General features: G+C 64.6%; 53 protein-coding genes, 1 tRNA gene and 1 pseudogene (1 of these 55 only partly in view). 33 read left to right on the top strand and 22 right to left on the bottom strand.

Going from position 1 to position 56,529, the window contains the following annotated elements; genetic code table 11:
* The 3 genes in view from SO140_RS06255 to SO140_RS06245 are tightly spaced (at most 51 nt apart) and all read left to right on the top strand, a layout consistent with a single transcriptional unit that may run on beyond the window.
* A protein-coding gene (locus SO140_RS06255; RefSeq protein WP_449381555.1) for a hydrogen peroxide-inducible genes activator crosses the window boundary here: on the top strand, window positions 1-882 show its 3' portion. It extends 57 nt beyond the left edge of the window; 882 of the gene's 939 nt are visible here — the last part of the coding sequence; its start codon lies beyond the left edge, outside the window; its stop codon occupies window positions 880-882.
* Between the two features lie 21 nt (window positions 883-903).
* The gene (locus tag SO140_RS06250) at window positions 904-1,392 is read left to right on the top strand and encodes a GNAT family N-acetyltransferase (protein ID WP_449381554.1); all 489 of its coding nucleotides are present in this window, start codon (window positions 904-906) and stop codon (window positions 1,390-1,392) included.
* A 51-nt stretch (window positions 1,393-1,443) separates the two neighbouring features.
* On the top strand, window positions 1,444-1,863 hold the full coding sequence (locus tag SO140_RS06245) for a Rid family hydrolase (RefSeq protein ID WP_449381553.1): 420 nt from the start codon (window positions 1,444-1,446) through the stop codon (window positions 1,861-1,863).
* Here the strand turns inward: SO140_RS06245 and SO140_RS06240 are convergent.
* A complete protein-coding gene (locus SO140_RS06240) occupies window positions 1,853-1,975 on the bottom strand; it encodes a hypothetical protein (protein WP_449381552.1) in 123 nt (40 codons plus the stop codon). The genes SO140_RS06245 and SO140_RS06240 overlap by 11 nt on opposite strands.
* A gap of 182 nt (window positions 1,976-2,157) precedes the next feature.
* On the opposite strand from SO140_RS06240, the gene SO140_RS06235 reads away from it, so the two are divergent.
* Window positions 2,158-2,754, top strand: coding sequence for a glutathione S-transferase family protein (locus tag SO140_RS06235; protein WP_449381551.1), 597 nt, complete (start codon window positions 2,158-2,160; stop codon window positions 2,752-2,754).
* 115 nt (window positions 2,755-2,869) lie between these two features.
* On the opposite strand, the gene fabI is transcribed toward SO140_RS06235, so the two are convergent.
* The 3 genes from fabI to fabA form a co-directional block, all read right to left on the bottom strand.
* Window positions 2,870-3,670: an enoyl-ACP reductase FabI gene (gene fabI, locus SO140_RS06230; protein ID WP_449381550.1), complete on the bottom strand. Its 801-nt coding sequence runs from the start codon at window positions 3,668-3,670 to the stop codon at window positions 2,870-2,872.
* Window positions 3,671-3,805: 135 nt separating this feature from the next.
* A complete protein-coding gene (gene fabB / locus SO140_RS06225) occupies window positions 3,806-5,032 on the bottom strand; it encodes a beta-ketoacyl-ACP synthase I (RefSeq protein WP_449381549.1) in 1,227 nt (408 codons plus the stop codon).
* A 102-nt stretch (window positions 5,033-5,134) separates the two neighbouring features.
* The gene (gene fabA, locus SO140_RS06220; RefSeq protein ID WP_449381548.1) at window positions 5,135-5,656 is read right to left on the bottom strand and encodes a bifunctional 3-hydroxydecanoyl-ACP dehydratase/trans-2-decenoyl-ACP isomerase; all 522 of its coding nucleotides are present in this window, start codon (window positions 5,654-5,656) and stop codon (window positions 5,135-5,137) included.
* Between the two features lie 352 nt (window positions 5,657-6,008).
* Between fabA and irrA the strand changes: the two genes are divergently transcribed.
* Window positions 6,009-6,500 carry an iron response transcriptional regulator IrrA gene (gene irrA / locus SO140_RS06215; RefSeq protein WP_449381547.1) on the top strand — a complete coding sequence of 164 codons (492 nt, stop codon included), beginning with the start codon at window positions 6,009-6,011 and terminating at the stop codon, window positions 6,498-6,500.
* Window positions 6,501-6,637: 137 nt separating this feature from the next.
* Here the strand turns inward: irrA and SO140_RS06210 are convergent, their stop codons facing one another.
* Window positions 6,638-7,165, bottom strand: coding sequence for an SH3 domain-containing protein (locus SO140_RS06210; protein ID WP_449381561.1), 528 nt, complete (start codon window positions 7,163-7,165; stop codon window positions 6,638-6,640).
* Between the two features lie 329 nt (window positions 7,166-7,494).
* Between SO140_RS06210 and SO140_RS06205 the strand changes: the two genes are divergently transcribed.
* On the top strand, window positions 7,495-8,496 hold the full coding sequence (locus SO140_RS06205) for a 2-hydroxyacid dehydrogenase (protein WP_449381546.1): 1,002 nt from the start codon (window positions 7,495-7,497) through the stop codon (window positions 8,494-8,496).
* 87 nt (window positions 8,497-8,583) lie between these two features.
* Here SO140_RS06205 and SO140_RS06200 read toward each other — a convergent pair whose 3' ends face one another.
* On the bottom strand, window positions 8,584-9,495 hold the full coding sequence (locus SO140_RS06200) for a LysR family transcriptional regulator (protein WP_449381545.1): 912 nt from the start codon (window positions 9,493-9,495) through the stop codon (window positions 8,584-8,586).
* A 122-nt stretch (window positions 9,496-9,617) separates the two neighbouring features.
* Between SO140_RS06200 and SO140_RS06195 the strand changes: the two genes are divergently transcribed.
* Window positions 9,618-10,622 carry an aldo/keto reductase gene (locus tag SO140_RS06195; RefSeq protein ID WP_449381544.1) on the top strand — a complete coding sequence of 335 codons (1,005 nt, stop codon included), beginning with the start codon at window positions 9,618-9,620 and terminating at the stop codon, window positions 10,620-10,622.
* 12 nt (window positions 10,623-10,634) lie between these two features.
* Here SO140_RS06195 and SO140_RS06190 read toward each other — a convergent pair whose 3' ends face one another.
* Window positions 10,635-11,438 (bottom strand): HesA/MoeB/ThiF family protein, encoded by an 804-nt coding sequence (locus SO140_RS06190; RefSeq protein WP_449381543.1) that lies wholly within the window; start codon window positions 11,436-11,438, stop codon window positions 10,635-10,637.
* A gap of 90 nt (window positions 11,439-11,528) precedes the next feature.
* Here SO140_RS06190 and SO140_RS06185 point away from each other — a divergent pair, with 90 nt between their 5' ends.
* Together SO140_RS06185 and SO140_RS06180 are read left to right on the top strand one after the other, a co-directional pair.
* Window positions 11,529-12,884 (top strand): serine protease, encoded by a 1,356-nt coding sequence (locus SO140_RS06185; protein WP_449381542.1) that lies wholly within the window; start codon window positions 11,529-11,531, stop codon window positions 12,882-12,884.
* A 383-nt stretch (window positions 12,885-13,267) separates the two neighbouring features.
* A complete protein-coding gene (locus SO140_RS06180) occupies window positions 13,268-14,011 on the top strand; it encodes a nucleotide-binding protein (RefSeq protein ID WP_449381541.1) in 744 nt (247 codons plus the stop codon).
* A gap of 141 nt (window positions 14,012-14,152) precedes the next feature.
* Here SO140_RS06180 and mutM read toward each other — a convergent pair whose 3' ends face one another.
* Complete coding sequence (gene mutM, locus SO140_RS06175) at window positions 14,153-15,034, bottom strand: bifunctional DNA-formamidopyrimidine glycosylase/DNA-(apurinic or apyrimidinic site) lyase (protein WP_449381540.1); 882 nt, start codon at window positions 15,032-15,034, stop codon at window positions 14,153-14,155.
* An 81-nt stretch (window positions 15,035-15,115) separates the two neighbouring features.
* Between mutM and ubiE the strand changes: the two genes are divergently transcribed.
* From ubiE to SO140_RS06115, 12 genes and pseudogenes are all read left to right on the top strand, one after another.
* Complete coding sequence (gene ubiE / locus SO140_RS06170) at window positions 15,116-15,877, top strand: bifunctional demethylmenaquinone methyltransferase/2-methoxy-6-polyprenyl-1,4-benzoquinol methylase UbiE (protein ID WP_449381539.1); 762 nt, start codon at window positions 15,116-15,118, stop codon at window positions 15,875-15,877.
* Complete coding sequence (ubiB, locus tag SO140_RS06165; RefSeq protein ID WP_449381538.1) at window positions 15,874-17,448, top strand: 2-polyprenylphenol 6-hydroxylase; 1,575 nt, start codon at window positions 15,874-15,876, stop codon at window positions 17,446-17,448. Before ubiE ends, ubiB begins: the two co-directional genes overlap by 4 nt.
* Before the next feature lie 56 nt (window positions 17,449-17,504).
* On the top strand, window positions 17,505-18,959 hold the full coding sequence (gene coaBC, locus SO140_RS06160; RefSeq protein WP_449381537.1) for a bifunctional phosphopantothenoylcysteine decarboxylase/phosphopantothenate--cysteine ligase CoaBC: 1,455 nt from the start codon (window positions 17,505-17,507) through the stop codon (window positions 18,957-18,959).
* Window positions 18,956-19,414 carry a dUTP diphosphatase gene (gene dut / locus SO140_RS06155; RefSeq protein WP_449381536.1) on the top strand — a complete coding sequence of 153 codons (459 nt, stop codon included), beginning with the start codon at window positions 18,956-18,958 and terminating at the stop codon, window positions 19,412-19,414. Before coaBC ends, dut begins: the two co-directional genes overlap by 4 nt.
* Window positions 19,415-19,784: 370 nt before the next feature.
* Complete coding sequence (locus SO140_RS06150) at window positions 19,785-22,289, top strand: PAS domain-containing sensor histidine kinase (protein WP_449381535.1); 2,505 nt, start codon at window positions 19,785-19,787, stop codon at window positions 22,287-22,289.
* Window positions 22,286-23,679 (top strand): annotated as a pseudogene (gene tsaE, locus SO140_RS06145) (tRNA (adenosine(37)-N6)-threonylcarbamoyltransferase complex ATPase subunit type 1 TsaE). The gene SO140_RS06150 and the pseudogene tsaE overlap by 4 nt, the downstream one beginning before the upstream one ends.
* Before the next feature lie 77 nt (window positions 23,680-23,756).
* Window positions 23,757-24,074 carry a PilZ domain-containing protein gene (locus SO140_RS06140; RefSeq protein ID WP_449381533.1) on the top strand — a complete coding sequence of 106 codons (318 nt, stop codon included), beginning with the start codon at window positions 23,757-23,759 and terminating at the stop codon, window positions 24,072-24,074.
* Window positions 24,075-24,187: 113 nt separating this feature from the next.
* Window positions 24,188-24,910, top strand: coding sequence for a nucleotidyltransferase family protein (locus SO140_RS06135; RefSeq protein WP_449381532.1), 723 nt, complete (start codon window positions 24,188-24,190; stop codon window positions 24,908-24,910).
* Between the two features lie 167 nt (window positions 24,911-25,077).
* The gene (addB, locus tag SO140_RS06130) at window positions 25,078-28,224 is read left to right on the top strand and encodes a double-strand break repair protein AddB (RefSeq protein ID WP_449381531.1); all 3,147 of its coding nucleotides are present in this window, start codon (window positions 25,078-25,080) and stop codon (window positions 28,222-28,224) included.
* Window positions 28,218-31,727: a double-strand break repair helicase AddA gene (gene addA / locus SO140_RS06125; protein ID WP_474802519.1), complete on the top strand. Its 3,510-nt coding sequence runs from the start codon at window positions 28,218-28,220 to the stop codon at window positions 31,725-31,727. Before addB ends, addA begins: the two co-directional genes overlap by 7 nt.
* Window positions 31,728-31,791: 64 nt before the next feature.
* Window positions 31,792-32,112, top strand: coding sequence for a thioredoxin (gene trxA, locus SO140_RS06120; RefSeq protein WP_027528295.1), 321 nt, complete (start codon window positions 31,792-31,794; stop codon window positions 32,110-32,112).
* A gap of 143 nt (window positions 32,113-32,255) precedes the next feature.
* A complete protein-coding gene (locus tag SO140_RS06115) occupies window positions 32,256-33,299 on the top strand; it encodes an ATP-dependent DNA ligase (RefSeq protein ID WP_449381560.1) in 1,044 nt (347 codons plus the stop codon).
* Here SO140_RS06115 and SO140_RS06110 read toward each other — a convergent pair.
* The 12 genes from SO140_RS06110 to aroA all read right to left on the bottom strand — a co-directional run bounded on the left by SO140_RS06110 (window position 33,292) and on the right by aroA (window position 45,573).
* Complete coding sequence (locus tag SO140_RS06110) at window positions 33,292-34,032, bottom strand: metallophosphoesterase family protein (RefSeq protein ID WP_449381529.1); 741 nt, start codon at window positions 34,030-34,032, stop codon at window positions 33,292-33,294. The genes SO140_RS06115 and SO140_RS06110 overlap by 8 nt on opposite strands.
* 139 nt (window positions 34,033-34,171) lie before the next feature.
* On the bottom strand, window positions 34,172-35,515 hold the full coding sequence (locus tag SO140_RS06105) for a bifunctional folylpolyglutamate synthase/dihydrofolate synthase (RefSeq protein WP_449381528.1): 1,344 nt from the start codon (window positions 35,513-35,515) through the stop codon (window positions 34,172-34,174).
* Window positions 35,512-36,453 carry an acetyl-CoA carboxylase, carboxyltransferase subunit beta gene (gene accD, locus SO140_RS06100; protein WP_449381527.1) on the bottom strand — a complete coding sequence of 314 codons (942 nt, stop codon included), beginning with the start codon at window positions 36,451-36,453 and terminating at the stop codon, window positions 35,512-35,514. The genes SO140_RS06105 and accD overlap by 4 nt, the downstream gene beginning before the upstream one ends.
* A gap of 212 nt (window positions 36,454-36,665) precedes the next feature.
* Window positions 36,666-37,502 carry a tryptophan synthase subunit alpha gene (gene trpA, locus SO140_RS06095; RefSeq protein WP_449381526.1) on the bottom strand — a complete coding sequence of 279 codons (837 nt, stop codon included), beginning with the start codon at window positions 37,500-37,502 and terminating at the stop codon, window positions 36,666-36,668.
* Window positions 37,499-38,716, bottom strand: coding sequence for a tryptophan synthase subunit beta (gene trpB / locus SO140_RS06090; protein WP_449381525.1), 1,218 nt, complete (start codon window positions 38,714-38,716; stop codon window positions 37,499-37,501). Before trpB ends, trpA begins: the two co-directional genes overlap by 4 nt.
* Window positions 38,713-39,372, bottom strand: coding sequence for a phosphoribosylanthranilate isomerase (locus SO140_RS06085; protein WP_449381524.1), 660 nt, complete (start codon window positions 39,370-39,372; stop codon window positions 38,713-38,715). The genes trpB and SO140_RS06085 overlap by 4 nt, the downstream gene beginning before the upstream one ends.
* Window positions 39,373-39,438: 66 nt before the next feature.
* The gene (locus tag SO140_RS06080) at window positions 39,439-39,834 is read right to left on the bottom strand and encodes a lipopolysaccharide assembly protein LapA domain-containing protein (protein ID WP_449381523.1); all 396 of its coding nucleotides are present in this window, start codon (window positions 39,832-39,834) and stop codon (window positions 39,439-39,441) included.
* A gap of 71 nt (window positions 39,835-39,905) precedes the next feature.
* Window positions 39,906-40,211, bottom strand: a complete 306-nt coding sequence (locus SO140_RS06075) for an integration host factor subunit beta (RefSeq protein ID WP_007598410.1) — start codon at window positions 40,209-40,211, stop codon at window positions 39,906-39,908.
* Between the two features lie 173 nt (window positions 40,212-40,384).
* Window positions 40,385-41,365: a signal peptide peptidase SppA gene (gene sppA, locus SO140_RS06070; protein WP_449381522.1), complete on the bottom strand. Its 981-nt coding sequence runs from the start codon at window positions 41,363-41,365 to the stop codon at window positions 40,385-40,387.
* A 258-nt stretch (window positions 41,366-41,623) separates the two neighbouring features.
* The gene (gene rpsA / locus SO140_RS06065; protein ID WP_449381521.1) at window positions 41,624-43,333 is read right to left on the bottom strand and encodes a 30S ribosomal protein S1; all 1,710 of its coding nucleotides are present in this window, start codon (window positions 43,331-43,333) and stop codon (window positions 41,624-41,626) included.
* Between the two features lie 267 nt (window positions 43,334-43,600).
* On the bottom strand, window positions 43,601-44,239 hold the full coding sequence (gene cmk, locus SO140_RS06060) for a (d)CMP kinase (RefSeq protein WP_449381520.1): 639 nt from the start codon (window positions 44,237-44,239) through the stop codon (window positions 43,601-43,603).
* Window positions 44,236-45,573, bottom strand: coding sequence for a 3-phosphoshikimate 1-carboxyvinyltransferase (gene aroA, locus SO140_RS06055; protein WP_449381519.1), 1,338 nt, complete (start codon window positions 45,571-45,573; stop codon window positions 44,236-44,238). Before aroA ends, cmk begins: the two co-directional genes overlap by 4 nt.
* A 181-nt stretch (window positions 45,574-45,754) precedes the next feature.
* Between aroA and SO140_RS06050 the strand changes: the two genes are divergently transcribed.
* The 3 genes from SO140_RS06050 to SO140_RS06040 all read left to right on the top strand — a co-directional run bounded on the left by SO140_RS06050 (window position 45,755) and on the right by SO140_RS06040 (window position 46,664).
* The gene (locus tag SO140_RS06050) at window positions 45,755-46,162 is read left to right on the top strand and encodes a TIGR02300 family protein (RefSeq protein WP_449381518.1); all 408 of its coding nucleotides are present in this window, start codon (window positions 45,755-45,757) and stop codon (window positions 46,160-46,162) included.
* A gap of 66 nt (window positions 46,163-46,228) precedes the next feature.
* Window positions 46,229-46,304 (top strand) — tRNA-Ala (locus tag SO140_RS06045).
* Between the two features lie 117 nt (window positions 46,305-46,421).
* A complete protein-coding gene (locus SO140_RS06040; protein ID WP_449381517.1) occupies window positions 46,422-46,664 on the top strand; it encodes a GIY-YIG nuclease family protein in 243 nt (80 codons plus the stop codon).
* 11 nt (window positions 46,665-46,675) lie between these two features.
* Here the strand turns inward: SO140_RS06040 and SO140_RS06035 are convergent, their stop codons facing one another.
* Window positions 46,676-47,137: a MarR family winged helix-turn-helix transcriptional regulator gene (locus SO140_RS06035; RefSeq protein WP_449381516.1), complete on the bottom strand. Its 462-nt coding sequence runs from the start codon at window positions 47,135-47,137 to the stop codon at window positions 46,676-46,678.
* A gap of 154 nt (window positions 47,138-47,291) precedes the next feature.
* On the opposite strand from SO140_RS06035, the gene SO140_RS06030 reads away from it, so the two are divergent.
* The 6 genes from SO140_RS06030 to SO140_RS06005 all read left to right on the top strand — a co-directional run bounded on the left by SO140_RS06030 (window position 47,292) and on the right by SO140_RS06005 (window position 53,737).
* A complete protein-coding gene (locus SO140_RS06030; RefSeq protein WP_449381515.1) occupies window positions 47,292-47,717 on the top strand; it encodes an organic hydroperoxide resistance protein in 426 nt (141 codons plus the stop codon).
* Between the two features lie 188 nt (window positions 47,718-47,905).
* Window positions 47,906-49,111, top strand: a complete 1,206-nt coding sequence (locus tag SO140_RS06025; protein WP_449381514.1) for a CaiB/BaiF CoA transferase family protein — start codon at window positions 47,906-47,908, stop codon at window positions 49,109-49,111.
* A gap of 429 nt (window positions 49,112-49,540) precedes the next feature.
* Entirely contained in the window at window positions 49,541-50,860 is a 1,320-nt protein-coding gene (gene ugpB, locus SO140_RS06020) for a sn-glycerol-3-phosphate ABC transporter substrate-binding protein UgpB (protein WP_449381513.1), read from the top strand.
* 49 nt (window positions 50,861-50,909) lie between these two features.
* Complete coding sequence (ugpA, locus tag SO140_RS06015; protein ID WP_449381512.1) at window positions 50,910-51,791, top strand: sn-glycerol-3-phosphate ABC transporter permease UgpA; 882 nt, start codon at window positions 50,910-50,912, stop codon at window positions 51,789-51,791.
* Entirely contained in the window at window positions 51,791-52,639 is an 849-nt protein-coding gene (ugpE, locus tag SO140_RS06010) for a sn-glycerol-3-phosphate ABC transporter permease UgpE (RefSeq protein ID WP_449381511.1), read from the top strand. The genes ugpA and ugpE overlap by 1 nt, the downstream gene beginning before the upstream one ends.
* A 6-nt stretch (window positions 52,640-52,645) precedes the next feature.
* Entirely contained in the window at window positions 52,646-53,737 is a 1,092-nt protein-coding gene (locus tag SO140_RS06005; RefSeq protein WP_449381510.1) for a sn-glycerol-3-phosphate import ATP-binding protein UgpC, read from the top strand.
* A 1-nt stretch (window position 53,738) separates the two neighbouring features.
* Here the strand turns inward: SO140_RS06005 and SO140_RS06000 are convergent, their stop codons facing one another.
* Window positions 53,739-53,948 (bottom strand): hypothetical protein, encoded by a 210-nt coding sequence (locus SO140_RS06000; RefSeq protein ID WP_449381509.1) that lies wholly within the window; start codon window positions 53,946-53,948, stop codon window positions 53,739-53,741.
* A 314-nt stretch (window positions 53,949-54,262) separates the two neighbouring features.
* On the opposite strand from SO140_RS06000, the gene SO140_RS05995 reads away from it, so the two are divergent.
* The 3 genes from SO140_RS05995 (at window position 54,263) to SO140_RS05985 (ending at window position 56,236) form a co-directional block, all read left to right on the top strand.
* Window positions 54,263-54,688, top strand: a complete 426-nt coding sequence (locus SO140_RS05995; RefSeq protein WP_011083554.1) for an Hsp20 family protein — start codon at window positions 54,263-54,265, stop codon at window positions 54,686-54,688.
* 51 nt (window positions 54,689-54,739) lie between these two features.
* Window positions 54,740-55,012: a BQ00720 family protein gene (locus tag SO140_RS05990; protein ID WP_027528273.1), complete on the top strand. Its 273-nt coding sequence runs from the start codon at window positions 54,740-54,742 to the stop codon at window positions 55,010-55,012.
* A 225-nt stretch (window positions 55,013-55,237) separates the two neighbouring features.
* Window positions 55,238-56,236, top strand: a complete 999-nt coding sequence (locus tag SO140_RS05985) for an AraC family transcriptional regulator (protein ID WP_449381508.1) — start codon at window positions 55,238-55,240, stop codon at window positions 56,234-56,236.
* The last annotated feature ends 293 nt before the right edge of the window (window positions 56,237-56,529 follow it).

Here is a 56,529-nt window from a genome sequence, read left to right as displayed (position 1 = left end):
CACTTCGGGCGCGCGGCGGAAGCCTGCTCGATCTCGCAGCCGGCGCTGTCGATGCAGATCAAGGAAATGGAAGAGACGCTCGGCGGCCTGCTGCTCGAACGCAGCGCGCGCCAGGTCGCACTCACGCGCTTCGGCGAGGAACTCGCCCAGCGCGTCCGCGAAATCCTGCGCTCGGTCGATGAGCTCGGCGATTTCGCGCGCGCCTCGCGCGACCGCTTCGCCGGCCGCCTGCGCATCGGCATGATCCCGACGATCGCGCCCTATCTGCTGCCGACGATCACCAAGAACCTCACGCGCCTGCATCCGGAGCTCGACATCCGCGTCCGCGAGACGATGACACCCAAGCTGATCCAGGAGCTGACCGAAGGCCGGCTCGACACGGCGATCGTCGCCCTGCCGGTCTCGGAAGCCTCGCTGACGGAAGTCGCGCTGTTCGAGGAAAAGTTTCTGCTGGTGCGGCCGGGCACGGATGAGGGAACTCCGGTGCCCTCACGCGAGATGATGCGTGAGATGCGCCTGCTGCTGCTGGAGGAGGGGCATTGTTTCCGCGACCAGGCGCTGTCGTTCTGCAACATGCAATCGGCCCCGCCGCGCGAGATGCTGGATGCGAATTCGCTGTCGACGCTGGTTCAGATGGTCAGCGCCGGCATCGGCGTGACCTTGATCCCGGAAATGGCCCTGCCGGTCGAGACGCGGTCGGCCTCCGTGTCGGTCGCGCGCTTCGCCGATCCGCAGCCCTCGCGCACCATCGGCATGGTCTGGCGCAGGACCAGCCCCCTGGCGCGGCAGCTCCTGCAAATCTCCGAAGTGGTGTGCCTGTCGGCCGGCAAGGTGCGCGCACGGCATGCGGCGAGCACCATACCGCGCAGTGCCAGGGCCTGATCGACGCGGCAGATCATCCCCATGTCCACTCCGGTCATCCGTCCCGCCGAGCCGCACGAATACGACGAGATCGCCCGTGTCTGGATGGAGAGCTGGGTCTCGACCGGCCTGGCGGAGGCGAGCAATTTCCTGCTCGCGAACCTGCGCGCGCGGGTGCGACGCGAGATCGAGGGTGGCTGGAGCCTCTTTGTCGCCGATGATGACGGTGCGATCGCCGCCATGCTGGCGCTGCATCTGCCGAACCTCTATCTCGACCAGCTCTTCGTCGCACCGCGCTATCAGGGACGCTCGCTCGGCCATCAGTTGCTCGCGTTCACGCGAACGCAGTTGCCGGACGAAATCGTCCTGCGTTGCGTGCGCGAGAACGAAAAGGCCTGGCGCTGGTACGAGCGCGAGGGCTTTGTGTTCGAGAAGGAGGAGGTCGCGACGGCAACGGGCTTCATGATGAAGTGCTATCGGTGGCGCAGAAAGAAGGGCGTCGATCGATTGCCAGGTAGTGTCTCAGTTTGAAATCAAGGCCTGCCTGCGATAGCCTCGCGATGCTCGCGACGGGAGAGCAACGTGCCGAGGTTCAAGCTTCATTCTCCGGGCGCTTGGGGTGAAAAGAACGCCAGAGACTACAGCTATTCGATGGTGCTGGAGACCGATGGCCGGGTCGAGTTATCCGGCCAGGGCGGCTGGCATCCTGATACGCTCGATTTCCCGGTCGACGTTCCGATTGAGGCAGAGATCAATCGAGCCTTCGATAATGTGGCCTTCATGCTGAATGAGGTCGGGCTTGATTGGGCAAACGTCGCTCACGTCAACTCATACCATACGCCGGAACCGGACGGGACGATCCTTGCAGCTACAGCGGAGATGGCGCGGCAGTTTCGCCTTCGCATGCCCAATCATAAGCCGATCTGGACGTGCCTAGGCGTCGCGGTGCTTGGCGACCCTAAGATGCACGTCGAAATCCGCGTCACGGCCTTTAGAGAGTGACGGCAACGCGCTTTTGGTAGGGGCCGCGCTTTCCAGGCTTCAGCGCAAGAGCGTCCATCTTCTCGCAGAGATCGACCATCGACCGAAGCGTCTGCGACATGCGCGCGGCCATCGCGGGCTCATTTTCAGCGCCTTGTGCATTTCGATGACGTTGCATCAAACTGTTTGGAAAGGGAGAATTGACCAACACCTTGCGTGAAACATGCATCGTCACCCGAGCCGTAGCGACTTGCCAAGCAGCACAAGACGCGCGATGCACGAGGAAAATCGCGTCCCGATGAAAGGTCCGCTCCCATGATCAAGCTCTATTGGTCGCCCCGCTCGCGCTCCTTCTCCGCGCTCTGGCTGATGGAGGAAACCGGCCTGCCCTATGAGCGCGTGCTGACCGACATCACGACGGGCGCGCAGAAGGCGCCGGAGTATTTGAAGATCAATCCGATGGGCAAGGTGCCGGCCCTGGTCGACGGCGACGCTGCGCTCGGCGAGGCGGCCGCGATCTGCGCCTATGTCGCCGATCGCTACCCGGAGACGAAGCTCGCGCCTGCGCCAACCGATCCGCGTCGCGCGCGATATCTGCAATGGCTGTTCTTCGGGCCAGGCTGCATCGAGCCCGGGTTGATCCAGATCTTCACCAAGCTCGAGGTACCCACCTTCACGGCCGCCTGGGGCAGCGCGACGCAGGTATTCGACGTCCTCGACGCCGCGCTGGCCAAGGGACCATGGATCCTCGGCGACGAGTTCACGGCCGCCGACATCGTGATCGGCTCGGGGCTGAACTTTGCGGTGCGGATGTTCAAGATGGTGCCGCCGCGCCCCAGTTTCGACGCCTACATCGCCCGCTGCGTGGCCCGGCCGGCGTTCCAGCGCGCCGAGAAGATCGCGGCGGGTTGAGAGATCAAGGGTGGGCAAAGGCACATTCGCGCCGTGCCCATCACGTTTCCGCGATGGTGACAGAAGTGGTGGGCACGTCGCTTGCGCTCCTTTGCCCACCCTACAGAGCCTTCGCTTATTCCAGCGTCTTCAAATCTTCCGGCTTCGGCATCAGGATGATGTTGTAGCCGGAATCGACATAGTGCACCTCGCCGGTGACGCCGCCTGACAGCTCCGACAGCAGATACAGCGCCGAGCCGCCGAGCTCATCGAGCGTCACGCCGCGGCCGAGCGGCGAATGCTTTTGCTGGAATGCGAACATCGCGCGGGCCTCACCAATGCCGGAGCCGGCGAGCGTGCGCACCGGCCCTGCCGAGATCGCGTTGACGCGGATGCCGCGCGGGCCAAAATCGGCGGCGAGATAACGTACCGAGGCTTCCAGCGCCGCCTTGGCGACACCCATGACGTTGTAGTTCGGCATCGCGCGCATCGAGGCGCCGAAGGTCAGCGTGATCATCGAGCCCCCCGCCGGCATCATGTCGGCGGCGCGCTTGGCGATTTCCGTGAAAGAGAAGCAGGAAATCACCATGGTACGCGAAAAGTTCTCGCGGCTGGTGTCGGCGTAGCGGCCCTTCAACTCGTTCTTGTCGGCAAAGCCGATCGCGTGGATCACGAAATCGAGCTGCCCCCATTTCGCGCGCAACGCCGCGAACAGCGCATCGACACTGGCGATGTCCTCGACGTCGCAAGGCAGCACGGTGTCGACACCGAGCGACTCCGCCAGCGGCCTGACCCGCTTGCCCTGCGCGTCGCCCTGGAAGGTGAAGGCGAGCTCGGCGCCGTGGGCGCGCAGCGTCTTGGCCATGCCCCAGGCGATCGAGTGATCATTGGCGATGCCCATGATCAGACCGCGCTTGCCTTTCATTAGTCCCTGCATTGCAGCCGTCGCTCCCATTTTTCGACGTCATCGCCCGCGCAGGCGGGCGATCCAGTATTCCAGAGACGGTCGTGATAAATAGAGAGGCCGCGGCGTACTGGATGCCCCGCCTCCGCGGGGCATGACCGACTCAAATCATTGCGCATCGAGCCGGCTGAACACCAGCGTGGCATTGGTGCCGCCGAAGCCGAACGAGTTCGACAGCACGGTGCCGATCTTGGCGTTGTCGATGCGCTTGCGCACGATCGGCATGTCGGCGAACACCGGGTCGAGCTCCTGGATGTGTGCGCTCTCGCAGATGAAGCCGTTGTTCATCATGAGAAGCGAATAGATCGCTTCCTGCACGCCGGTCGCACCCAGCGAATGGCCGGTGAGTGCCTTGGTGGCGGAGATCGGCGGGCACTTCTCGCCGACGCCGAACACTTTCCGGATCGCCTCGATCTCCGGCGGGTCGCCCGCCGGCGTCGAGGTAGCGTGCGGATTGATGTAGTCGACCTTGGTCTTCACGGTCGACATTGCCATGCGCATGCAGCGCTCGGCGCCTTCACCCGACGGCGCGACCATGTCGTAACCATCCGATGTCGCGCCATAGCCGACGATCTCGCCATAGATGCGCGCGCCGCGCGCCTTGGCGTGCTCGAGCTCTTCCAGCACCAGCACACCGGCGCCGCCTGCGATGACGAAGCCGTCGCGATTGACGTCATAGGGACGCGAGGCGGTGGCAGGCGTGTCGTTGTATTTCGAGGACATCGCGCCCATGGCGTCGAACAGCACCGACAGCGACCAGTCCAGTTCCTCGCAACCGCCGGCGAAGATGATGTCCTGCTTGCCGATCTGGATCGTCTCATAGGCATTGCCGACGCAATGGTTCGACGTCGCGCAGGCCGACGAGATCGAATAGTTCACGCCCTTGATCTTGAACCAGGTCGCGAGCGTCGCAGAGGCTGTGGACGACATCGCCTTCGGCACAGCGAACGGTCCGACGCGCTTCGGTCCCTTGGAGCGGGTGACGTCGGCGGATTCGACGATGGTGCGGGCCGACGGACCGCCGGAACCCATGATGATGCCGGTGCGGATGTTGGAGACTTCGTCAGGCCCGAGACCGGAATCCTGGATCGCCTGCTCCATCGCGATGTGATTCCATGCCGCACCCTGGCCAAGGAAGCGCATCGCGCGCCGGTCGATTACCGTCGCGGGATCGAGCGTCGGCTCACCCTGCACCTGCGAACGGAAGCCGAGCTCGGCATATTTTTCTGCCCGCGAGATGCCTGACTTCGCCTCGTGAAGGCTCGCAAGCACTTCCTGGGTGTTGTTTCCGATGGACGAGACAATGCCCATCCCGGTGACCACAACCCGCCTCATGACAGCCTCGCCCTAATCGTTGTCGTCTTTAAAGTGATACGCTTTGCTTCAGCCAAGACTCTTGGTTCAACCAAGACTCTCGCTTCAACCAAAGCTCTTGGTTCAACCAAGGTTCGTGCCCTGCTTGAACAGGCCGACCTTCAGATCCTTTGCGCGATAGATAATCGTGTCGTCGACCGAAAGCCACCCATCGGCAATGCCCAGCACCAGCTTTGAGCGCATCACACGCTTGATATCGACCTGGTACACGACCTTGCGGGCTTCGGGCAGCACCTGGCCGCCGAACTTCAACTCGCTGAGGCCCAGTGCGCGGCCGCGGCCCTCGCCGCCGACCCAGCCGAGGTAGAATCCGACCATCTGCCAGAGCGCGTCGAGGCCAAGGCAGCCCGGCATCACCGGGTCGTTCTTGAAATGGCAGCCGAAGAACCAGAGGTCCGACTTGACGTCGAGCTCGGCCCGCACCAGTCCCTTGCCGTATTCACCACCGGTATCGGAAATGTCCGTGATGCGGTCGAACATCAGCATCGGCGGCAGCGGCAATTGGGCGTTGCCTGGGCCGAACATCTCGCCGCGGGCACAAGCCAGCAAATCCTCGTATTCGTAACCGTTGCGCCTGTTCAGCATCCCGGAGCCTCTGTTCAAATCCCGAAGGGGCAGTTTTGGCGAAAATGGCCCCGTTTCTCGATGAAAGGAGCGCCATTGACCATTGTCAGGCACAAAAACCGCGCGGCCGAATCGACCGCGGGCCAAGCCTCATTGGGCCCGGCTGCGCCAAAACTGGCTAAGCGGGACCGCGCGCTCTCTATCATAGGCCCTCCTGGCGTCAAAGCGCCCATTACAGGGTAGAATGATCGCATCTCGTCCCGGTTCCGGGCCGACTTAGAACCGCTCTAGTTGCGAGAAACTTGCATCTGCATCTATCCGTCCATATATTCGAGGACAATAGTGTTCTTCCTCGCGTGCCCTGAAATCGGAAATGAGCGATAACGCCCCGAACCACCACGACGAAACCGCCCATTCCGCGTCCCTCCACTCCGGACGCCAGCCGGCCTTGACCGGCTGCCCGTGGCACGACGTCAACGAAATGCTCCAGGCTGCCGGGCTTCGCCCAACGCGCCAGCGCATGGCGCTGGGCTGGCTGCTGTTCGGCAAGGGTGCCCGGCACCTGACCGCCGAAATGCTCTACGAGGAAGCGACGCTGGCCAAGGTTCCGGTGTCGCTGGCCACCGTCTACAACACCCTGAACCAGCTCACCGATGCCGGTCTGCTGCGCCAGGTCAGCGTCGATGGCACCAAGACCTATTTCGACACCAACGTCACCACGCACCACCACTATTATCTCGAGAACAGCCACGAGCTCGTCGACATTCCCGACCCACATCTGGCGCTGTCGAAGATGCCCGACGTGCCCGAGGGCTACGAGATCGCGCGCATCGACATGGTCGTGCGTCTGCGCAAGAAGCGCTGAGGCTTTCCTAGGTGTTCAGTTTGATCGTCATGGCCGGGCTCGTCCCGGCCATCCACGTTCTAGGCTAAGCAAGAAAGTGCGTGGATGCCGGGGACAGGCCCGGGCATGACGTTGGGGCAACAGGTTGTCCTCTCGCGTCAGTTCACCAGCTCGTCGGCGTAGACGCCCCAGAGCCGTTCCTGCTGGATCCAGCCGTCAAAACCGTTGCCCATGACGTGGCACCAACCCGTGGTGCATTTCTTGACCTGGGCAACAACGCCGGCCTGGAGCTTTGCGGCGATCGCGCTCTCGGTGTCGGCGCGATCATAGATCGGCGCGAGATCGTCCTTGTGCTTCATGGTGACGACGGCGGTGCGTCGGCCCGACAGCAATGAATGATAGACCCAGCCCTCGGCACCTTCGGAATCGCGAACCCGGCGCCAGTTCTCGAATTCGGCGGTGATTTCGACCGGGAGACCCGCGCGGGTGTAAACCCAGGCCACATCGTTGTCCTTGGTCGGGCCGGCGCGGACATTCACATGGTCGGATTTGAGGCTGACATAGCGGGGCACAGGAAGGCCGCTCGCGGTCTGAACCGCGTCCTTGGCCGAATGTCCGGGGCTGACCGAAGCGCTCAGCCAACCCAAGACGAGCACCACCAGCGACCAAAAACGCCCCAACGCCATCACGACCCGTCTCCTGCCGGAACCCCGCCGCAAGCGAGCCGAATTCCGAGAAATCACTTCCAAACCCACGCCGCATGCCCCTCTCCCCGCCCCACGCGGGTCCTTCCTTCCGCTGCCGTGGTTCTTGTCTTGGCCCGGCCATCTGCTAGAGAGGACGAACGTCTAACAAACCAGTTTGGCCCGATTTTCCGGCCGGAAATGTCGGGAGAGCTTGAAGGAAACGCCGGGGACGATGCGGCAGCGCCAGTGTCGAACAACCGGGTTAATGAGGTCTGAACGGTAAGCCTTTGACGACAGAGGCGGCCAGCGAAGCCTCATGAGAGCAGGACATGTCGGTCAAGAAAAAACCCCTCGTCGTCGTGACACGCAAGCTGCCGGACTCCATCGAGACGCGCATGCGCGAATTGTTCGACGCCCGGATCAATCTTGACGACACCCCGATGTCGCGGGAGCAGATCGCGGAAGCCGCGCGCACGGCCGACGTGCTGGTTCCGACCGTGACCGATCATATCAACGCCGACATCATCAACCAGCCCGACTGCAAGCTTCGTTTGATCGCGAATTTCGGCAACGGTGTCGACAATATCGACGTCGAGGCGGCGCATGCGCGCGGCATCACCGTCACCAACACGCCGAAGGTTTTGACCGAGGACACCGCCGACATGACCATGGCGCTGATCCTCGCGGTGCCGCGTCGGCTGATCGAGGGCGCCTCGGTGCTCACCGAAGGAAAACCTTGGGCGGGCTGGTCGCCGACCTGGATGCTCGGCCACCGCATTGGCGGCAAGCGGCTCGGCATCATCGGCATGGGCCGCATCGGCCAGGCCGTGGCACGCCGTGCCCGCGCCTTCGGCCTGCAGATCCACTATCACAACCGCCGGCCCGTCGCGCCGAAGATCGCCGACGAGCTGGGCGCGACCTATTGGGAAAGCCTCGACCAGATGCTGGCGCGGATGGACATCATCTCGGTGAACTGTCCGCACACGCCGGCCACTTATCATCTGCTCTCGGCGCGGCGGCTGAAGCTGATCCGAAAAGAGGCCTACATCGTCAACACCGCGCGCGGCGAGGTGACCGACGAGGACACGCTGATCAAGCTGATCGAAGCCGGCGAGATCGGCGGCGCCGGCCTCGACGTCTACGAGCATGAGCCCGCGGTCAACCCGAAGCTGGTGCGGCTCGCCAAGGCCGGCAAGGTGACGCTGCTGCCGCATATGGGCTCGGCCACGATCGAAGGCCGCGTCGAGATGGGCGAGAAGGTGATCATCAACATCCGCACCTTCCTCGACGCCCACAAGCCTCCGGATCGCGTGCTGCCGAGCATGCTCTGAGGCTTATTGTTTAAGCATGATCTCCGCGCAAACGCGTTCCGCGTTTGTCGCGAGGGAAAACCGCTGCACACTTTTCCGGATCATGCTTCACCCGCGCCGCTTTTCTCGTTTGCGCCACTCTGCAGCGAAGTCGATGAAGGCACGCAACGCCGGCGGAACTTGCCGCCGGCTTGGATAGTACAGGAACGGTCCGGGAAACGGCTCGCACCAATCCTCCAGCACGCTCACCAGCGCCCCAGATTCGACGTGCTCACGGACATACCCATCGAACGTCGCCCAAAAACCCACGCCGTCGCGTGCGGCGCGCATCGCAAGTCCCAGATAGGTCGCAATCAGCTTGGCGGGAGGATCGACCTTCACCACATGACCGTTCTTCTCGAACTCCAAATCGAGCATCGCGCCACTGCCGAAGCGCGTGCGGATGCAGTCATGGTCGAGCAGATCCTTGGGATGCTTTGGCCGGCCGCGGCGCGCGACATAGTCGGCTGAAGCGACGACCGCGTAGCGCTGCGGCCTGCCAAGTTGGACCGCAACCATGTCCTGCGCCAGGTGCTCGCCATAGCGCACACCGGCATCAAAGCCTCCGCTGACGATATCGACGAACGAGCTTTCGGCGACAATGTCGAGCTCGACCTGCGGATACGCCCGCAGGAACGGCCCGACCATTTCGGCGAGCACGAGATCGATCGCCGGCGGCGGCGCATTGATGCGCAGGCGGCCCGACGCGACTTCGCGGAGGCTGCGCACCTGATCCAGGGCATCGCCGACGTCGCGCAGCGCCGGCGCGACGCGTGACAGCAAGAGCTCGCCCGCCTCGGTCAAGGCAACGCTGCGGGTGGTGCGGTTCATCAGGCGAACGCCGAGGCGCTCCTCGAGGTCGCGCAGGCGCTGGCTGAGGCTCGAGACCGAGACATGCTGCTCCACCGCCGCCCGCCGAAAATTGCGGGTGCGGGCCACCGCCACGAAGGCGTCGAGATCGCGCAGGTCAGGCTCGCTCATTGTTCGATATAGTGAACAAGCTTTTCCATATTGTCCAGCTTATCGGCGCAATCGAACCGGCGCATATCTGCCGCATCGCAAGCGGCACAATCGGCCGCGGCACCCGCGAGGAGAGAGCCATCATGGAACAGCGCAAACTCGGTTCAACCGGCCCCACCGTCTCTGCCATCGGTCTCGGCTGCATGGGCATGTCGGACTTTTACGGTCCCGCCGACCGCGGCGAGAGCATCGCCACGATCCACGCCGCACTCGATGCCGGCATCACACTGCTCGACACCAGCGACTTCTACGGCATGGGACACAATGAGATGCTCGTTGGCGAGGCGCTCCAGGGGCGCAATCGCGACCGGCTGCAGATCAGCGTCAAGTTCGGTGCGCTGCGCGATCCGAACAAGGGTTTTCTTGGCTATGACAGCCGGCCCGCGGCGATCAAGAACTTCGTCGCCTATTCGCTCCAGCGTCTGCGCGTCGACCACATCGACATCTACCGGCCGGCGCGGCTCGATCCGTCCGTGCCGATCGAGGAGACGATTGGCGCGATGGCCGACATGATCAAGGCCGGCTGGATCCGCCATATCGGCCTGTCCGAGGTCGGCTCCGACACCATCCGCCGCGCGCACGCTATACACCCGATCGTCGACCTCCAGATCGAATATTCGCTGGTGTCACGTGGTATCGAGAGCGACATCCTGAAGACGTGCCGTGAGCTCGGCATTGCCGTCACCGCCTATGGCGTGCTGTCGCGCGGCCTGATCAGCGGCCATTGGTCGAAGGACCGCGCAAACGACAAAGACTTTCGGCGCATGAGCCCGCGCTTCCAGGCGGAAAATCTCGACTCCAATCTCGCACTGGTGGACATGTTGCGCGGGGTTGCCGAACAGATCGGTGCCACGCCTGCGCAGGTTGCGATCGCCTGGGTGGCAGCGCAAGGCGCCGACATCGTGCCGCTGGTCGGAGCAAGGCGGCGAGAGCGACTGACCGAAGCGCTCGGCGCGCTGACGGTGAAGCTGACGCCGGAGCATCTCGCGACGCTGGCAAAGGCCTTCCCGCCAGGCATCGCCGCAGGTGAGCGCTATCCTGAATCGCAGCTCGTGCACATGGACAGCGAGCGGCCGCTCGCGCGCTGAGTAGCGCCACCGCTACTCGCGGTGGATGCTCAGATCGTCGAACACGGGTCCATCGCCGTTGAGCGGATTGGCCGGATCGCGCGCGTAGCGCAGCGTCTCGAAACGCATCGCGCGCGCATCCAGCATCAGCAGACGGCCGATCAGGCCCTCGCCAAAGCCGACGATCTCGCGGATCGCTTCCAGCGCCATCATCGAACCGAGCACGCCGGCGAGCGCACCCATCACACCGGCTTCGGAGCAGGCCGGCACGGTGCCGGGCGGCGGCGCCTCCGGGAACAGGCAGCGATAGGTCGGATTGAATTCGCCCTGCTCGTTCTTCTCATGCGCGCGGATGGTCGTCAGCGAACCGTCGAAGGTGCCGAGCGCGGCCGTGATCAGCGGTCTTTTCGCGAAGAAGCAGGCGTCGGAAACCAGATAGCGGGTGGAAAAATTGTCGGAGCCATCGAGCACGAGGTCGTAATCGCCGATCAGGCCGAGCGCGTTGTCGGCATTGAGCCAGGTGGCGTGACCGACGAACCGCACATGCGGATTGAGCGCAGCAATCCGCTCCGCGGCGCTCTCGACCTTGTGCCGTCCGATATCGGGTGTCGTATGGATGACCTGGCGCTGAAGGTTGGAGAGCGAGACGATGTCGTCATCGACCACGCCGAGCGTGCCGATCCCGGCGGCGGCAAGATACATCAGGGCCGGCGCGCCGAGACCGCCGGCGCCGATCACCAGCACAGAAGCCTGCTTCAGGGCGGCCTGCCCCGGTCCGCCGACATCGCGCAGCACGATATGGCGGGCATAGCGTTCGAGTTCGTCGGGACTCAGCACCCTCTTCGCTCCTGAACCACCCCGAGATTGTTTGCGACCAACGAGATGTGCTTCAATGAGCCCACGTTCAATGGCCGGGTTGGATTTGTCATGAGATCGATGCTCGCGGCAACATTTGTGTTGGTGACCGCAGCGACCGCGCACGCGCAAATGACGCCGCCGCTTGCCGGCACCAAGCCGAAGACGGTCCAGACCGTCCCAATCCGCCCCGCATTGCAAACGCCGTCGGAGACCGCGGACGCCATGGCGCAGGCGGAGCGCCTTCTGCTGCAATCCGACCTCGCCTGGGTCGGACAGTATAACGGCGCCATCACCGGCGACGTCAGCGAGCGCATGGTCGGCGCCATCAAGGAATACCAGAAGGCGAATGGCGGCAAGCCGACCGGCGTGCTGAACCCGCAGGAGCGGGCGGCGCTCGCCGAGACGGCGCGCAAGAAGCAGGAGAGCGTCGGCTGGAAGATCGTGATGGAGCCGACCAGCGGCGCGCGGCTCGGCATCCCCGGCAAGCTCGTGCCGCAGCAGGCGACCGATGCCAACGGTTCGAAATGGACCTCGCCGACCGGCACGGTGCAGGTGCTGCTCAGCCGCCGCAAGGAGGCGAACCCGACCACCGCAAAGCTGGCCGAAGTCGAGAAGAAGGAGCCCGCGGGGCGCAAGGTCGATTACACCGTGGTGAAGCCGGACTTCTTCGTTCTGTCGGGGTTGCAGGGCCTGAAGAAGTTTTACGTACGCGGCACCTTCAGGGGTGACGAGGTGCGGATCATGACGATCCTCTACGACCAGGCCATGGAAAACACCGTCGAGCCGGTCGTGATCGCGATGTCGAGCGCCTTCAATGCGTTTCCCTCGGTCCCGCAGGCAGGGCCACCACCGCGGAAAACCGTCGAATATGGTACCGGCATCGTCGTCACCGATGACGGCGCGATCGTCACCGACCGTCTCGTCTCCGACGGCTGCCTTGCGCTCACCATCGGCGGCTACGGCAATGCCGATCGGCTCGCGGAAGACAAGGAGCACGATCTCGCGCTGCTGCACATCTACGGCGCGCGCGGCTTGAAGCCGCTGAATCTGGCGAGCGGCGCCGCCAAGGCGGCTATCGATGTCGTCGGCATCGCCGATCCGCAGAATCAAGGCGGCGCCGCCGCCGTCTCGAGCCTCAAGACGGCGCTGGCTCCGGTCACCGGCGGCGATGCCGCGCTCTCGCCAGCGCCTGCGGTTGGATTTTCCGGCAGTGCCGGGATCGATGGTGACGGCAAGTTTGCCGGCATCGCGCTGCTGAAATCGGCGGTCGTCGCCGGCCCCGCCAACGCGACGCCTGCCGCGCAGGCCGTGATGGTGTCCGCCGATGCCGTACGCGCTTTCCTGAAGATGAACGACGTCACCGCGAATGGCAACTCGACGGATGCAAACGCAGCCGTGGTGCGCGTGATCTGCGTGCGGAAGTAAGTCAGGCGACGACGGACATCTCTTGCCCCGGACAAGGCGCGGCACGAAATGCCGCGGCGCAGTGCCGGGCCCACGCAGCCAAATTCCGAGCACGCAGTTTCTGAGCCCCGGCTCAGCAGCGCATCACTGACGAGCTGCGCGGCGTCCGAAGCACGGGAATCGGCGCAGTTTAAATCGGTACGTACGACTACGGGTTCAGTTTCAGTATTGCTACGGATTCGCCGGAATCCCAGATTCCGCCATCATGGTACCGTTGATTCGGACATCCGCGATCCCCTTTGGATCGGGCCGGGCACGTCCTGAGCGAGAAGAGCTCAGCATCATCAGATGCACGTTCGTGTGGCGTTACCCAGGACCCAGGCACTCCAAAGGATTCATCATCTATGCATACCATCGTACTGGCCACCCAAAAGGGTGGCAGTGGCAAGAGCACCCTTGCCATCGGCCTCGCGCTGGCCGCCCGGCAGGCAGGATTCAGCGTTCGACTGATCGAGACCGACCCGCAGGGCACGCTGTCGAACTGGCAGCGCCGCCGCACCGAGGTTGAGCCCGTGGTCGAACCGATCTACCAGGCCGCCAACATCGAGCCGCGCCTGAAGATGCTGGCGAAGAGCGGCCTGCAGCTCGCGATCGTCGACACCGCAGCCGGCCTCAGCGCCGCGACCACCGCCGCGATTCGCCATTCCGATCTGTGCCTGATCCCGTCCCGGCCGACGGTCGCCGACATCGAGGCAACCACCTCGACGCTGAGCGTCGCCCGCGCCTGGAAACGGCCCTTCGGCTTCGTGCTGAACCAGACGCCGATCCGCGGCCAGCGCATCGACAATGCAGCCAATACGCTCGGCGAGGAAGCCGCGCTCGAGCTCGCCGACGTGCTCGCACGCCCGCTGATCGTGATGCGCAACGATCACCAGGACTCACTTGCCGCCGGCCTCGCCGTCAGCGAATTCGCCCCCGACAGCAAGTCGGCCACCGAGATCCGCGGGCTCTGGCAGTGGATCGAGACCCGGCTCGACCTCGCGACAACGACCAATCTCTTGATCGATCAGGTCATCTCGGCCGCGAACGGGATGGTGCACGCGGCCGCCGAGCTCTCGTCGAACGAGACCGCGACGCTGGTGTCCTGAGCGGGGCATCGCTCAGACGAGCTCCCTGTTCTCCGGTAGCAGGGAGCGCAAGCCGCGAAGCAATCCGGTCACCAGCCCGGCCGGATTGCTTCGCTTAGCCTCTTGAAAGCATCACGGCTTCTCGGCCGCGAGCTTGATCCGCTACTTCTGACATTTCGGGCACCAGAACGTCGATCGTCCGTTCTGGGTGAAGCGCTTCACGATGCCGCCACAGCCCGACGTCTTGCAGGTCTCTCCTTCGCGATCATAGACCTTGAAGGAATGTTGGAAGTAGCCGAGCTCGCCAGAGGTCTGGCGATGATCGCGCAAGCTCGAGCCGCCCGCCTTGATCGCATCGTTGAGCACGGCATGGATCGCGCCGACCAGCCGCCTGGCATGATCGGTCGGCTCCTCCTTTCGCGTGGCGAGCGTGGCGGCGATCCGTCGCGGCGACAGATGCGAGCGATGCAGCGCCTCGCAGACATAGATGTTGCCAAGCCCTGCCACCACGCGCTGGTCGAGCAGCGCGGCCTTCAGGCTGGTCTTCTTGCCGGCGCAGGACTGAGCCAGCATCGCGGCATCGAATTCGTTGCCGAGGGGCTCGGGGCCGAGCCCGCGCAATAGCGGCTCGTCCTCGAGCGCGTTGCGCGCGATCACTTTCATGTAACCGAAGCGGCGCGGATCGTTGAACACGATGTCGGCCCCTGAGGACATGCGAAACAGCACGTGGTCGTGCGTTGAGTCCTTGCCCCTGGGATAGTGAAATTCTCCCGGCAATTTTTCATCATCCGGCTTGATCACACGGAACGAGCCGGACATGCCGAGATGCATCAGCAGCACGTCGCCGGAGGCAAGATCGGCCATGAGATATTTTGCGCGCCGGCCGAGCCCGGTGACCACCTGCCCCTGCAGCCGCGCCACGAAATCCGGCTGAAAGGGAAAGCGCAAATCGGCCCTGCGGGCCTCCGCCTTGACGATTTTTGCACCTTCCATGACGGGCTGGAGGCCGCGGCGGACGGTCTCGACTTCGGGCAATTCAGGCATGGTCAGGCATTCACCTTATGAAGGCGGTGTGATAGCGCCATTGCGGCGGCCGCGCTATGGTCCGCCTCGTGGAGTAGAGTAATGGATCGGCCGGGCGAAACCACGCATTTTGGCTACAGGGACGTCCCCCTGAGCGACAAGCAGACGCTGGTGAACGATGTGTTTCACAGTGTTGCCTCGCGCTATGACCTGATGAACGACCTGATGTCCGGTGGCCTGCACCGGGTCTGGAAGGACATCATGATCAATGCGCTCGATCCGCCCAAGGGCGAGCGGCCTTTCGCGCTGCTCGACGTCGCCGGCGGCACCGGCGATATCTCGTTCCGCGCCGCCAAGGCCGCGGGCCCCGGCTTTCATGCCACGGTCTGCGACATCAACGCCAACATGCTGGCCGTGGGACGCGAGCGTGCCGAGAAGCGGCATCTTGCCTCCCAGGTCGACTTCGTCGAGGGCAATGCCGAAGCACTCGCCTTTGCCGATCGCAGCTTCGACGCATATACGATCGCTTTCGGAATCCGCAACGTGCCGCGGATCGATCTCGCACTCGGCGAGGCCTATCGGGTGCTGAAGCCGGGCAGCCGCTTCCTGTGCCTGGAGTTCTCCACGGTCGAGATGCCCGGGCTCGATCGTCTCTATGACCTGTTCTCGTTCAAGGTGATTCCGCCGCTCGGCCGCATGGTCACGGGCGATGCCGAATCGTATCAGTATCTCGTCGAATCCATCCGCAAATTCCCCAAGCCGAACGCCTTCGCCGACATGCTCCGCGCGGCCGGCTTCTCCCGCGTGAGCTGGCAGACCCTGTCCGGCGGCATCGTCGCATTGCATTCAGGCTGGCGTTTGTGATCTCTGCCATTACCCACATTGCGCGTCTTGCCCGCGCCGCGATCGTGTTCGCGCGCGAGGGCGTGTTCGGCGCCGTCGATCCGAGCCTGGTGCCGCCGCCCGGACAACTCGCCCTGAAGCTTGCCCGCCTCGTCGAACGGCGCGGCCCAAAGCACGGACCGCGACTGTCGCGCGCGCTGACCCGGATGGGCCCGGCCTATCTCAAGCTCGGCCAGTTCCTGGCAACACGCCCGGACGTCGTCGGCGTCGTCATGGCGCGCGACCTCGAAAGCCTCCAGGATCGCCTGCCGCCGTTTTCGCAGGCCGAAGCGGAAACCCAAATCGCGACATCGCTGGAGCGTCCTCTGACGGAGGCGTTCGCGAGCTTTGGCCCGCCCGTTGCCGCGGCCTCGATCGCGCAGGTGCATCGCGGCGAAGTGATGCGCAACGGCGTGCGCAAGGCGGTCGCGATCAAGGTGCTGCGACCCAACGTCGCCGCGCGCTTCCGGCGCGACCTCTCCGATTTCTTCTTCGTCGCGCACAAGGCCGAGACCTATTCGGCCGAAGCGCGCCGCCTGCGCCTCGTCGAGGTCATCAACACCATGTCGCGCTCTGTCGCGATGGAGATGGACCTGCGGCTGGAAGCAGCGGCGCTGTCGGAGATGGCGGAGAACACGCAGGACGATCCGGATTTCCGCGTGCCCACGGTCGATTGGGATCGCACCACGCACAACGTGCTGACAATGGAGTGGATCGACGGCATCGCGCTGAATGACCACGCGCGCCTGAAGGAAGCCAATGTCGACCTGCCCGACCTCGGCCGAAAGATCATCCAGAGCTTTCTGCGCCACGCGCTGCGCGACGGCTTCTTCCACGCCGACATGCATCCGGGAAACATGTTCCTGGACGATGCCGGGCATCTCGTCGCGGTCGATTTCGGCATCATGGGCCGGCTCGGCCTGAAGGAGCGGCGCTTCCTCGCCGAAATCCTGCTCGGCTTCATCACCCGCGACTATCGCCGCGTCGCGGAGGTACATTTCGAGGCGGGCTATGTGCCCTCGCACCATTCGGTCGAGAACTTTGCACAGGCAATCCGCGCCATCGGCGAGCCGATTCACAATCGCACCGCCGAGGAGATCTCGATGGCGCGACTGCTCACGCTGCTGCTCGAGGTCACCGGCCTGTTCGACATGCAGACCAGACCCGAGCTGATCCTGCTCCAGAAGACCATGGTGGTGGTCGAGGGCGTCGCGCGCGGCTTCGATCCCAAGCTCGACATCTGGAAGACCGCCGACCCCGTGGTGCGCGAGTGGATCGCGCACAATCTCGGCCCGGTCGGTCGCATCCAGGGCGCGATGTCCGGTGCCGGCGAGCTCGGCCGGGTGCTGGCGGGACTGCCAGCAATCGCCAGCCGCGCCGTGACAGTGCTTGAGCAGTTGGAAACCATGACCCGCGAAGGCCACATGCTGTCGTCGGACACGATCGAGGAAATGGCCCGAGCGGAGGGGCGCAAAGCCCGGTGGCAGACAGTTGGCCTTTGGGTCATTGCCCTTGCCCTGGTCGGAATCCTGCTCGCCATCCGCGGACATTGATTGCAATGCATTCATGATGTGATAGCATCGCTATCACATCATCGGAGGTCCGCCCCATGGCCAGCCTGACCATCCGCAAGCTCGACGAAGGCATCAAAACCTACTTGCGCCTGCGCTCGGCCAAGAACCATAGGTCGGTCGAAGAAGAGGTCCGGGTCATCCTGCGGGAGCTGATCGAGGGCCGCGAGGAGCCGCTGACACCATTCGCGGTGCCGCCCGTGGCAGCCTTCCCCGCCTCCACATCACCGCGCGCCGGCGCCCTGCCCGAGGCCAGCGTCACCCTGATCATCGGCGGCGGGATCGCAGCCTACAAGTCGCTCGACCTGATCCGTCGGCTCAAGGAGCGGCGCGTCGAGGTCCGCTGCGTGCTAACCAAGGCCGCGCAGCAATTCGTCACGCCGCTGGCGGCAAGCGCGCTGTCCCATGAGCGCGTCTATACCGACCTGTTCGACCCCCAGAGCGAGTTCGACGCCGGCCACATTCGCCTCGCGCGCGACTGCGACCTGATCGTGGTGGCGCCGGCGACCGCCGACCTGATGGCCAAGATGGCATGCGGCCATGCCGACGATCTTGCCAGCGCCATCCTGCTCGCCACCAACCGAAAAATCCTGCTGGCGCCGGCGATGAATCCGCTGATGTGGAATAACGCCGCGACACGCCGCAACGTAGGCTTGCTCCAGCGCGACGGCGTGGTGATGATCGGCCCCAATGCCGGCGAGATGGCCGAAGCAGGCGAGGCCGGCGTCGGCCGGATGTCGGAGGCCGTCGAGATCGCTGCGGCCGCCGAGCGCCTGCTGCGGCCGCCGGTGCCGCGGCCACTCGCGGGCAGGCGCGTGCTGATCACTGCAGGCCCGACGCATGAGCCGATCGATCCGGTGCGCTATATCGCGAACCGTTCCTCCGGCAAGCAGGGCTTTGCCATTGCCGCCGCTGCGCAGGCCGCAGGCGCCGAGGTCATTTTGGTGAGCGGCCCGGTCGACCTCGACGATCCCGATGGCGTCACGGTCAAGCACGTCGAATCAGCCCGACAGATGCTGGAGCATGTGCAGGCCTCACTTCCGGTCGACATCGCCATCTTCGCCGCCGCGGTTGCCGACTGGCGCGTCGCCAATGAGGGCGAGCAGAAGCTGAAGAAGACGTCGGCCGGCATGCCGCCGCTGCAGCTCGTCGAAAATCCCGACATCCTCGCCACGATCTCGAAGCTGACGGACAGGCGCCCGCCGCTGGTGATCGGCTTTGCCGCCGAGACCGAGCACCTCATCGACAACGCCAAGGCCAAGCTCGCGCGCAAGGGCTGCGACTGGATCGTCGCCAACGACGTCTCGCCAGCAACCGGCGTGATGGGCGGCGACCGCAACACCGTGCACCTGCTCAGCCGCAAAAGCGGTGGGGAGGACGGCGAGATTGCAGTTGATTCCTGGCCGGTGATGACCAAGGAACAGGTCGCCACCGAGCTGATCGCGCATGTCGTGAAAAGCGTGGCCGACAAATTCCTGGAGCCCGCATCTTGAGCACGAAGGTCACCGTCGAACTGCAACGCCTGGGTCATGCCGAAGGCCTGCCGCTGCCGGCCTACCAGACGGCCGAGGCCGCCGGTCTCGACCTGATGGCCGCCGTTCTCGAGAGCGAACCTCTGACGCTCGCCTGCGGCAAGCATGCGCTGGTACCGACGGGGCTCGCGATCGCATTGCCGGCCGGGTACGAGGCGCAGGTGCGGCCACGTTCGGGTCTCGCCGCCAAGCACGGTGTCACCGTGCTGAACTCGCCCGGAACGATCGATGCGGACTATCGCGGCGAGATCAAGGTGATCCTGATCAATCACGGCGATACGCCGTTCGTGGTCAAGCGCGGCGAGCGCATCGCGCAGATGGTGATCGCGCCGGTGGTTCAGGCCGCCCTGGTTCCCGTCGCCACGCTGTCGGCGACGGATCGCGGCGCCGGCGGCTTCGGCTCGACCGGACGCTAGTTTCTTCACCTCTCCCGCTTGCGGGAGAGGTCGACGCGCTCGCAGAGCGTGGCGGGTGAGGGCTCTCTCCACACCGGGAGCGCCCCGTTGCGGAGACACCCCCTCCCCAGCCCTCCCCCGCAAGCGGGAGAGGGAGCGCACCTTCATCGTGGCGAGCAATCCACACGGCGCACTAAGGCACGGCAACTCCAGCCGAATCACCCGCAGAGCTACATGAACCTGGAACCGCTTGGCCCGCATTTTTTTGGGGCCACCTTTGCGTTCACGATCTGGACTCTTACCGGTCGAGTCACGAAGGGGATATTGTCTTTTGATTCGCGCGCGGCGGGGGAGATCGCCGAGCGTAAATTCGTGCGGTCTTGGGGCAATTATGTCAGGCGTGATCGTGTCGATGCGTCGGACGCTGCTATCGTGCACGTCATTGGCGCGCAACGGCCTGATCGGCGGCGCTCTCGCGGCGTTGCTTCCGGCTGCGCCGGCGAATGCCGCCGAGCTCATCGACACACTTTCCACATTGCTGGACTTCAACCGGCAGGAGATCGCGGTGCTGGCGACCGCGCTCGCTTTGCTGGGCTTCTCGGTGGTCGCCGCGATCCTGTTGATGCGAATCCGCGTCCGCACGGCGAAGAACGAGGAGCGGTTGCAGACCCGGATCGGGGAACTGCAACTGCAGGCCGACCGCTTCGGCGCGCTGCTGTTCGCCGAGCCGCAGATCCTCATCTCCTGGCCCGCAGGCGATAATCGCGCCCAGATCTCAGGCGACATCTCCATGGTGCTGCCCCGCGATTCCTCGCCGCAGCGCGTGCTGGCGTTTGGAACCTGGCTGCCGCCGGAGCCGGCGCTCCAGATGGATCATGCCGTCGATGCGCTGCGCGAGCATGGCGACGGGTTCCAGCTCAACCTGACCACAGCGAGCGGCCGCACCCTCGAAGCCATCGGCCGCGCCATCGGCGGTCAGGCCATCGTCAGGATTCGCGAACTCTCGGGGCTACGGCGCGAGCTCGCCGAAACCAATCTGCGCCACAAGGCGCTGCTCGACGAGACCGAGATGCTGCGCGGCTTTGCCGCGTCTAGCCCCTGGCCGATCTGGGCCAAGAGCGCGAACGGCGCGCTCGCCTACGCCAACCCGGCCTATGTGCGGGCAACCGAAGCTTTGAGCGTCACCGACGCCCAAGAGCGCAAGCTCGAGCTTTTGGACAGCGCCGACCGCGCCGACATGGAGCGCGGGCTGAAGGACGCCACCAACTTCACCTCTCGCCTGCCAATCGTGATCGGCGGCGAGCGCCGCATCTATGACGTGCGTGCCGTCAATGTCGGCGATGGCAGCGTCGGCGTCGCGATCGACGCCAGCGAAGCGGATGCGCTGAGCTCGGCGCTGGTACGGATGGCGGAGGCGCATCGCCGTACCCTCGATCAGCTCTCCTCTGGCGTTGCCGTGTTCGACGGACAGCGGCGACTTGCCTTCTACAACGACTCCTATCGCCGGCTCTGGGATCTCGACCGCACCTTCCTCGATGCCAATCCCGATGATTCCAGCGTGCTGGACCAGCTCCGCGCCGCGCGAAAACTGCCGGAACAGCCGGACTTCCGCGCCTGGAAGGCCAAGCTGCACGAGGCCTATCGCGCGGTCGAGACCGCCCATGACACCTGGTTCCTACCCGACGGTCGCGCGCTCTCGGTGGTCACCACGCCCAGCCCCGAAGGCGGCGTCACCTACCTGTTCGACGACGTCACCGAGAGTCTTGATCTTGCGCGCCGCTTCGACGGCCTAATCCGCGTGCAGCGCGAGACGCTGGACAGTCTCGCCGAAGGCGTCGCGGTGTTCGGCAGCAATGGCAAGGTCCAGTTGTCGAATCCGGCCTTCGCGCGGATGTGGAAGCTGTCGAACGAGGCGTTGCGCGAGCAGCCGCATATCCAGACCGTTGAGGGCTGGTGCCAGCCGCTGTTCGACGAAGCGAACGTCTGGCGACAGATCCGCGAGGCCATCACCTCGATTGAGAATCGCGCCGATGTGCCGCTGAAGCTGGAGCGCAAGGACGGCAGCGTCGTGAACGGCATGATCCGGCCGCTGCCCGACGGCGCCACCATGCTGACCTTCCAGGACATCACCGACACGGAGAACGTCGAGCGTGCGCTGCGCGAGCGTAACGAGGCGCTGGAAGCCGCCGATCAGATGAAGGTGGATTTCGTCCACCACGTCTCCTACGAGCTGCGCGCCCCGCTCACCACCATCATCGGCTTTGCGCACTTCCTCAGCGATCCCTCGACCGGTCCGCTGACGCCGAAGCAGGCCGAATATCTCGACTACGTCACCAAATCGACCAACGCGCTGCTGGCGCTGACCAACAACATCCTCGATCTTGCGACCATCGACGCTGGCGCGATGAAACTCGAGCTCGGCCCGGTCGACGTCTCCAAGGCGATCGAGCTTGCCGCCGAAGGTATCCAGGACCGGCTCGCCACGGACCGCATCCGCCTCAAGGTCGAGATCGCGCCCAACGTCGGCAGCTTCGTCGGCGACGAGAAGCGCGTAGTGCAGGTACTCTATAACCTGCTCGCCAACGCGGTCGGCTTCTCGTCGCAGGATTCGATCGTCGGCATCAGTGCGCGCCGCACCGAGCGCAGCGTGGTCTTCACCGTGACAGATTCCGGGCCTGGAATACCTGCCGACATGAAGGACAAGGTGTTCAACTGGTTCGAAAGCCGCTCGCAAGGCTCGCGCCATCGCGGCGCCGGTCTCGGCCTGTCGCTGGTGCGCTCCTTCGTCGAGCTGCATGGCGGCAAGGTGCGGGTGGATTCGATCGTCGGCAGGGGCACGACCGTGACCTGCGACTTCCCGACCGACCAGGCGGCGCATCGCGACGCCGCCGAATGACCGCATCAACGACATTCTCCGTCGCGCTTTTCAACGAGACGGCGACTGCGCAGCTCATGGCCGATCTCGCGCTGCTGGTCGGATCCGGCGACGTCATCACACTCTCTGGTGATCTCGGCGCCGGCAAGACCGCGGCCGCGCGGGCCATGATCCGCTATCTCGCCGACGACACGATGTTGGAGGTGCCGAGCCCGACCTTCACGCTGGTGCAGGGTTATGAGCTGCCGCCTTATCCGGTGCTGCATGCCGATCTCTATCGCGTCGAGGACGAAGGCGAGCTCGAGGAGATCGGCCTGTCGCCGCTGCCCGAAGCCACGCGATGTGTATAAGAGACAGGCTGAAGGCGCTGCGTGAATTCCTCGACAGGTCCGGCTTCATGGAGTCGACGCGGCGGCGCATGAATGGCGATGCCTCGACCCGCTCCTATGCGCGGTTGCTCCGCGACGACGGCATCGTCATCCTGATGAACTTTCCGCAGCGCCCCGACGGCGCCGCGATCTACAGCGGAAAATCCTACAGCGCCGCGGTGCATCTCGCCGAGAACGTAAAACCCTTCGTCGCGATCGACGAAGGCTTGCGCGCGCAGGGCATCTCCGCGCCTTTCATCCACCATTCCGATCTCGACAATGGCTTCCTGATCACGGAGGACTTTGGCAGCGAGGGCGTGATCGAAGGCGACCCGCCGCGCCCCATTGCCGAACGCTACGAGGTCGCGGCCGACGCACTGGCAGCACTGCACGGCAGGGCGCTGCCGGAGATATTGCCGCTGTCCGGTCACGGCGACTACGCCATTCCCGTCTTCGACACAGAGGCACTCCTGATCGAGATCGGACTGATGCCGGAATGGTACCTCCCCGATCGCGATGCCCCGCTGACCGAGGAGAGACGCGCGGAATTCTTCGCGATGTGGCGCGAGCTGCTCGCAAAGCCATTGGCGGCGCCGAGGACCTGGGTGCTGCGCGACTATCATTCGCCCAACCTGATCTGGCTTGCGGACCGCACGGGCATCGCGCGTCTCGGCGTGATCGACTTCCAGGACACCGTCCTCGGGCCGCGATCCTACGACGTCGTGTCGCTGCTCCAGGACGCCCGCATCGACGTGCCCGAGAGTCTCGAGCTGACGCTGCTGTCGCGCTACATCAAGGCGCGCCGCGCTGGCGATGCCGGCTTCGATCCGGCGGGCTTTGCCGAGCTCTACGCCATCATGTCGGCGCAGCGGAATACGCGCCTGCTCGGCACCTTCGCGCGCCTCAACCGCCGCGACGGCAAGCCGCATTATCTGCGCCATCAGCCGCGGATCTGGACCTATCTTCAGCGCTCGCTGGCCCATCCCTCACTGGCCCATCTGCGCGACTGGTACGTTGCCAACGTTCCGCCGCCGAGAGGCTGATTTACCGGGTGTTAGCCATCGCAGCCGTAATCTCGCCTGCTGGAGGCCGCAAAGACACAGGTCGGAAGCGAGGACGCATGGCAGCGAGCACCGAACGACGCAAAGGCGACCGCGTCGTCTTCGAGCGCGGGATACCTGCCCATATGATGGGGATCGACGGAACCTGGCGGCGCGACTGCACCATGGAAGACGTCTCCGAGACCGGCGCCAAGCTCACCATCGAGGGCTCGGTCGAGGGCCTGCACCTCAAGGAATTTTTTCTACTGTCGTCGTCGACCGGATTGGCCTACCGGCGCTGCGAGCTTGCCTGGGTCAATGGCGACCAGATCGGCGTCAACTTCCTCAAGCAGGGCGACAAGAGGAAAAAGGCGCGGTCCACATCCGCGGGAGCTTGATTGCAACACCCGTCGTACAAACGTCATCCCAGGTGATTATGGCGGTTTGGCCGGCTGATCCGCGTGCTAGGATTGCTGGGGCCGCGAAATTGAGGTTTTCGAGAAAGTCAGGCATGCCCGTCAAACCGACCAAAGCCATGGTGCTCGCAGCCGGCCTCGGCCTGCGCATGCGCCCCCTGACGGAGAAGATGCCGAAACCGCTGGTGAGCGTCGCAGGCCAGCCGCTGCTCGACCACGTGCTCGACAAGCTCGGCCAGGCCGGCGTCGACGAAGCCGTGGTCAACGTGCACTATTTGCCGGACCAGATCATCGACCACGTCGCCGGCCGCAAGCAGCCGCGCGTGATCATCTCGGACGAGCGCGACCAGGTGCTCGGCACCGGCGGCGGCGTGGTCAAGGCGCTGCCGCTGCTGGGCGATGCCCCCTTCTTCCACGTCAACTCCGACACGCTCTGGATCGACGGCGTGCGCTCCAACCTGGAGCGGCTTGCGGAGAATTTCGACCCGGCGCGGATGGACATCCTGTTGTTGATGGCGCCGACCGCGAGCAGCATCGGCTATAGCGGCCGCGGCGACTACTCGATGCTGCCGGACGGTACCTTGCGGGCCCGCCGCGAGAACCAGGTGGTGCCGTTCGTCTATGCGGGTGCGGCCATCATCTCGCCGACGATCTTCGCCGGCGCACCCAAGGGCGGGTTCTCGCTGACGAAAATGTTCGATCGCGCCGGCGAGCAGGAGCGGCTGTTCGGCCTCCGCCTCGACGGCCTGTGGATGCACGTCGGCACCCCCGATGCCGTGCACGCCGCCGAAGAGGCGTTTCTGGAGAGCGTGGCTTAAGGCCCACGGTCGACTTCGTAGGAGGCAAAGCGCAGCGTGCCCACCTCTTCCATCAAACGATCGGACTCGGAAGTGGTGGGCACGGCGCAAGCGCGCCTTTGCCCACCCTACCAAGTGCTGCTAACAGCGGACCATGATGCATCCTGCGTCGGCGAATCAGGCAGCTCATGCGCGTCTTCACCGTTCCAGTTTCGGTTCCCTTCCTGCGTACGGTCGTCGCCGCGCTGCTCGACGGCCGGCTGGTCGATGGCTTTGAGGCGCGCAGCGAACCGGCGCGGCTGGCGGACGCCACGCTCTATCTGCCGACGCGGCGCGCGATGCGCGTTGTGCGCGAGATCTTCCTGGAGGAAATGAAGGCGGACGCGGTGGTGTTGCCGCGCATCGTCGCCCTCGGCGATATCGACGAGGACGAACTCGCTTTTGCCGACGAGGCCGAGCAGTTTTCCGGCACAACACCGCTCGACATTCCGCCGCGCCTTGGCGAGCTCGAACGCAGGCTGACGCTGGCCCGGCTGGTGGCGGCCTGGGCCAAAGGCGAGGTGTTGGCGCCGCTGGTGGTCGGCGGCCCCGCCTCGACGCTGGCGCTCGCCTCGGATCTTGCGCGCCTCATCGACGACATGGTGACGCGCGGCGTCGACTGGAGCGCGCTCGACGGACTCATTCCCGACCAGCTCGATCAATACTGGCAACATTCGCTTCAGTTCCTGCGCATCGCGCGCGAGGCCTGGCCGAGCCATCTCGCCGAGATCAACCGGATCGAACCCGCGGCGCGGCGCGATCAACTGATCGCCGCAGAGGCAAAGCGGCTGACCGCGCATCGCACAGGACCCGTGATCGCAGCGGGCTCGACCGGTTCGATGCCGGCCACCGCCAAATTCCTGCACGCGGTTGCTTCGCTCCCGCATGGCGCAGTGGTGCTGCCGGGACTCGACACCGATCTCGACGAGGACGCCTGGAGAACCATCGGCGGCGTGCGCGATGCGCTGGGCCAGTTCGCGGAACATCCCGCCTCCAATCATCCGCAATATGCCATGCACGCGCTGCTGCAGCGCTTCGGCATCAAGCGCAGCGACGTCGATATCCTCCAACCGCCGGCGGAAGGCGGACGCGATCTCCTCGCTTCCGAAGTGATGCGGCCGTCAAGCGCGACCGAGAGGTGGCACGACCGGCTGAAGCAGCGCGATGTCGCCGGCAAGATCGCCGCCGGCATGAAAGGGCTCGCCGTCGTCGAGGCGCCCAATCCCGAGATGGAAGCGCTCGCGATTGCGATTGCGATGCGCGAGGCGCGGCATCTCGACAAATCCGCCGCGCTGGTGACACCGGATCGCGCGCTCGCGCGGCGGGTGATGGCGGCGCTCGCGCGCTGGGATCTCGCCTTCGACGATTCCGGCGGCGACGTGCTGATGGAAACCTCCGCCGGCACGTTTGCGCGCCTTGCGGCGGAAGTTGCGACCAAGGGCCTGGAGCCGCCGACCTTGCTTGCGCTGCTGAAGCATCCGCTGTGCCGGCTCGGCGCGGTGCCCGGTGCGTGGACGGCCGCAATCGAGGGCTTGGAGCTCGCGGTGTTGCGCGGCACCCGCCCGCCGCCCGGCACGGCGGGGCTCTCGCGCGAGTTCACCCGCTTCCGCGATGAGCTTGGAAAACTCTGGCGGAGCGAGGTCTCCGCTCTGCATCGAAATGAGCCCCGCGCACGGCTGAAGGCCGAAAACCTCGATCGTATCCAGGCACTGATCGCGGCGTTGCAGGCGGCGCTGGCGCCGATCGAGAGTCTGGCATCGTCAAAACCTCACGATTTCGCCGAGCTCGCGCATCGCCATCGCGAGATCCTGATCGCGCTGTCGCGCGACGAGCAGGGCATCGCGCTTGCGTTCGAGGATCGCGAAGGGTTGGCGCTCGCCGCCGCCTTCGACGATCTCCTGCGCGGCGGCACGACGAGCGGGCTGGTGGTTCCGCTGCCAGACTATGCCGACGTGTTCCAGACCGCGTTCGGCGACCGCGCGGTGCGGCGGCCGGACAAGCCCGGCGCGCGGCTCCAGATCTATGGTCCTCTGGAATCGCGCCTGATGCAGGCCGACCGCATCATCGTCGGCGGGCTTATCGAAGGCGTGTGGCCACCCTCGCCGCGCATCGATCCCTGGCTCAGCCGCCCGATGCGGCACGAGCTCGGTCTCGATCTGCCGGAGCGCCGCATCGGCCTCTCCGCGCATGACTTCGCGCAGCTGCTCGGCGCCGACGAGGTGATCCTGACCCATTCCGCCAAGGCCGGCGGCGCGCCGGCGGTGGCCTCGCGCTTCCTGCACCGGCTGGAAGCGGTCGCGGGCGACGAGCATTGGAAGGCGGCAAAACGCGCAGGTGAAAAATATGTCCTGTTCGCGAGCGCGCTGGATCAGCCCGACGAGGTCAAGCCGATCAAGCAGCCCGAGCCGCGGCCGCCGCGCGCAACGCGGCCGCTGAAGCTGTCGGTCACCGCGATCGAGGATTGGCTGCGCGATCCCTACACGATCTACGCAAAATACATTTTGCGGCTCGACGCGCTCGATCCCGTCGACATGCCGCTCTCCGCTGCCGACCGCGGCTCTGCCATCCACGATGCCCTGGGCGAGTTCACGGAAGTCTATGCCGCCCGCTTGCCGCAGGATCCGGTGCGTGTCCTGCGTGCGATCGGCGAAAAGCATTTTGCGCCGCTGATGGAGCGCCCGGAAGCGCGGGCGTTGTGGTGGCCGCGTTTCCAGCGTATCGCACGCTGGTTTGGCGAATGGGAGCAGGCGCGGCGCGACGCGATCGAGGCGATCGCCGCCGAGACCCGCGGCGAGATATCAATCCCGCTCGACAATGAGCGCACGTTTTATCTCTCCGCGCGCGCCGATCGCATCGAGCAGCGCCAGGGCGGCGGTTACGCGATCCTCGACTACAAGACCGGCCAGCCGCCGACCGGCAAGCAGGTGCGCATGGGATTGTCGCCGCAGCTCACGCTGGAAGCGGCGATCCTGCGCGAGGGCGGTTTTCCCGACATCGACGCCGGCTCATCCGTCAGCCAGCTCGTTTACGTTCGGCTGAGCGGCAACAATCCGCCGGGCGAGGAGCGCATCCTGGAGCTCAAGATCAAGCCGAGTGACACACCGCAGCCGCCGGACACCGCAGCCACGGAAGCGCGAAACAAGCTGGAAGCGCTGATCCGCGCCTTCGAGGACGAGAACCAGGCCTACACCTCGTTGAACCTGCCGATGTGGACCAACCGCTACGGCAGCTATGACGATCTCGCACGTATCAAGGAATGGTCCGCCGCCGGCGGCTTAGGGATCGAGGAATGGTGAAGGCGCCGCGCCCCATCCCTGATGCCGTGCGCGCGACGCAGGCGCGCGCCACCGACCCGAACGCATCGGCCTTCGTGTCGGCCAATGCCGGCTCGGGCAAGACGCATGTGCTGGTGCAGCGGGTCATCCGCCTGTTGCTGTCGGGCGTGCCTCCGGAAAAGATCCTCTGCATCACCTTCACCAAGGCGGCAGCCGCCAACATGGCCGAGCGCGTGTTCACGACGCTCGGCCATTGGGTGACGCTGGATGACACAGCGCTTGACGATGCGATCCGCGCCGCCGGGATCCCCTATCCCACCGCAAAGCTGCGTCGTGAGGCGCGAAAGCTGTTCGCCTGTGCACTGGAGACGCCGGGCGGCTTGAAGGTGCAGACCATCCACGCGCTGTGCACCCGACTGCTCCAGCAGTTCCCGTTCGAGGCCAACGTGCCGGCACGCTTCGCCGTGATCGACGAGCGCGACCAGACCGACATGATGGAGCGCGCCAATCTGAAGGTGCTGCTGGAGGCCGCGCGCGATCCTGATAGCGTCACCGGCCGCGCCTTGCTCACGGCGATGGCGCACGCCGCGGACGTCACGTTCAAGGAGGTTGTGCGTGAAGCCTGCCTCAGCCGCGATCACTTCATGGCCTGGACCGATGCGGCCGGCAGCGCCGAGGCAGCTGCCGCGGAGATGGCGGCGGTGCTGGGCGTCGATGCCGCTGACCGCATGGAAGACCTCGAGCTTGAAATTCTCGATGGCCCCTTCCTGCCGCGATCGCGCTGGGACGACATCGCCTTTGCGCTGGAGGACGGCAGCAAGTCCGATAACGACCAGGCAGAGCGGCTGCGTGCGGCAAAAGTGTTTTCCGGCAGCGCGCAGGTCGATGCCTATCTCAGCGTCTTCCTTACCGACGAGAAGCTGCCACGCAAGGCCGTGCTGACCAGGAAGTTCGGCGATCACAACCCCTCCGTCGCGCGCCTGTTCGAGGCCGAGGCGCTGCGCCTCGGCGCATTGATCGAGAAGCGCCGCGCGGTCACCGTGCGCGACCGCACCGAGGCTCTCCTGCACATTGCGACCGCCGCGGCGGCGAACTACCGCCGCGAAAAGCAGGAGCGCGGGCTGCTCGACTACGACGACCTCATCGACAAGACGCTGACGATGCTGAACCGCATCAGCTCGGGCTGGGTGCACTACAAGCTCGACCGCGGCGTCGATCATGTGCTGATCGACGAGGCGCAGGACACGAGCCCGCGGCAATGGGACATCGTCGCGCACATCATCTCCGAGTTCACCGCCGGCGAGGGCGCGCGTGAGGGCCTCAACCGGACCATCTTCGCCGTCGGCGACGAGAAGCAGTCGATCTTCTCGTTCCAGGGCGCCGCGCCGCACGAATTCGACGCGCGCCGGCGCGAGCTGCACCGCAAATTCACCGCAGCCGGGCTGAAATTCGATCCCGTCGCGTTCACCTATTCATTTCGCTCGGGCGCCACGATCCTGCACTCGGTCGACCGCGTGTTCCGCGAGCCGGACATCTACAAGAGCATCCACGCGATCGAGATCGGCCATCCCCTGCACAATGCGCTCAGCGATGCCGGCCCGAGCCTGATCGAGCTTTGGGACCTTGCGGAAGCCGACGACAGGCAGGACATCGAAGGCTGGCGCGCGCCATTCGACGGCGTTTCCGTCACCAGCCCCGAGGTGAAGCTCGCCCGCCGCATCCAGGCCGAGATCAAGCGTCTGGTGGAGAGTGGCACGCTGACGGGTCACGAAGGTGAGCGGCGGCCGCTGCGCTATGGCGACATGCTGATCCTGGTGCGGCGGCGCGGCAACGCGTTCGACGCGGTGATCCAGGCGCTGAAGCACGCCGGCATCCCCGTCGCCGGCGCCGACCGGTTGAAGCTGACCGAGCACATCGCGATCATCGATTTGATGAACCTCGCCGATGCGCTGCTCCTGCCACAGGATGATCTTGCGCTCGCGGTGGCGCTGAAGAGCCCGCTGTTCGGCCTCGACGATGACGACCTGTTTGCACTCGCCTGGGACCGTAAGGGATCGCTGCGCCGTGCGCTGGCCGAGCACGCGCGGACAAGCGAGAAATTCACAGCCGTGCAGCGCCGGCTGGAAGCCTGCGACGTCCACGCGCGCAATGAGACGCCGTTCGCATTCTATGCCTGGCTGCTTGGCGGCGACGAAGGCCGCGCGCGCATCCTGCGCCGGCTCGGCTTTGAAGCCAACGATGCGCTCGACGAATTCTTGGAGCTCGCGCTCAACTACGAGCGCAAGGCGCCGGCCTCGCTGCAAGGTTTCATGGCCTGGCTGCGCTCGGCCGACACCGAGGTGAAGCGCGACATGGAGATCTCGCGCGACGAGGTCCGCGTCATGACCGTGCACGGCGCCAAGGGTCTGGAAGCCTCCGTGGTGTTCATGGTCGACACCACGTCCTCGCCCGCGGACACGCAGCGCCTGCGCCTGATCCATGTGCCGCGCGGCAATGGCAGTGAGGTCGTGGTCTGGGCCGGGCGGAAGGCGGACGATCCGAAACCCGTCATCGACGCGCGCAAGGCGATGCTCGAGGAGACCGAGGACGAATATCGCCGCCTGCTCTATGTCGCAATGACGCGCGCGGCCGACCGGCTGATCGTCGGCGGCTGCATGCCCGGTAACATGAACACGGTGCGCAAGCTCTGCTGGTACGACCTCGTCGACAAGGGCCTCGCCGGTTCCGGCCTTGAGAAGCAGACGATGGAGACGCCGCTTGGAAAGGTGACCCGCTTTGCCCGTCGGGAGGACGTCGCGCCGCTGGGCACGCCTGCGACCTCCGTTGACGAGACAATCGCGCTGCCGGACTGGCTGCGTACCCCAGCGCCGAAAGAAATCCTCGATGACGATCCGCTGCGCCCCTCGGGCCAAGCCGCCGAGGGAGGCCGCGCTGTCCGGACAGGCGAATCGGTCCAGTCCCGGGCCCTTGCATTGCAGCGCGGTACGCTGGTGCACCGGCTGCTGCAATCCCTGCCCGACATCGCCACCGACCGCCGGCGCGAGGCCGCGCTCGGCTTCATGGCGCGCAACGCCGCGGACTGGCCGGAGGCCGACCGCGTGGCGCTGGCCGACAAGGTGCTCGCCTTGATCGCCGCACCGCGTTTTGCCGCCGTGTTTGCCGCCGGCAGCCGCGCCGAGGTCGCCATCGTCGGCCGGCTGGACCGATCCGGCCGGCCGCCAGCGCTGGTGTCGGGCCAGATCGACCGGCTGGTGGTAACCCCCAGGGAGGTCCTGATCGTCGATTTCAAGACCAATCAGGTGGCGCCGAAGAGCGCCGCGGAGGCGCCGGCGGCTTATGTCCGCCAACTCGCGCTGTACCGGGCCGTGCTCTCCTCCCTTTATCCCCAAACGCCGGTCAGAGCGGTCCTGCTCTGGACCGAGACCCTTGAATATATGGAGATTTCCGCTCCCGCGCTGGACGCGGCGCTGGCATCCCTTCATGTCGGCGTGAGCATCCTTGACCCGGCAAGGCGCCGTTCATAGGTTGACGCCATGATCTCGGGCGCGATTCCCGTCGCGCCCTTCTCTCATTGTGCGAGGTATCCCCATGGCCGTTGGTAAGGTTTCTGATTCCGATTTCGAAGCCGAAGTGCTCAAGGCGAACGGCCCGGTGGTCGTCGATTTCTGGGCCGAATGGTGCGGCCCCTGCCGCATGATCGCCCCCGCGCTCGACGAGATCGCCGGCGCGATGGGCGACAAGGTCAAGATCGTCAAGCTCAACGTCGACGAGAGCCCGAAGACCGCGTCGAAGTACGGCGTGATGTCGATCCCGACCCTGATGATCTTCAAGGGCGGCGAGATGGCCTCGCGCCAGGTCGGCGCAGCACCGAAGGCAAAGCTGCAGCAGTGGATCACCGCTGCGGTCTGATCCGTTTTCGCGACGATTATTTTCGACAACGGCCGGCGAAATGCCGGCCGTTTTGCGTTGGGAGGCATGTCCTGAGTTGACGAGGCCCGCTCTTGCCTGCCCCTCCCGGAAAACGCGCGCACAGATCCACCTCACTCGTTGCCATGGAGGCACGCTCGGTCGATGCTATCCCGCGCGGACGGGAATGGCAGTACGAGCCGAAATGGGATGGCTTTCGCTGCCTGCTTTCGCGCGATGGCAAGAGTGTCGATCTTCGCTCCAAGTCCGGTGAGGATCTCGCGCGCTATTTTCCCGAGCTCGTTGCCGCCGCACTGAAGCTCAAGGCGCGCAGCTTCGTGCTCGACGGCGAGATCGTCGTGCTGCAGGGCAAGGGCTTTTCCTTTGACGCGCTGCTGCAACGAATTCATCCCGCCGCGAGCCGGGTCAAGAAGCTCTCTCAGGACACGCCGGCGCTCTTTCTCGCGTTCGATCTGCTGAAAAGCGTCAAAGACAAGCAGCTTGCAGGGAAGCCACTGAGCGAACGAAGGCCGGCGCTGGAAGCTTTCGCGAAAATCAGTTTCCGGAACGGTGCGAACTTCCGTCTCTCACCGGTTACGTTGAGCCCTGCCACCGCGCAAAAATGGCTGGCACGATCCGGCGGCGGCTCGGACGGCGTCATCGCCAAGCGCGTCGACCTGCCCTATCAGGCCGGAACGCGCGACGGCATGCAGAAGATCAAGCGATTTCGCAGCGCGGATTGCGTGGTCGGCGGCTTCCGCTATGCGACCAACAGGATCGCCGGCCGCAAGGTGGTCGGCTCGCTGCTGCTCGGGCTCTATGACGACAAGGGCCTCCTGCACCATGTCGGCTTCACCTCGGCGATGAAGCAGGGGGAGAAGCCGGCGCTGACCGAGAAGCTGGAAGCGCTGATCGGCGAGCCCGGCTTCACCGGCAACGCGCCGGGCGGTCCAAGCCGGTGGTCCACCGAACGCTCGGCGAAATGGTGCCCACTCAAGCCGAAGCTGGTTGTGGAGGTTTGCTACGACCATTTCAGCGGCGAACGCTTTCGCCACGGCACCTCGATCCAGCGCTGGCGACCCGACAAGGCACCGCGGCAATGCACCTTCGTGCAGCTGAAGCAGAAGGTGGCGGATCCCATGAAGATGCTGAAGCAGGCCCCGCCCGGTACGGCGAAGATGTCTATCTGATCCACCCCGTCGCGAGCGCGTTCGCGAGCTCACCCTGACCGTTGCGCCGCGCAAGCGCGGCCATCGCCTCGTGATCGTAAGCGATGTGGCGGAACGTCATCTGCCACGCACCGTTCACCAGCTCGAGGATCGCATAGCGCGCGTGCGGCGTGCCGGCCTCGACGAGGTGCGGATACGGATGCTCATCGCGATAGCCGGGGCTGCCGACGCTGCCGGGATTGACGATCGTCCGACCGTCACGTAGCCGCACGGCGCGCGCAAGATGCGTGTGCGCGCAGAGGATCAGGGATTGCGCGATGCCGTGCGCGAGCTGCTCGATGCGATCCAGCGGCGACATCGCAACGGTCCCATCGGAATGAACGGTATCGAGCCAATAGACCTCGTCGTCCTCCGGCGTCGCGTGGCAGAGGAACACCTGGTCACGAAACACGCGCGTCATCGGCTGCGCGCGTAGCCAGTCAAGATGAGAACCGTCTAGCTGCCCATGGGCGGGACGATCCCATGAGCCCATCTTCTCCGGAGGACGGTCGAGCAGATAGCGATCGTGGTTGCCGAGTACGTGCACGGCGTCCAGAGACATCAGGATATCGATCGTCCGTCGTGCATCGAGCGGCCCGCTCAGCATGTCGCCGAGATTGACGATGTCCTTGATGCCGTGTGCACGGATATCGGCCAGCACCGCCTCCAGCGCGAGATAGTTTCCATGGACGTCGGCAATCGCGGCAAAACGCATCGTCGTTCCCAATCTCGTGCCCCGGACGCAGCGCAGCACGTAGTGATGCGCTGCAGAGCCGGGGCCCACAAAACAAGCACTGGGTCCCGGCTCTGCGTCGCGTCATGACATGCCGCGCCGCGTCCGGGACACGAGAGTTTCATGCAGGAGGCGTGCCGTTGATGTCGAGCACGTGACCGGCGAGGTAAAGCGAGCCGGTGATCAGGATGCGCGGCGGCACGTCATGGGCGAGCCGTGACAGCGCGCGCAGCGCGGCCTCGACGCCGGGCGCGATCTCGACGCGCATGCCAAAGCTGCGCGCGGCATCCGCAAGCCGGTCGACCGGCATGGCGTTCTCGGTTTCCGGGATCGGCACCGCGATGATGTGGCGGGTAAGGCCGGCGAAATTGGCCAGAAACCCCTGCGCGTCCTTGTTGGCCATCATCCCGGCAATCACGACCAGGGGACGCGACACCCGCTCCTCGAGATCGCCGAGCGCGGCGGCCGCGACGCGGCCGCCCTCCGCGTTGTGTCCGCCATCGAGCCAGATCTCGGAGCCCCGTGGTCCCCAGCCGAGCAGCGCTCCGGAGGTGATCCGCTGCATCCGCGCCGGCCATTCGGCACCGAGGATTCCGGCTTCGAACGCCGCATGAGGTATCTTGAAGGCGCTCAACGCGCGCAGCGTCGCGATCGCAAGGCCGGCATTGTCGAACTGGTGACGGCCGAACAGGCGCGGCGCCGCAAGATCCATCAGACCGCGATCGTCGGAATAGACGAGACGTCCGTGCTCGACATTGACGTGCCAGCCCTCGTTTGCAGCAAACAGCGGCGCACGCATGCGCTTGGCCTGCGCTTCGATCACCGCCGTCGCCTCGCCCGTCTGCTCGGCCGATATCACGGGCACGCCTCGCTTGATGATCCCTGCTTTCTCGCCGGCAATCGCGCTCAAGCTATCCCCGAGGAAATCCATGTGGTCCATGCTGATCGGCGTGATCACGGAGGCCGCGGGCGTATCGATCACGTTGGTCGAATCGAGTCGTCCGCCGAGGCCGACTTCGAGCAGCACCACATCGGCCGGATTTTGCGCGAACAAGTGAAAGGCGGCGGCGGTCTTGAGCTCGAACACGGTCGCGGCCTCGCCGGCATTGACGCGCTCGACCTCCTCAAGCGCGGCACGCAGCTCGTCGTCACCGACCAGCACGCCGCCATTGAGGCGGCCGAGCCGGAAGCATTCGTTGATCCGGACCAGATACGGCGAGGTATAGGCGTGAACGCGCAGGTTTGCTGCTTCGAGCGTTGCGCGGAGATAGGCAAGCGTCGAGCCCTTGCCGTTGGTGCCGGCAATGTGGATTACCGGCGGCAGCTTGCGCTCGGGATGGCCGAGCCGCTCGAGCAGGCGATGCATCCGCTCGAGCCCGAGATCGATACGCTTTTGATGCAGTGCCGAGAGCCGCTCGACTACAGCACCGAGCGACGGCTTTGCGCTGTCAGCGGAGGCGTTCACGCGTGCGGTGCGGCCGGCGCCACTTCGGGGGCCGATACGATCTGCGCCGCGCTCGTCACCGGCTGCGCTGATTTCGACACGACCTCGAGTGCCGGCGACCTGGTCAGGAGGCGGCAGAGTCGCGCCAGGGTGGGGCGCAGGTCGTGACGGTGCACGACCATGTCGACCATGCCGTGCTCCTTCAGGTACTCGGCGCGCTGGAAACCTTCGGGGAGCTTCTCGCGGATGGTCTGCTCGATGACACGGGCGCCGGCAAAGCCGATCAGCGCACCCGGCTCGGCGATCTGCACGTCGCCGAGCATCGCATAGGACGCGGTGACGCCGCCGGTGGTCGGGTTGGTCAGCACCACGATGTAGGGCTGCCTGGCTTCGCGCAGCATCTGCACGGCGACAGTCGTGCGCGGCATCTGCATCAGCGACAAGATGCCTTCCTGCATGCGGGCGCCGCCCGAGGCTGCGAACACGATGAACGGCGACTTCTTCTCGACCGCGAGCTCGAGCCCGCGCACGATGGCTTCGCCCGCGGCCATGCCGAGCGAGCCGCCCATGAAGTCAAAGTCCTGCACGGCGATGACGACGGCGGCGCCTTCGAGCTTGCCGTAGCCGACCTTGATCGCATCGTTCAGATTGGTGCGGGCGCGCGCATCCTTGATGCGATCGGCATATTTCTTTTCGTCGCGGAATTTCAGCGGATCGGGGGCGACCTCCGGCAGAGCGACGTCGAACCAGGTCTCGTTGTCGAAGATCGACTTGAGCCGCGCCACCGCGCCCATGCGCATGTGATAGTTCGAGCCGGGGATGACGAACTGGTTGGCCTCGACGTCCTTGTAGAACACGAGCTGCCCGGAATCCGGGCATTTGATCCACAAATTCTCCGGCGTCTCCCGCCGCAGCATGTTGCGGATTTTCGGCCGGACCACATTGGTGAGCCAGTTCATGGTTTGCTCCGATTAGCCATCCCGCCCTGGGATGGCTTGAAGAGATATATGGCGGCCGGGACTTTCCCCGGCAAGCCGCTATGTGGCCCGCGTTAGAGCATGATCCGGAAAAGTGTGAAGTGGTTTTCCGACAAGATCATGCTCAAACAAAGAGCTAAAGCGCGATGACGATTCAACTCAACCTCATCGCGCTTTAGAAGCGGAATTATGGCCTATTCCGCCGCCTGCGGCGCGCCCCGCACGCCCTGGGCGAGGGATGCGGTCAATTCGGCGACGGCGTCAACGGTCTTGCCGGTGGCGCGCCCCTCCGCATCGAGGCTGTTCTTGAGGGCATCGACCAGCGCGGTGCCGACCACCGCGCCATTGGCGTGCGATGCGATGGCGCGGGCAGCATCCGGCGTCCGGATGCCGAAGCCGACGCAGACCGGCAATTTTGTATGCCGCTTGATGCGCGCAACCGCCTCGCTCACGGCCGTGGCATCGGCAGCAGCCGCACCGGTGATGCCAGTGATGGCGACGTAGTAGACGAAGCCCGAGGTGTTGGCGAGCACGGCCGGCAGGCGCTTGTCGTCGGTCGTCGGTGTCGCCAGGCGGATGAAGTTGAGGCCGGCCTTCATCGCGGGCAGGCAGAGCTCGTCGTCTTCCTCCGGTGGCAGATCGACGATGATGAGGCCATCGACGCCGGCGGTCTTGGCATCGGCGAGAAACTTGTCGACGCCGTAGATGTAGATCGGATTGTAGTAGCCCATCAGCACGATCGGCGTGGCATTGTCGTCCTTGCGGAAGCCGCGCACGAGCTCGAGCGTCTTCTTGAGCGTCATGCCAACCTTGAGCGCGCGCAGGCCCGCTGCCTGGATCGACGGGCCGTCGGCCATCGGATCGGTGAAGGGCATGCCGAGCTCGATCACGTCGGCGCCGGCCTTCGGCAATGCCTTGATGATCTCGAGCGACGTCGCCGGATCGGGATCGCCAGCCATCACGAAGGTGACGAAGGCCGAGCGGCCCTGCTTCTTCAGCTCGGCAAAGCGGGTATCGATACGCGTGGTCACTTGGTCTTGCCCCTCAGGATATCGCCGACTTGCGGGACGTCCTTGTCGCCGCGGCCGGAGAGATTGACGACCATCAAGTGATCCCTGGGCCGCTTCGGCGCGAGCTCCATCACCTTGGCGATGGCATGCGCGGGCTCCAGCGCCGGGATGATGCCTTCGAGCCGCGACAATAGCTGGAATGCTGCGAGCGCCTCGTCGTCGGTCGCGGAGAGATAGTTGACGCGGCCGATCTCGTGCAGCCAGGAATGCTCGGGGCCGATGCCGGGATAGTCGAGACCGGCCGAGATCGAGTGCGCGTCCTGGATCTGGCCGTCCTCGTTCATCAGGAGATAGGTGCGGTTGCCGTGCAGCACGCCGGGACGGCCGCCCGCGATCGAGGCCGCATGCAATTGCGTGAGCCCGTGGCCCGCAGCCTCGACGCCAAAGATCTCGACCGAGGGATCGTCGAGGAAGGGATGGAACAGGCCCATGGCATTGGAGCCGCCGCCGATGCAGGCGACGAGCGAATCGGGCAGCCGGCCTTCGACTTCCTGCATCTGCACCTTGGTCTCATTGCCGATCACCGACTGGAAGTCACGCACCAGCGTCGGATAGGGATGGGGACCAGCCACCGTGCCGATGCAGTAAAAGGTGTTGTGCACGTTGGTGACCCAGTCGCGCAGCGCCTCGTTCATGGCGTCCTTCAGCGTGCGCGTGCCCGATTGCACCGGAAACACCTTGGCGCCCAGCATCTCCATGCGTATGACGTTGGGCTGCTGCCGCTCGACGTCGACGGCGCCCATATAGACCACGCATTCCAGGCCGAAGCGCGCGCAAAGCGTCGCGGTGGCGACGCCGTGCTGGCCGGCGCCGGTCTCGGCGATGATGCGCTTCTTGCCCATGCGCCGCGCCAGCATGATCTGGCCAAGCACGTTGTTCACCTTGTGCGAGCCGGTGTGGTTCAGCTCCTCGCGCTTGAAGTAGATTTTTGCGCCGCCGAGATGCTCGGTGAGGCGCTCGGCGAAATAGAGCGGCGAGGGCCGGCCGACATAGTTCTTGAGATAGCCGTTCATCTCGGCCTGGAAGGCCGGATCGGCCCTGGCCGCGTTGTAGGCCTTCTCCAGATCGAGGATCAGCGGCATCAGGGTTTCGGCGACGAAGCGCCCGCCGAAGATGCCGAAATGGCCGCGCTCGTCCGGGCCGCTGCGGTAGGAGTTTGGTTTGGCGATGTTCATCGTACGCTCAACTCTTGGGTGGCGCGCGCCGCGCGAATAAAGGCTTTGATCATCTCCGGGTCCTTCACGCCGGGGGCGCTCTCGACCCCGGAGGAGACATCGACGCCGCCGGCGCCGGTGAGTCGCAGGGCCTCTGCGACGTTCTGGGCGTGCAACCCGCCGGAGACCATATAGGGCAGCTTCAGATCGAGGTTTTCCAAAAGGTGCCAGTCGAAGGGCGCGCCCAGCCCGCCAGGCCGGGTTGCGTCCTTCGGCGGACGGGCATCGAACAGGATGCGGTCGGCGACCGCGGCGTAGCCGGGCAGCACCGCGAGATCGGCCGCCGTCTCGATCGGCAGCGCCTTCATCACCGGGCGGCCGAACCTCTGCTTGATGTCGCGCAGCCGCGCGGTGCTCTCCTTGCCGTGGAGCTGAAGAATGTCCGGCGACAGCGCGTCCATGATGTTGTCGAGCGTCGCGTCGTCGGCATCCACCGTGAGCGCGACCTTCAGCGCACGCTTCTTGACCTGCCGGCCGAGATCCCGCCCGGTTTCCAGCGACAGATGCCTGGGCGAGGGTGGAAAGAACACGAACCCCACCATGTCGGCGCCGGCGTCGAGCGCGACGTCAAGCGTCTCGCGCGTGGACAGGCCGCAGATTTTGACGAGCAGGGTCATGGTCTCGAAGCGCAAGGAGGCCGCGAAGCCGCGGCCGGAAAAACGGGGTTTTCGATGCGGCCGCTTCTACAACGTCGCGCGCTGCTTGTCTCGCCCGACGGGACCGTAAAGGCCGGCCCCGGTGGGGAGGACCGGCAGCCGCTGCGGATCGGGCCGCGAGGCGGCCGCGGAGGCCCTCAAGTCCGCCAATTCGGACCTCGCCGAGCGCGCATCGGCCTCGTGCCGGCGCGCCGCCCGCCGCCAATGCCGCTGGCCGAACCAGACGGCACAGCCACCGGCCAGCACTCCCAGAAACGCCACCAGGATCAGGAGCAGGAACAACGGCAGGGCGACCGACAGCGACGGATCGGCCGAATTGAAGGGGTCGAAGGAAACCGTGACGAAATGGTGGTTGGCGACGGCGAAGACCACGAGCAGCAGGAAGAACGGAATCACGATCAACGCGGTCAGGAATTTTCGCATCTCGATCGCTCGCCTTGAATCATGCTTGTGGCCGCATCAAGCGGCCACGCCGGTAAACCTGGGCGTCGGCCCTAGTCTGGCGCGCCAGGGTCCGGATGGTCGCGGTTCAGCCGCTCGCGCATTTCCTTGCCCGTTTTGAAGAACGGGACGCTCTTCTGGTCGACGGGCACATGGGCGCCGGTGCGCGGATTGCGCCCTGCGCGCGCGGGGCGATGCTTCACCGAAAAAGCACCGAAGCCGCGCAGCTCGACCCGATCGCCGCGCGCGAGCGCTGCGACGATCTCCTCGAGGATCGCATTCACAATGTTCTCGACATCCCGCTGGTAAAGGTGCGGGTTGTGCTCGGCGATACGCTGAACAAGTTCGGATTTGATCATCGAGAGATAGGACCCGGAAGCGTGCGGATGACCATTTCCGTGAAAATGCCTTGATCTGTCAAGACGCTAAATCAAGCTTGGACAGCGCTAAAGTGCGTGACAAAGGTCTGAAAGGGGGTCTGTCACAGCACAAGCCGAACGGGAAAACCCTCTCGGCCTCGCCCGGTTCCCGGTCAATTTGACGCGGCGGGCTGCCACAGCGCGAGCATTCCGTCCAAACCGATCCGATCGACCGCCTGCGTGACGCCGCTGCGCTCGATCTGATGCGCCAGCGAGCTCAAACCGATGGCTTCGAGCGTGACGGTGGCCGCCGACTTGAGGAATGGCAGATCGCCGAAGCGGGGCTCGAGCTTGTAGTCGCGAACCGGCAGGTCCTTCTTGACGCCCTTCTGCTCGACGAGCCATGTCACCGCAGTTTTCTCGTCGCCGAGCTGGTCGATCAGCTTCAGCTCGATCGCCTGCCGACCGGTGAAAACGCGGCCATCGGCGACTTTCTCGAGCTGCGCGTCATCCATGCCGCGGCGCTCCTTCACCAGTCCCTTGAACCAGGCGTAGGAGTCCTTCACCAGTGCATCGAGCGCGGCCCGCGCTTCGGGGCTGGTGGGTTCGAAGCCGTTCGGCGCAGCCTTCAACGGCGAGGATTTCACCTCCTCGACCTTCACGCCGATGATCTTCAGGAGATCGGCGACGTTCGGATATTGGAACAGCACGCCGATCGAGCCGACCAGCGAGCTTTGCTGGGCGATGATGTGGTCAGCTGCGATCGCGGTGATGTAGCCACCGGAAGCGGCAAGCCCCTCGACCACCACGACGAGCGGCTTCTTCGCCTTCAGCCGCGTCAGCGAATCATAGAGCTGCTCGGAGCCGGCGGTGGTGCCGCCCGGCGAATTGATGTGAACGATGACAGCGGCCGCGCGGGAATTCTCCAGCCGCTCCAGCGCCTGGGTGCGCTCGGAATCGCTGCGGATCAGACCATCGATCTGGACGCGCGCGATCGAGCCGGCGGACGCGAATGTACCGCGCACGCCCGGCGTCGCGACGAGCGCAAAGCCCGCAATCGCCGCGATCGCGACCAGCGCGGCAGCGACGCGCCAGAATGTCAGCTTGCGGCGGATCCGGCGGCGATCGACGATGATGTCCGAATCGAGCGACATCGAAAAATCTCCAAATATGTGGGCTCACGCCTTTTGCAGTCGCAGCGTGACCATCGGCTTATCTGGATACATCAATTGCGACGCAATTTGAAGAAAGCAAGGCTGGTAACCGCGTAGCCCGCATGGAGCGCAGCATAATCCGGGATCGGCTCGCCGCGCAAAGATACCCGGATTTCGCTGCGCTCCATCCGGGCTACGGGCGCAAAAAAGCCCCAGCAAAATGCCGGGGCTTTGATGTTTGCGAAACAAGCGTAACGCTTACTTGTTCTCGCCGCGGTTCTTGAGCGCGGTGCCGAGGATGTCACCGAGCGTCGCCCCCGAATCAGAGGAGCCGTACTGCGCGATGGCTTCCTTCTCCTCGGCAACTTCGAGCGCCTTGATCGACACCTGGACCTTGCGGGCCTTCTTGTCGAACTGGATGACGCGGGCATCGACCTTCTCGCCGACGGCGAAGCGTTCGGCGCGCTGGTCGTTGCGGTCACGGGCGAGCTCGGAGCGCTTGATGAAGGTGGTGAAGTCGGTACCGGTGATCTTCACCTCGATCCCGGCTTCCTTCACTTCGAGCACCTCGCAGGTCACGACCGCGCCCTTCTTGACATCGCCCGGCTCGGCGAATGGGTCGCCTTCGAGCTGCTTGATGCCGAGCGAGATACGCTCCTTCTCGACGTCCACATCGAGCACCACGGCCTTCACCACGTCGCCCTTCTTGTAGTTGTCGATCACCTGCTCGCCCGGAAGCTTCCAGTCGAGGTCGGAGAGGTGAACCATGCCGTCGACGTCGCCCTCGAGACCCAGGAACAGACCGAACTCGGTCTTGTTCTTGACTTCGCCCTCGACCACCGAACCGGTCGGATGTTTCTCGACGAAGACCTCCCACGGGTTGCGCATGGTCTGCTTGAGGCCGAGCGAGATACGGCGCTTGACGGAATCGACTTCCAGCACCTGCACTTCGACTTCCTGCGAGGTCGAGACGATCTTGCCGGGGTGCATGTTCTTCTTGGTCCACGACATCTCGGAGACGTGGATCAGGCCCTCGATGCCCGGCTCGAGCTCGACGAACGCGCCGTAGTCGGTGATGTTGGTGACACGGCCGGTGAAGCGCGCACCCAGCGGGTACTTGGCTTCGATGCCCTGCCACGGATCGTCCAGCAGCTGCTTCATGCCCAGCGAGATGCGGTGCGTCTCGTGGTTGATCTTGATGATCTTGACCTTCACGGTCTGGCCGATCGAGAGCACCTCGGTCGGGTGGTTGACGCGGCGCCACGCGATATCGGTGACGTGCAGGAGGCCGTCGATACCGCCGAGATCAACGAACGCACCGTAGTCGGTGATGTTCTTGACCACGCCGTCGATGACCTGACCCTCTTCGAGGTTCTGCACCAGCTCCTGACGCTGCTCGGCGCGGGTCTCTTCCAGCACCGTGCGGCGGGAGACGACGATGTTGCCGCGGCGGCGATCCATCTTGAGGATCTGGAACGGCTGCGAGTTGTTCATCAGCGGCGCAACGTCGCGGATCGGGCGGATGTCGACCTGCGAGCGCGGCAGGAACGCCACGGCGCCGTCGAGGTCGACGGTGAAGCCGCCCTTGACCTGGTTGAAGATGACGCCGTTGACCTTTTCGTTGTTCTGGAACGCCTTCTCGAGCTTGCCCCAGCTCTCTTCGCGGCGCGCCTTGTCGCGCGACAGCACGGCCTCGCCGAGGGCGTTTTCGATGCGATCGAGGAATACTTCCACCTCATCGCCGACCTTGAGGTCGCTCTCACGGCCGGGGCCGGAAAATTCGCGCAGCGCGACGCGGCCCTCGGTCTTCAGGCCGACGTCGATGACGGCCATGTCCTTTTCGATTGCAACAACCTTGCCCTTGACGACGGAGCTCTCCTGCAGATTACCACCTGCAAAGGACTCATCGAGCATCGCGGCGAAATCGTCACGCGAGGGGCTGTAGGTATTAGCGGAAGTCGAAGCCATTTGTTCTCCAGTTGCGGACGTTTTGCCGGCCGTTGGGTTGATGGGCGTATCGCGCGCGCAGTGTCGGAAGGTCCGCAAAACCTTCGAGCGACCGCTCGCTGCCCCGGGTCTTCCCCTGAAAGCAGCAAGAGCGGGCCGGCGAGAGCCCGCGCGTTCGATACGTTGAATTGTTGCCGGAGCCTCAAATCGTCGCCGGTCCCAAAACGGGGATCGGAATATCGACCTTCAAGAACGGGAGCGGGCTCTTCCTCCAATGACGACCGCGGCTTAAACCCGCGGACGGCCCGCTCGAACGGCCTCGATGATGTCGATGGCGGCCCGGACGCCGCCTTCTATATCCAGTTGGGAGTTATCTAGCAAGTAAGCATCGGGGGCAGGTTTCAGGGGCGCAATCGGCCGATTCTGGTCGCGTTCGTCGCGCGCAATGATGTCGGCCAGCACGGCCGCTTCGTCCGCCTCCTCGCCCCGTGCCCTGGCCTCCATGGTGCGGCGATGGGCACGGACCTTGGGGTCGGCGACGACGAAGATCTTCACGTCCGCATCGGGGCAGATCACGGTTCCAATATCGCGGCCGTCGAGGACAGCGCCGGGCGGGTCGAGGGCGAATTGCCGCTGAAAATTGACCAGGACCTCGCGAACCCTGGGAATTGCGGAGACCATGGAGGCGGCCTCGCCGATCTGCTGGGTCTTGAGGACGGGATTGCCGAATTTTTCCGGATCAAGTTCCAAAGCCACCGCAACGGCGGCCGCCTCGTCACGCAGGTCGGCGCCCGCCTGGATCAGCGCATGGGCGACAGCGCGGTAGATCACGCCGGTATCGAGGTGACGATAGCCGTAATGATGTGCGAGGCGCTTGCCGAGCGTGCCCTTGCCGGAGGCCGCGGGGCCGTCGATGGCGATGATCATGAAAAATCGGCCCCCAGCGAACGCATCATCGGAATGAAGTCGGGAAAGCTGGTGGCGATGAAGGCGGTGTCGTCGACCTTTATGCCCCTGTCGGACGCGCAGCCCATCACCAGCGCCGACATTGCGATCCGGTGATCCATATGGGTGGCGACGAGACCGCCGCCGGGCACGTGGCCCCTGCCCTCGACGATCAGATCATCGCCGGAGATCTCGACCTTCACGCCGTTGACGCGCAACATGTCGGCGGTCGCCGCCAGCCGATCGGATTCCTTGACTCGCAGCTCGTGCAGGCCGCGCATGATGGTCGTGCCTTCGGCGAAGGACGCCGCCACCGCGAGCACCAGATACTCGTCGATCATCGACGGCGCGCGCTCCGGCGGCACCTCGACGCCGCGCAGTTTCGAGGCGCGCACGCGCAAGCTCGCCATCGGCTCGCCGGCATCGCCGCGAACCTCGCTCTCCTCGATCGAGCCGCCCATTTCGCGGAGCGTCGTGAAGAGCCCGGTGCGCAGCGGATTGGTCATGATGTCGGACAGCACGACATCGGAGCCTTCGGCAATCAGCGCGGCAACGACCGGAAAGGCTGCCGAGGAAGGATCGGCGGGCACCACGACAGCGGCGCCGTGCAGCTCAGGCTGGCCGACGAGTGTGATGTGGCGACCATGCCGGCCTTCCGCTACCGACGTGATATCGGCGCCAAAATGCTTGAGCATCAGCTCGGTGTGGTCGCGGCTCGCCTCGCTCTCGATGACGGTCGTCGTCCCCGGCGCGGCCAGGCCCGCCAGCAGCACGGCCGACTTGATCTGGGCCGAGGCCACGGGCGTCTTGTAGGTGATCGGCAGGGGATCGCGCGCGCCCTGGAGCGTCAGCGGAAGACGACCGCCCTCGCCAACGGCGACGACCTTGGCTCCCATTTTCTCCAGCGGATCGAGCACCCGGCCCATGGGACGGCTGCGCAGCGAGGCGTCGCCGTCGAATACCGCCGAGATCGGGCAGCCTGCGACGGCCCCCATCACCAGCCGGCAGCCGGTCCCCGAGTTCCCGAAATCCAGGGGCGCGTTGGGCTGCGCAAAGCCGGCCACGCCGACCCCGCGCACGCGCCAGGCAAAATCCCCGGTGCGCTCGACCGTGGCGCCGAGCGCCTGCATGGACTTGGCGGTGTTGAGGACGTCCTCGCCCTCCAGGAGGCCATTGATCCGAGTTTCGCCGACCGACAGCGCGCCCAGAATGAGCGAGCGGTGCGAAATCGACTTGTCCCCGGGGACCCGTACGTTCCCGGTCAGAGCGCCGCTGGCGCGGGACTGAAGTGGTCTCGGTTGGTCGGAATGAGCCAAGATTGTGTCCTTGAATGCCCGCAGGTGGACCTCGAATGGTCCCCGGGGGCTCGCGGGCGCAGGTATCACATGGTCAGTCCGCCGTCACGGGCATGTCTTTCCTCCGCAATGCGCTATTGACAGCGGGCCGCCAACTAGCCAAGTGAAGCACCGCTTTTCAGACATTCCCAGGATTCCTGCCGTGGCCAAGTCCGAACTCGGAACCAAACGCATTTGCCCGACCACGGGCAAGAAGTTCTATGACCTCAACAAGAATCCGGTGATCTCGCCATATACTGGCGAGGTGGTGCCGATTGCGCCGGTGGCGCCGGCGCGCCCGACCCGCGGCGCCGAAGCGCGCAGCGTGGCCCAGGACACCGCGCCGGAACCGGCCGAGACCGAAGAGATGGTCTCCCTCGAGGAGGCCGATGCCGAGGAGAACACCGGCAAGGTCAAGGCCGCCGTGCCCGAATCAGAGGACGACATCGAGGTCGATGAGACCCTCGAGGACGACGATGACGATGATTCGACCTTCATCGCCGACGACGAAGAGGGTGATGAGGACGTAACCGACATCATTGGTGATGTCGGAGGTGATGAAGAGACTTGAGATAATTCCAGAACTGTGGTTCTGGGTCTTTCCCGACGCGCTGCCCAAGGCGTGCCGGATGGTTAAGGGGCCATAGCTCAGCTGGGAGAGCGCTTGCATGGCATGCAAGAGGTCGGCGGTTCGATCCCGCCTGGCTCCACCACGCTCCGCCCTTCGGGCTACGCGTGGCGCAGCCGCGCGGTGCCCGAAGGGCGAAGACGGACTGCCACACGTTCTATCCCCGCTTCCCCTCAGACGACTGCCCCGACGTGAGCCATCAATGTGGTACGTCTACATCATCCGCAGCATCGAGTTTCCTGATCAGGAATACATCGGTGCCACGGAAGATCTGAAGCGACGGGTCCCGGAGCACAACGCCGGCAGATCCGCTCACACCGCGAAGTTCAAGCCGTGGAAGCTGGTCTGGTACTGCGCTTTCCCTGACAAACTGAAAGCCTTGGCGTTCGAGAAATATCTCAAGTCGCACTCAGGCCGCGCCTTCTCGAAAAAACGGCTCTGCTAGAGCCGCCCGCCCTACTCCCCAATCACCGCATTCAGCCGATCGCGCAACGCGACGATCTCGTTTTTCATCGCGACCAGTTCGGGCACCGTGCAGTCGGATGCGGCCAGGATCGACTGCGGCACGCTGCGCGCCTTGTCTTTCAATGCCTGTCCCTGCGGCGTCAGCGCGATCAGCACCTTGCGCTCGTCCTCGGTCGAGCGCGTGCGCTTGACGAGTTGCGCGGCCTCGAGGCGCTTGAGGAGCGGCGTGAGCGTGCCGGAATCCAGAAACAACCGCTCGCCGATATCCTTCAGCGGCACGCCGTCGCGTTCCCACAGCACCAGCATCACCAGATATTGCGGATAGGTCAGGCCGAGCCGGTCCAGCAGCGGCTTGTAGACGCGGTTGAAGGCATGCGCGGCCGAATAGACCGCAAAGCAGATCTGGTTGTCGAGCCGCAGCGGCTGGTCGGCGGCCAGTTGTTTCCGAGCCATGGAGAACCTTTCGAGATTCGCTTCGCATTGTGAGACGCCGCGACGGCCAATTCAATTGCGAACAATTAAATGTGAGGCTGCCCCATTTTAGATTGCGCGCAATCTAATTGTCTGCAATATGGGCGCACCCCAACCGGAAACCAGGGAGACGACGATGTCCGTGAATGTCCTCTACAAGACCAGCGCCAAGGCCACCGGAGGCCGCGACGGCCATGCTGCGACCCTCGACGGCGCGCTGGACGTGAAGCTCACCACCCCGAAGGAGCTCGGCGGCGGAGGCGGCGCGGGCAACAATCCCGAGCAGCTGTTTGCGGCCGGCTACGCCGCCTGCTTCATCGGCGCGATGAAGTTCGTGGCCTCCCAGGGTGGGCCGAAGGTTCCCGCCGACACCTCGGTGACCTCGACGGTCGGCATCGGTCCGCGCTCGGCGGGCGGGTTTGGCCTCGACGTCGAGCTCGTGGTTTCGCTGCCCGGCGTTCCCCGCGCGGAGGCCGAGGCACTGGTCGAGAAGGCCCATCAGGTTTGCCCGTATTCCAACGCGACCCGTGGCAACGTCGACGTCCGCCTGAAGGTTGCGTGAGGCCAAAGGCGACCCTGGCTGGCCCGAGATCCCCCTCGAGCCAGCCACTCGCCGCCTTGCTACGCCACGTCGCGGGATGGCCGCGGCGGCGCATGCGGCTCTACGCCGGGAGCCATTGCTGGCTCTTGCGAACCTCGCTAGGCCTGTGATCGAACAGAGATCAACGAGCCGAAACGAAGGTTGCCGTCATGACTTCCGAAGTAGCAATCGGTGCGATGAGTGGACTGCGCGTCATCGATCTCACGCGCGTGCTCGGCGGCCCCTATTGCACGCAGATTCTCGCCGACCACGGCGCCGACGTAATCAAGGTCGAGCCGCCCGCGGGCGATGAGGTGCGCGAGTGGGGACCTCCCTTCCATGAGGAGGACGCGGCCTACTTCGTCGGCATCAACCGCAACAAGCGCTCGATCGGCCTCGACCTCGCCTCCGAAGGCGGCCGCGCCGTGCTGCTCAAGATGCTGGAGACGGCCGACGTCCTGATCGAGAATTTCAAGCCCGGCACGCTGGAGAAATGGGGCATCGGCAACGAGGTGCTGCGCGAAAGATTTCCGCGCCTCGTGCATTGCCGGATCTGCGGTTTCGGCGCCGACGGCCCGCGCGGCGGCAATCCCGGCTACGATGCCATCATCCAGGCCATGACCGGCATGATCGCGGCGACTGGCTCCAGGGAAAGCGGACCGATGCGGATCGGCGTGCCGCTGGTCGACATCACCACCGGACTCTATGCCGCGATCGGCATTTTGATGGCGCTGTCGGAGCGGCAGCGCTCAGGGCTTGGGCAATTCCTCGAGACCACGCTCTACGAGACCGGCCTCGCCATCATGCATCCGCACACCGCGAACTACTTCATGCACGGCAAGCCCCCCGGCCTGACCGGCAACGAACATCCCAATCTCGTGCCCTATGCGATCTTCCCGACCAAAACCGACGACATCTTCATCGGCGTCGGCAATGACGGCACGTTCCGCAAGCTGGCCAAGGAGATCGGCAAGCCCGAGCTCGGCACGGACCCGCGCTTTGCGCGCAACAAGGACCGCATCGCCAATCGCGAGGCGCTGCGCGCCGAGCTTGCCGCGGTGTTCAGCCAGCACGAGGCCGAGCCGCTGTGCGACCGCCTGCTCGCGGCCGGACTGCCCGCGGGCCCCGTGCAGAAGATCGACCAGGCATTGAACAATCCGCATACGATCTACCGCGGCGACGTCATCGAGAAGGACTGGTACAAGGGCGTCGCCTCGCCGATCCGGCTCGATCGCAGCAAGCCGAGCCTGCGCCGCGTGCCGCCGAAATTCAGCCAGCACGCCGCAGAGGTGCTCGGCGAGTTCGGATATTCCGGGGCCGAGATCGAGACGTTGGTCGAGAACGGCGTGGTCTGCGGTCCCGAGCGCAAGCGCTGAGGGTTGTGACGGGAAAAGAGCGCACGGCACCGACGCTGCGCTCCCTCCCCCTTCTCGCGGGGGAGGGTTGGGGAGAGGGTGTCTCCCCAACGGGACAATCCACCAGAGGATGGAGCCCTCACCCGGCGCTGCGCGCCGACCTCTCCCGCAAGCAGGAGAGGTTAAGGGGAGCCCGGAGCTGCACCGATTCTACGTACGCCATTCGCCGCCGACGGTACTCGCTTTTCGCCCAACGATGCCGCACTGCGGCGCGACGCACGATAGTGCGCCGCGGACGGCCTGCCTTGCGAAGGCCTCTTCGCCTATTTGACGGCTTCCCTTTTGCGGCGCTTGCCGCTTTCGTTTCGGCCGCTTACACAGTCACGTGAACGTCACATGGCGCTGCTAGCGCAAGCGCACTTTGATGACGGCCCAAGGGAGGTTTACTTGATGGCTCTTCGACAATTTGCTGCGGCTGCCACCATTGCCGCCACGTTCGGCTTTGCCGCCTCGCCTGCGCTGGCCGCGACCGAAATTCAGTGGTGGCACGCGATGACGGGCGCGAACAACGACGTCATCGTCAAGCTCGCCAACGACTTCAATGCGTCGCAGAGCGACTACAAGGTGATTCCGACCTACAAGGGCAACTACGCCGACACGATGAACGCCGGCATCGCGGCCTTCCGCGCTGGCAATGCGCCGCACATCATGCAGGTCTTCGAGGTCGGCACCGCGACCATGATGGCCGCGACCGGCGCCGTCAAACCGGTCTACAAGCTGATGGCCGAGACCGGCGAGAAGTTCGACCCCAAGGCCTACCTGCCCGCGATCACCGGCTACTATTCGACCTCGAAGGGCGAAATGCTGTCCTTCCCCTTCAACTCGTCATCCACGGTGATGTGGATCAATCTCGACGCGCTCAAGAAGGCCAACATCGCCGACATTCCGAAGACCTGGCCGGAAGTGTTCGACGATGCGAAGAAGCTGAAGGCCGCCGGCTATTCCACCTGCGGCTTCTCCGGCTCCTGGGTGACCTGGGTCAACCTCGAGCAGCTCTCCGCCTGGCACAACGTGCCGCTCTCGACCAAGGCCAATGGTCTCGACGGCTTCGACACCGTTCTTGAGTTCAACGGTCCGCTGCAGGTCAAGCATCTCGAGAACCTCGTCGAGTTGCAGAAGGACAAGACCTACGACTATGCCGGCCGCACCAACACCGGCGAGGGTCGCTTCACCTCCGGCGAATGCCCGATCTACCTGACCTCCTCGGCCTTCTTCGGCAACGTCAAGGCACAGGCCAAGTTCAACTTCACCGCGGTGCCGATGCCCTACTATCCGGACGTCAAGGGCGCCCCGCAGAACTCGATCATCGGCGGCGCCTCGCTGTGGATCATGGGTGGCAAATCGGCCGACGAGTACAAGGGCGTCGCCAAATTCCTGACCTTCCTGTCGGACACCGATCGTCAGGTCTACATCCACAAGGCGTCCGGTTATCTGCCGATCACCAAGGCGGCCTACGAGAAGGCGAAGGCCGAGGGCTTCTACAAGGATCAGCCCTATCTCGAAACGCCGCTGATCGAGCTGACCAACAAGGAGCCGACCGAGAATTCGCGCGGCCTGCGGCTCGGCAACATGGTGCAGCTCCGCGACGTCTGGTCGGAAGAGATCGAGCAGGCGCTCGCCGGCAAGAAGACCGCCAAGCAGGCGCTCGACGCCGCCGTCGAACGCGGCAACACGATGCTCCGGCAGTTCGAAAAGACCGCCGTGAAATAAGGCGATGGGCGGCAGGCCGATCGCGCGACCTGCCGCCCCACCTCACATCATGCAAAAGCAAGCCATTTTCCAATCAAGGCTATTGCCGTTCGCGCTGGTTGCACCGCAGCTCGCGATCGTCCTGATCTTTTTCTACTGGCCTGCACTGCAGGCCGTCATCCAATCCTTCCTGCTGCAGGACGCCTTCGGTCTTTCGACGAGTTTCGTCTGGTTCGACAACTACGTCGAACTGTTCAAGGAGCCCGCCTATTTCGAGGCGATCGTCCGGACCTTCTTCTTCTCGTTTGCGATCGCGCTCTCGTCGCTGTCCCTGGCGCTGCTGCTGGCCGTGATGGCGGACAGGCCGATGCGCGGCGGCATGCTGTATCGCACGCTGCTGATCTGGCCCTATGCGGTCGCCCCGCCGGTCGTCGGCGTGCTCTGGATCTTCATGCTGCATCCCTCGCTCGGTGTCCTCTCGCGCTATCTGCGCGACATGGGAATCGACTGGAATCCGCTGCTCAATGGCAATCAGGCAGCAACGCTGGTCATCCTCGCCGCCGCCTGGAAGCAGATCTCCTACAATTTCCTGTTCTTCCTTGCCGGGCTTCAGGCCATCCCGAAGAGCGTGATGGAGGCGGCGGCGATCGACGGCGCCCGCCCAATGCGGCGGTTCTGGACCGTGACCTTCCCGCTGCTGTCACCGACCATCTTCTTCCTCCTGGTCATCAACATCGTCTACGCCTTCTTCGACACCTTCGGCATCATCGATACGATGACACGTGGCGGTCCTGGAACATCGACGGTAACACTGGTCTACAAGGTCTATACCGAGGGGCTCCTGGGCGGAAATCTCGGCAGCTCCGCGGCACAGTCGGTGATCCTGATGATGCTCGTCATCGTGCTGACGGCAATCCAGTTCCGCTTCGTCGAACGCAAGGTGACCTACTGATGGTCGAGGAAGAGGGCATCCGCCGCTACGTCGCCCATATCATCCTGTGGATCGGGATCGCGATCGTCGCCTTCCCCGTCTACATCGCGATCGTCGCCTCCACCCAGGACAACGCGCTGATCGCCAACGGTCAGATGTCGCTCTTGCCGGGCGGACATTTCTTCGAGGTCTACTACCAGACGATTTTCGTCGGCACGAGCGGCTCGACTCGCGAGCCGGTTGGCAACATGATGTTCAACTCGCTTGTCATGGCGCTGCTGATCGCGGTCGGCAAGATCGCGATCTCGATCATCTCGGCCTATGCGATCGTCTATTTCCGCTTTCCATTCCGGATGGCGATCTTCTGGATCATCTTCATCACGTTGATGCTGCCGGTCGAGGTGCGCATCTATCCGACCTACAAGATCGTCGCCGACCTGCACATGCTCGACAGCTTTGCCGGCCTGTCGCTGCCGCTGATCGCATCGGCCACCGCGACGTTGCTGTTCCGCCAGTTCTTCATGACGGTGCCGGACGAGCTCCTGGAAGCCTCGCGTATCGACGGCGCCGGGCCCCTGCGGTTCTTCTGGGATACGCTGCTGCCGCTCTCGCGCACCAACATGGCGGCACTGTTCGTGATCCTCTTCATCCTCGGCTGGAATCAGTATCTCTGGCCGCTGTTGATCACGACCCGCGACGACATGCAGACCATCCAGGTCGGCATCCGCAAGATGATGACCACCAACGATGCGCTTACCGAATGGCCGATCGTGATGGCGACGGCCGTGCTCGCGATGCTGCCGCCGGTGTTCGTCGTCGTCGCGATGCAGAAATTGTTCGTGCGCGGCCTGGTCGAGACGGAAAAGTGAGTTTTCATGGCTAACGTCACTCTGCGCAACGTCCGCAAGACCTATCCCGGCGGCTTCGAGGCCATCAAGGGCGTCGACGTCGATGTGGGCGACGGCCAGTTCTGCGTGCTGGTCGGCCCCTCCGGCTGCGGCAAGTCGACGCTGCTCCGCATGGTCGCGGGGCTCGAGACCATCACCGGCGGCGAGATCGACATCGGCGGCCGCGTCGTCAACCAGGTCGAGCCCGCCGACCGCGACATCGCGATGGTGTTCCAGAACTACGCGCTCTATCCGCATATGAGCGTCTACAACAACATGGCCTATGGCCTGCGCAATCGCGGCATGGCGGAGGCCGAGATCAAGACCCGTGTCGAGGAAGCCGCGCGCGTGCTCGAGCTCGCACCGATGCTCGAGCGCAAGCCGCGCCAGCTCTCAGGCGGTCAGCGACAGCGCGTCGCCATGGGCCGCGCCATCGTGCGGCAGCCAAAAGTGTTCCTGTTCGACGAGCCGCTGTCCAATCTCGATGCCAAGCTGCGCATCGCGATGCGCGTCGAGATCCGCAAATTGCAGCGCCGGCTGAACACCACGTCGATCTACGTCACCCACGACCAGCTCGAGGCGATGACGCTGGCCGACATCCTCGTCGTGATGAATGGCGGCCAGGTCGAGCAGATCGGCAATCCGCTCGCGATCTACGAGAAGCCGGCCACGACGTTCGTCGCGTCCTTCATCGGCGCCCCGCCGATGAATCTGATGTCGACGCGGCCGGACGAGATCAAGACGCAGCTCGGCAGCAATGGCCGCGTGGCGGAAGCCGGCATCCTCGGCATCCGCCCGGAGGACTTCGTCATCACCGACCAGACGCCCGCCGGCGGCGTCGCGCTCGCCCTCACCGTGGAAGCGATCGAGCGGGTCGGCGCCGAGACCTTCGTCTATGGCTCGCGCCGGCAGGACGAGCAGCAGGTCGCAGCGACGCCCGGCGAGCTGCCGCCCGGCGAGGTCATCGTCCGGATCCCCGGAGCCGAGGCCCCGCCGATCGGCGCGAAAATCCGGGTCGCGGCAGTCCGCCAAAAGCTGCATCTGTTCAGCGGCGACGGGCGGACGCGGATCGAGGCCTGAGTCAGCGCCAGACGGCCCGCCCGCTGCCGTAGCCGGGGTGTTTCGCCTCAAAATCATCGAGAAGCAGCAAACGAGCTGTCTTGAGCGTTTCGATGCCGTCACCGCAGGCGCCTAGGTTGCGTGCATCCTCTATCAAGTCATAGAGGGCAAGCATGAACTGCTGATAGTCCTCGGCGTTGCCCGGCTGCGGCACACCATATGAATCGGGCATGGGAATTCTCGATTACTGGTGCGATATCTTAAAACAACCCCATGCACAGTAGAAGGGGACTTGTTTTCATTGGCATAATTCGTCCCGAAACGTCATCGTGCTCAGACTTGCGTCTCAGGGCGACGGCGAGGTCCGGCCCTTACGATCTGTAAGCATCTGCGATGGCAAAATGACCGCGCTGGGCGTCACGGCCCATCCACAGCCCCCGGCTAGGTGCTTGAACCCGCTCGGGGATATGCCCATATTGGGTCACAAGGGGTGCCATTCAGGGCCCTGAAACGTCAAAGTCGCTTTCCGCGAGGACTTTGTAAACTATGTCTCGTGTTCCCACGTTATCCAGTCCGTTCCTGCTGGGCTTCGACGAGATCGAGCGCGTGCTCGATCGGGTCGTCAAAGGCGCCGACGGCTACCCTCCCTACAATATCGAGAGGTGTGACCGGTCGGACGGCCAGCCCGAGCGGTTACGCATCACGCTGGCGGTCGCCGGCTTCACCCGCGACCAACTCGATGTAACCATTGAGGAAAACCAGCTCGTGATCCGCGGGCGTCAGCAGGACGACAAGACCCGGCAATACATCCATCGCGGCATCGCCGCGCGCCACTTCCAGCGCACGTTCGTGCTGGCGGAGGGGATGCTGGTGCTGGGTGCGGATCTGAAGAACGGGCTGTTGTCGATCGATCTCGCCCGGCCGGAACCGGAAAGGATCGTTAAGACAATCGCTATCAATGAGCACGAATAATGGAACGAGTAGCGGACTCGACCGCTTAGTTTCGAGAGAGGAGTCGAGACCATGAGTAACGGTCACGTTGCGTTCGAATACGAAGCCAACAACGTCTCACCGGAGACGCTGGCAACCCTCGGCGAGGGCCACATCGCCTATGTGAAGCAGATCCGCTCGGAGGACGTGCCCGACCTGTTTCCCGAGGCGCCCAAGATTGCGCCGGGCCTGAAACTCTTCGCGCTCCACGCCGCCGACGGCACGCCGATCATGCTGACCGACAGCCGCGAAGCCGCGATCGCCAATGCCTGGAGCAACGAATTGCAGGCGGTGAGCGTGCACTGAGCGCACGCGTTTCGCAGATGAATTCCAAGCGGGCATGCCTTCATGCGAGGGCATGCCCGCTTTCTTTTTGAGGGGAGCAACCGGAATAGGCTGCCGGCGGCGGTTCCGGCGCAAACTGGATAGTCTTTGCGCGAAATGGATGGAAATGCTCCGCCACCCCGGGGCCGATGCCCGATGATTATTCTATATAATTATAACATCGAGCCGATTATGAGATAGCCCCCGTTGCCCGACGACACTTTCTACGTAGCTCCGGCCCTGTCGGGCTCCGGCTTTGACGCATTGCTCGCCTCGTTTGCCTCATTTGCGCCCACGATCAAACCTTTACCGCCCAAGATAGATACCGCATTCCACTGGCGTTCGGACGTCGTCATGGGACCAGGAATCAGCGTCTTGAGGACTCGGGTTTCCGGCGACTGGTCCTATTCCTGTGAGGCCGTTCAGGCAGACCTTGCGATAGGCTTTCTCGGCGCCGGCGCCTCCGACATGGTCGTGGGTACCAGACCCGTGCAACGGACGACGTCAACCGTCACTCTCGTCGCGCTTCCGATGCTGCAGCATCACAAGATCAGGACATCTGCCGACGGAAACCATTCGAACGTCATACTGAAGTTCGATGCTGGCATCGTCGCGAAAATGCTCAGCGCAATGTTCGGCAACGCCGCGCTGACGAACCTGGATCTCGCTCCGACCGTCGCTCTCTCGACGGGCACGGGACAGACCCTGCATCAGCTTGCCCGCACGATCGTCCTGGGCATGCATGATCCGCAGATCCTGAAGCACTCGTCGAAAGCGATGGCTCTGTTGACGGAAGCCACCCTGCGGCTCGTCTTCGAGAATGTGCCCCACAGCCTGAGCGGTCGGCTGGATCGTCGGACACCCGACGTGACGCCACGGCACGTCCGGCAGGCCATCGAGCACATGCGCGCCAATCTTCATCTACCGCTGACGATGGTCGACGTAGCGGTCGCCGTTGGCGTGAGCGAGCGCTCCCTGCAGCTCGGATTCCGCAGGTTTCACGATACAACGCCTGCGGCTTTCTTGCGACGAATCCGGCTGGAAGCCGTCCATGCGGAATTATCGAGCCCCGAAAACGAGCTGCCCGTGTACGAGGTCGCCTTGAAATGGGGCTTTACACATATGGGCCGTTTCGCCGCGCAATACCGTGCGGTGTTCGGTGCCTACCCATCGGAAACCGTCAAGCGCGCATTTCCGGACGATTAGGGCGTTGCTGCCGGAGCGTTGACGCTGACGCCGGATCCGGCGTGGTCGCGGCGCGCCTGGCAAGCGCCCCGTCAATCCTGGATGCAGCATCGCCCAGCCGACGAGAGAGGTCGGCCACCCCTGCGAGACTGGACGAAAGCTGCGACCTCGCAGACGTCAATTGCGCCTCGATCCTCTGGCGATCACCTGGCTCGATCACTGTGCTCTGCAAATCGTCTAAAGCGTGATGGCATTAAGTTCGATAGCCTGAATTTTTGAGGTAGTTGGCGCATTCCTCGGGGGTGAAGGCATCG

This window comes from Bradyrhizobium sp. UFLA05-108, assembly GCF_059803455.1.
Note: the sequence above shows the minus strand (reverse complement) of the source record. Positions and strands in the feature narration are given on the sequence as shown.

What these genes read in the sequence shown, in the direction of transcription:
- SO140_RS06240 (WP_449381552.1), bottom strand. Translation starts at nt 1,975, where the DNA reads ATGGCCGCGCGCATGTCGCAGACGCTTCGGTCGATGGTCGATCTCTGC.
- mutM (WP_449381540.1), bottom strand. Translation starts at nt 15,034, where the DNA reads ATGCCTGAATTGCCCGAAGTCGAGACCGTCCGCCGCGGCCTCCAGCCC.
- irrA (WP_449381547.1), top strand. Translation starts at nt 6,009, where the DNA reads ATGAGCGATAACGCCCCGAACCACCACGACGAAACCGCCCATTCCGCG.
- SO140_RS06195 (WP_449381544.1), top strand. Translation starts at nt 9,618, where the DNA reads ATGGAACAGCGCAAACTCGGTTCAACCGGCCCCACCGTCTCTGCCATC.
- sppA (WP_449381522.1), bottom strand. Translation starts at nt 41,365, where the DNA reads ATGTCGCTCGATTCGGACATCATCGTCGATCGCCGCCGGATCCGCCGC.
- SO140_RS06210 (WP_449381561.1), bottom strand. Translation starts at nt 7,165, where the DNA reads ATGGCGTTGGGGCGTTTTTGGTCGCTGGTGGTGCTCGTCTTGGGTTGG.
- ubiE (WP_449381539.1), top strand. Translation starts at nt 15,116, where the DNA reads ATGGATCGGCCGGGCGAAACCACGCATTTTGGCTACAGGGACGTCCCC.
- addB (WP_449381531.1), top strand. Translation starts at nt 25,078, where the DNA reads ATGCGCGTCTTCACCGTTCCAGTTTCGGTTCCCTTCCTGCGTACGGTC.
- SO140_RS06140 (WP_449381533.1), top strand. Translation starts at nt 23,757, where the DNA reads ATGGCAGCGAGCACCGAACGACGCAAAGGCGACCGCGTCGTCTTCGAG.
- SO140_RS06000 (WP_449381509.1), bottom strand. Translation starts at nt 53,948, where the DNA reads ATGCCCGATTCATATGGTGTGCCGCAGCCGGGCAACGCCGAGGACTAT.
- SO140_RS06080 (WP_449381523.1), bottom strand. Translation starts at nt 39,834, where the DNA reads ATGCGAAAATTCCTGACCGCGTTGATCGTGATTCCGTTCTTCCTGCTG.
- SO140_RS06115 (WP_449381560.1), top strand. Translation starts at nt 32,256, where the DNA reads ATGGAGGCACGCTCGGTCGATGCTATCCCGCGCGGACGGGAATGGCAG.
- SO140_RS06205 (WP_449381546.1), top strand. Translation starts at nt 7,495, where the DNA reads ATGTCGGTCAAGAAAAAACCCCTCGTCGTCGTGACACGCAAGCTGCCG.
- SO140_RS06040 (WP_449381517.1), top strand. Translation starts at nt 46,422, where the DNA reads ATGTGGTACGTCTACATCATCCGCAGCATCGAGTTTCCTGATCAGGAA.
- ugpA (WP_449381512.1), top strand. Translation starts at nt 50,910, where the DNA reads ATGCAAAAGCAAGCCATTTTCCAATCAAGGCTATTGCCGTTCGCGCTG.
- coaBC (WP_449381537.1), top strand. Translation starts at nt 17,505, where the DNA reads ATGGCCAGCCTGACCATCCGCAAGCTCGACGAAGGCATCAAAACCTAC.
- SO140_RS06135 (WP_449381532.1), top strand. Translation starts at nt 24,188, where the DNA reads ATGCCCGTCAAACCGACCAAAGCCATGGTGCTCGCAGCCGGCCTCGGC.
- SO140_RS06075 (WP_007598410.1), bottom strand. Translation starts at nt 40,211, where the DNA reads ATGATCAAATCCGAACTTGTTCAGCGTATCGCCGAGCACAACCCGCAC.
- SO140_RS06110 (WP_449381529.1), bottom strand. Translation starts at nt 34,032, where the DNA reads ATGCGTTTTGCCGCGATTGCCGACGTCCATGGAAACTATCTCGCGCTG.
- accD (WP_449381527.1), bottom strand. Translation starts at nt 36,453, where the DNA reads ATGAACTGGCTCACCAATGTGGTCCGGCCGAAAATCCGCAACATGCTG.
- trpB (WP_449381525.1), bottom strand. Translation starts at nt 38,716, where the DNA reads ATGAACATCGCCAAACCAAACTCCTACCGCAGCGGCCCGGACGAGCGC.
- SO140_RS06025 (WP_449381514.1), top strand. Translation starts at nt 47,906, where the DNA reads ATGACTTCCGAAGTAGCAATCGGTGCGATGAGTGGACTGCGCGTCATC.
- SO140_RS06030 (WP_449381515.1), top strand. Translation starts at nt 47,292, where the DNA reads ATGTCCGTGAATGTCCTCTACAAGACCAGCGCCAAGGCCACCGGAGGC.
- SO140_RS06200 (WP_449381545.1), bottom strand. Translation starts at nt 9,495, where the DNA reads ATGAGCGAGCCTGACCTGCGCGATCTCGACGCCTTCGTGGCGGTGGCC.
- SO140_RS05990 (WP_027528273.1), top strand. Translation starts at nt 54,740, where the DNA reads ATGAGTAACGGTCACGTTGCGTTCGAATACGAAGCCAACAACGTCTCA.
- SO140_RS06150 (WP_449381535.1), top strand. Translation starts at nt 19,785, where the DNA reads ATGTCAGGCGTGATCGTGTCGATGCGTCGGACGCTGCTATCGTGCACG.
- SO140_RS06185 (WP_449381542.1), top strand. Translation starts at nt 11,529, where the DNA reads ATGAGATCGATGCTCGCGGCAACATTTGTGTTGGTGACCGCAGCGACC.
- SO140_RS06005 (WP_449381510.1), top strand. Translation starts at nt 52,646, where the DNA reads ATGGCTAACGTCACTCTGCGCAACGTCCGCAAGACCTATCCCGGCGGC.
- SO140_RS06085 (WP_449381524.1), bottom strand. Translation starts at nt 39,372, where the DNA reads ATGACCCTGCTCGTCAAAATCTGCGGCCTGTCCACGCGCGAGACGCTT.
- SO140_RS06235 (WP_449381551.1), top strand. Translation starts at nt 2,158, where the DNA reads ATGATCAAGCTCTATTGGTCGCCCCGCTCGCGCTCCTTCTCCGCGCTC.
- rpsA (WP_449381521.1), bottom strand. Translation starts at nt 43,333, where the DNA reads ATGGCTTCGACTTCCGCTAATACCTACAGCCCCTCGCGTGACGATTTC.
- SO140_RS06250 (WP_449381554.1), top strand. Translation starts at nt 904, where the DNA reads ATGTCCACTCCGGTCATCCGTCCCGCCGAGCCGCACGAATACGACGAG.
- SO140_RS06035 (WP_449381516.1), bottom strand. Translation starts at nt 47,137, where the DNA reads ATGGCTCGGAAACAACTGGCCGCCGACCAGCCGCTGCGGCTCGACAAC.
- fabI (WP_449381550.1), bottom strand. Translation starts at nt 3,670, where the DNA reads ATGCAGGGACTAATGAAAGGCAAGCGCGGTCTGATCATGGGCATCGCC.
- SO140_RS06180 (WP_449381541.1), top strand. Translation starts at nt 13,268, where the DNA reads ATGCATACCATCGTACTGGCCACCCAAAAGGGTGGCAGTGGCAAGAGC.
- SO140_RS05995 (WP_011083554.1), top strand. Translation starts at nt 54,263, where the DNA reads ATGTCTCGTGTTCCCACGTTATCCAGTCCGTTCCTGCTGGGCTTCGAC.
- trxA (WP_027528295.1), top strand. Translation starts at nt 31,792, where the DNA reads ATGGCCGTTGGTAAGGTTTCTGATTCCGATTTCGAAGCCGAAGTGCTC.
- cmk (WP_449381520.1), bottom strand. Translation starts at nt 44,239, where the DNA reads ATGATCATCGCCATCGACGGCCCCGCGGCCTCCGGCAAGGGCACGCTC.
- ugpE (WP_449381511.1), top strand. Translation starts at nt 51,791, where the DNA reads ATGGTCGAGGAAGAGGGCATCCGCCGCTACGTCGCCCATATCATCCTG.
- fabA (WP_449381548.1), bottom strand. Translation starts at nt 5,656, where the DNA reads ATGCTGAACAGGCGCAACGGTTACGAATACGAGGATTTGCTGGCTTGT.
- fabB (WP_449381549.1), bottom strand. Translation starts at nt 5,032, where the DNA reads ATGAGGCGGGTTGTGGTCACCGGGATGGGCATTGTCTCGTCCATCGGA.
- addA (WP_474802519.1), top strand. Translation starts at nt 28,218, where the DNA reads ATGGTGAAGGCGCCGCGCCCCATCCCTGATGCCGTGCGCGCGACGCAG.
- ugpB (WP_449381513.1), top strand. Translation starts at nt 49,541, where the DNA reads ATGGCTCTTCGACAATTTGCTGCGGCTGCCACCATTGCCGCCACGTTC.